53 protein-coding genes (1 of these 53 only partly in view) are annotated in these 56836 nt (G+C 58.4%); 28 read left to right on the forward strand and 25 right to left on the reverse strand.

From position 1 onward, the window contains the following. Positions 1–230 precede the first annotated feature (230 nt). Positions 231–872, reverse strand: a complete 642-nt coding sequence (gene yihA, locus AC3ZVB_RS17680) for a ribosome biogenesis GTP-binding protein YihA/YsxC (protein ID WP_162438886.1) — start codon at positions 870–872, stop codon at positions 231–233. A gap of 191 nt (positions 873–1063) precedes the next feature. Between yihA and AC3ZVB_RS17685 the strand changes: the two genes are divergently transcribed. The 7 genes from AC3ZVB_RS17685 to AC3ZVB_RS17715 all read left to right on the forward strand — a co-directional run bounded on the left by AC3ZVB_RS17685 (position 1064) and on the right by AC3ZVB_RS17715 (position 8346). After that, positions 1064–1354: a c-type cytochrome gene (locus tag AC3ZVB_RS17685; RefSeq protein WP_150702330.1), complete on the forward strand. Its 291-nt coding sequence runs from the start codon at positions 1064–1066 to the stop codon at positions 1352–1354. Positions 1355–1400: 46 nt separating this feature from the next. Beyond that, complete coding sequence (locus tag AC3ZVB_RS17690; RefSeq protein ID WP_162438885.1) at positions 1401–2012, forward strand: c-type cytochrome; 612 nt, start codon at positions 1401–1403, stop codon at positions 2010–2012. Positions 2013–2212: 200 nt separating this feature from the next. After that, positions 2213–2854, forward strand: a complete 642-nt coding sequence (locus tag AC3ZVB_RS17695) for a thiol:disulfide interchange protein DsbA/DsbL (RefSeq protein WP_162438884.1) — start codon at positions 2213–2215, stop codon at positions 2852–2854. A gap of 14 nt (positions 2855–2868) precedes the next feature. Continuing rightward, on the forward strand, positions 2869–3732 hold the full coding sequence (locus tag AC3ZVB_RS17700) for an endonuclease/exonuclease/phosphatase family protein (protein WP_490147287.1): 864 nt from the start codon (positions 2869–2871) through the stop codon (positions 3730–3732). Positions 3733–3744: 12 nt separating this feature from the next. Next, positions 3745–5772: a diguanylate cyclase gene (locus AC3ZVB_RS17705; RefSeq protein ID WP_490147288.1), complete on the forward strand. Its 2028-nt coding sequence runs from the start codon at positions 3745–3747 to the stop codon at positions 5770–5772. Positions 5773–5876: 104 nt separating this feature from the next. After that, positions 5877–6656: an N-acetylmuramoyl-L-alanine amidase gene (locus AC3ZVB_RS17710; protein WP_194690813.1), complete on the forward strand. Its 780-nt coding sequence runs from the start codon at positions 5877–5879 to the stop codon at positions 6654–6656. A gap of 76 nt (positions 6657–6732) precedes the next feature. Next, on the forward strand, positions 6733–8346 hold the full coding sequence (locus tag AC3ZVB_RS17715) for an EAL domain-containing protein (RefSeq protein WP_162438880.1): 1614 nt from the start codon (positions 6733–6735) through the stop codon (positions 8344–8346). A gap of 7 nt (positions 8347–8353) precedes the next feature. On the opposite strand, the gene AC3ZVB_RS17720 is transcribed toward AC3ZVB_RS17715, so the two are convergent. Both AC3ZVB_RS17720 and algB read right to left on the reverse strand, forming a co-directional pair. Then, complete coding sequence (locus tag AC3ZVB_RS17720; RefSeq protein WP_490147289.1) at positions 8354–10144, reverse strand: KinB sensor domain-containing domain; 1791 nt, start codon at positions 10142–10144, stop codon at positions 8354–8356. Between the two features lie 10 nt (positions 10145–10154). Continuing rightward, the gene (algB, locus tag AC3ZVB_RS17725; protein ID WP_162438878.1) at positions 10155–11501 is read right to left on the reverse strand and encodes a sigma-54-dependent response regulator transcription factor AlgB; all 1347 of its coding nucleotides are present in this window, start codon (positions 11499–11501) and stop codon (positions 10155–10157) included. Positions 11502–11934: 433 nt separating this feature from the next. On the opposite strand from algB, the gene AC3ZVB_RS17730 reads away from it, so the two are divergent. The 5 genes from AC3ZVB_RS17730 (at position 11935) to AC3ZVB_RS17750 (ending at position 16424) form a co-directional block, all read left to right on the forward strand. Continuing rightward, entirely contained in the window at positions 11935–12222 is a 288-nt protein-coding gene (locus AC3ZVB_RS17730) for a hypothetical protein (protein WP_162438877.1), read from the forward strand. Between the two features lie 80 nt (positions 12223–12302). Beyond that, complete coding sequence (locus AC3ZVB_RS17735) at positions 12303–12467, forward strand: DUF1328 domain-containing protein (RefSeq protein WP_003177151.1); 165 nt, start codon at positions 12303–12305, stop codon at positions 12465–12467. Between the two features lie 2 nt (positions 12468–12469). Beyond that, positions 12470–12934: an inhibitor of vertebrate lysozyme family protein gene (locus AC3ZVB_RS17740; protein ID WP_490147290.1), complete on the forward strand. Its 465-nt coding sequence runs from the start codon at positions 12470–12472 to the stop codon at positions 12932–12934. A gap of 714 nt (positions 12935–13648) precedes the next feature. Beyond that, positions 13649–14980 (forward strand): glutamate/aspartate:proton symporter GltP, encoded by a 1332-nt coding sequence (gene gltP / locus AC3ZVB_RS17745; protein ID WP_162438875.1) that lies wholly within the window; start codon positions 13649–13651, stop codon positions 14978–14980. Positions 14981–15194: 214 nt separating this feature from the next. After that, positions 15195–16424 carry a nucleoside recognition domain-containing protein gene (locus AC3ZVB_RS17750; protein ID WP_194690817.1) on the forward strand — a complete coding sequence of 410 codons (1230 nt, stop codon included), beginning with the start codon at positions 15195–15197 and terminating at the stop codon, positions 16422–16424. Between the two features lie 107 nt (positions 16425–16531). On the opposite strand, the gene AC3ZVB_RS17755 is transcribed toward AC3ZVB_RS17750, so the two are convergent. The 9 genes from AC3ZVB_RS17755 to AC3ZVB_RS17795 form a co-directional block, all read right to left on the reverse strand. Further along, entirely contained in the window at positions 16532–17173 is a 642-nt protein-coding gene (locus AC3ZVB_RS17755; RefSeq protein WP_490147291.1) for an ABC-type transport auxiliary lipoprotein family protein, read from the reverse strand. Beyond that, the gene (locus AC3ZVB_RS17760) at positions 17170–18108 is read right to left on the reverse strand and encodes an MlaD family protein (protein WP_490147292.1); all 939 of its coding nucleotides are present in this window, start codon (positions 18106–18108) and stop codon (positions 17170–17172) included. Before AC3ZVB_RS17760 ends, AC3ZVB_RS17755 begins: the two co-directional genes overlap by 4 nt. A gap of 1 nt (position 18109) precedes the next feature. After that, on the reverse strand, positions 18110–18913 hold the full coding sequence (locus tag AC3ZVB_RS17765) for an ABC transporter ATP-binding protein (protein ID WP_162437572.1): 804 nt from the start codon (positions 18911–18913) through the stop codon (positions 18110–18112). Then, the gene (locus tag AC3ZVB_RS17770) at positions 18910–20058 is read right to left on the reverse strand and encodes an ABC transporter permease (protein WP_194690819.1); all 1149 of its coding nucleotides are present in this window, start codon (positions 20056–20058) and stop codon (positions 18910–18912) included. Before AC3ZVB_RS17770 ends, AC3ZVB_RS17765 begins: the two co-directional genes overlap by 4 nt. A 54-nt stretch (positions 20059–20112) precedes the next feature. Next, positions 20113–21141, reverse strand: coding sequence for a DUF5924 family protein (locus AC3ZVB_RS17775; protein WP_194690820.1), 1029 nt, complete (start codon positions 21139–21141; stop codon positions 20113–20115). Between the two features lie 217 nt (positions 21142–21358). Next, positions 21359–22747, reverse strand: coding sequence for a M16 family metallopeptidase (locus AC3ZVB_RS17780; RefSeq protein WP_490147293.1), 1389 nt, complete (start codon positions 22745–22747; stop codon positions 21359–21361). 193 nt (positions 22748–22940) lie between these two features. After that, positions 22941–24599 (reverse strand): Na/Pi cotransporter family protein, encoded by a 1659-nt coding sequence (locus AC3ZVB_RS17785; protein WP_162437576.1) that lies wholly within the window; start codon positions 24597–24599, stop codon positions 22941–22943. 251 nt (positions 24600–24850) lie between these two features. Further along, complete coding sequence (locus AC3ZVB_RS17790; protein WP_162437577.1) at positions 24851–25618, reverse strand: TerC family protein; 768 nt, start codon at positions 25616–25618, stop codon at positions 24851–24853. Between the two features lie 85 nt (positions 25619–25703). Continuing rightward, on the reverse strand, positions 25704–27011 hold the full coding sequence (locus AC3ZVB_RS17795) for a CitMHS family transporter (RefSeq protein WP_162437578.1): 1308 nt from the start codon (positions 27009–27011) through the stop codon (positions 25704–25706). A gap of 405 nt (positions 27012–27416) precedes the next feature. Here AC3ZVB_RS17795 and AC3ZVB_RS17800 point away from each other — a divergent pair, with 405 nt between their 5' ends. After that, complete coding sequence (locus AC3ZVB_RS17800) at positions 27417–27818, forward strand: GFA family protein (RefSeq protein ID WP_490147294.1); 402 nt, start codon at positions 27417–27419, stop codon at positions 27816–27818. Here AC3ZVB_RS17800 and AC3ZVB_RS17805 read toward each other — a convergent pair whose 3' ends face one another. Then, entirely contained in the window at positions 27819–28145 is a 327-nt protein-coding gene (locus tag AC3ZVB_RS17805; RefSeq protein ID WP_194690823.1) for a DOPA 4,5-dioxygenase family protein, read from the reverse strand. 84 nt (positions 28146–28229) lie between these two features. Here AC3ZVB_RS17805 and AC3ZVB_RS17810 point away from each other — a divergent pair, with 84 nt between their 5' ends. After that, a complete protein-coding gene (locus AC3ZVB_RS17810; RefSeq protein WP_194690824.1) occupies positions 28230–28895 on the forward strand; it encodes an NAD(P)-dependent oxidoreductase in 666 nt (221 codons plus the stop codon). Between the two features lie 4 nt (positions 28896–28899). On the opposite strand, the gene AC3ZVB_RS17815 is transcribed toward AC3ZVB_RS17810, so the two are convergent. After that, a complete protein-coding gene (locus AC3ZVB_RS17815) occupies positions 28900–29850 on the reverse strand; it encodes a choline sulfate utilization transcriptional regulator (RefSeq protein WP_490147295.1) in 951 nt (316 codons plus the stop codon). A gap of 114 nt (positions 29851–29964) precedes the next feature. Here AC3ZVB_RS17815 and betC point away from each other — a divergent pair, with 114 nt between their 5' ends. The 3 genes from betC to AC3ZVB_RS17830 all read left to right on the forward strand — a co-directional run bounded on the left by betC (position 29965) and on the right by AC3ZVB_RS17830 (position 34133). Further along, entirely contained in the window at positions 29965–31479 is a 1515-nt protein-coding gene (gene betC, locus AC3ZVB_RS17820; RefSeq protein ID WP_162437583.1) for a choline-sulfatase, read from the forward strand. 16 nt (positions 31480–31495) lie between these two features. After that, positions 31496–32416 carry a choline ABC transporter substrate-binding protein gene (gene choX / locus AC3ZVB_RS17825; protein WP_162437584.1) on the forward strand — a complete coding sequence of 307 codons (921 nt, stop codon included), beginning with the start codon at positions 31496–31498 and terminating at the stop codon, positions 32414–32416. Positions 32417–32564: 148 nt separating this feature from the next. Beyond that, entirely contained in the window at positions 32565–34133 is a 1569-nt protein-coding gene (locus AC3ZVB_RS17830) for a SulP family inorganic anion transporter (protein ID WP_490147296.1), read from the forward strand. 105 nt (positions 34134–34238) lie between these two features. Here the strand turns inward: AC3ZVB_RS17830 and aroE are convergent, their stop codons facing one another. Both aroE and hemF read right to left on the reverse strand, forming a co-directional pair. After that, positions 34239–35060, reverse strand: coding sequence for a shikimate dehydrogenase (aroE, locus tag AC3ZVB_RS17835; protein WP_194690829.1), 822 nt, complete (start codon positions 35058–35060; stop codon positions 34239–34241). 13 nt (positions 35061–35073) lie between these two features. Further along, positions 35074–35988, reverse strand: coding sequence for an oxygen-dependent coproporphyrinogen oxidase (gene hemF, locus AC3ZVB_RS17840; RefSeq protein WP_162437587.1), 915 nt, complete (start codon positions 35986–35988; stop codon positions 35074–35076). 172 nt (positions 35989–36160) lie between these two features. On the opposite strand from hemF, the gene AC3ZVB_RS17845 reads away from it, so the two are divergent. After that, a complete protein-coding gene (locus AC3ZVB_RS17845; protein WP_162437588.1) occupies positions 36161–37138 on the forward strand; it encodes an NADPH:quinone reductase in 978 nt (325 codons plus the stop codon). Between the two features lie 112 nt (positions 37139–37250). Here AC3ZVB_RS17845 and tsaC read toward each other — a convergent pair whose 3' ends face one another. The 3 genes from tsaC to AC3ZVB_RS17860 all read right to left on the reverse strand — a co-directional run bounded on the left by tsaC (position 37251) and on the right by AC3ZVB_RS17860 (position 40068). After that, positions 37251–37808, reverse strand: a complete 558-nt coding sequence (gene tsaC / locus AC3ZVB_RS17850; protein ID WP_162437589.1) for an L-threonylcarbamoyladenylate synthase type 1 TsaC — start codon at positions 37806–37808, stop codon at positions 37251–37253. Positions 37809–37862: 54 nt separating this feature from the next. After that, a complete protein-coding gene (gene dprA, locus AC3ZVB_RS17855) occupies positions 37863–38963 on the reverse strand; it encodes a DNA-processing protein DprA (RefSeq protein WP_490147297.1) in 1101 nt (366 codons plus the stop codon). Between the two features lie 79 nt (positions 38964–39042). After that, complete coding sequence (locus AC3ZVB_RS17860) at positions 39043–40068, reverse strand: LysM peptidoglycan-binding domain-containing protein (protein WP_490147298.1); 1026 nt, start codon at positions 40066–40068, stop codon at positions 39043–39045. Positions 40069–40235: 167 nt separating this feature from the next. Here AC3ZVB_RS17860 and def point away from each other — a divergent pair, with 167 nt between their 5' ends. The 5 genes from def to AC3ZVB_RS17885 are packed head-to-tail and all read left to right on the forward strand — an operon-like array spanning position 40236 to position 44828. Then, entirely contained in the window at positions 40236–40742 is a 507-nt protein-coding gene (def, locus tag AC3ZVB_RS17865) for a peptide deformylase (RefSeq protein ID WP_162437592.1), read from the forward strand. Positions 40743–40799: 57 nt separating this feature from the next. Further along, positions 40800–41759, forward strand: a complete 960-nt coding sequence (fmt, locus tag AC3ZVB_RS17870; protein ID WP_162437593.1) for a methionyl-tRNA formyltransferase — start codon at positions 40800–40802, stop codon at positions 41757–41759. Further along, positions 41756–43066 (forward strand): 16S rRNA (cytosine(967)-C(5))-methyltransferase RsmB, encoded by a 1311-nt coding sequence (rsmB, locus tag AC3ZVB_RS17875; RefSeq protein ID WP_162437594.1) that lies wholly within the window; start codon positions 41756–41758, stop codon positions 43064–43066. Before fmt ends, rsmB begins: the two co-directional genes overlap by 4 nt. Positions 43067–43086: 20 nt before the next feature. Next, positions 43087–44460 carry a Trk system potassium transporter TrkA gene (gene trkA / locus AC3ZVB_RS17880; RefSeq protein ID WP_162437595.1) on the forward strand — a complete coding sequence of 458 codons (1374 nt, stop codon included), beginning with the start codon at positions 43087–43089 and terminating at the stop codon, positions 44458–44460. A 53-nt stretch (positions 44461–44513) separates the two neighbouring features. Beyond that, positions 44514–44828: a tetratricopeptide repeat protein gene (locus tag AC3ZVB_RS17885; protein ID WP_490147299.1), complete on the forward strand. Its 315-nt coding sequence runs from the start codon at positions 44514–44516 to the stop codon at positions 44826–44828. Here the strand turns inward: AC3ZVB_RS17885 and AC3ZVB_RS17890 are convergent, their stop codons facing one another. The 3 genes from AC3ZVB_RS17890 to tag all read right to left on the reverse strand — a co-directional run bounded on the left by AC3ZVB_RS17890 (position 44829) and on the right by tag (position 46714). Next, a complete protein-coding gene (locus AC3ZVB_RS17890; RefSeq protein ID WP_162437597.1) occupies positions 44829–45068 on the reverse strand; it encodes a PilZ domain-containing protein in 240 nt (79 codons plus the stop codon). A gap of 160 nt (positions 45069–45228) precedes the next feature. Continuing rightward, positions 45229–46116 carry a lysophospholipid acyltransferase gene (locus AC3ZVB_RS17895; RefSeq protein ID WP_162437598.1) on the reverse strand — a complete coding sequence of 296 codons (888 nt, stop codon included), beginning with the start codon at positions 46114–46116 and terminating at the stop codon, positions 45229–45231. Positions 46117–46156: 40 nt separating this feature from the next. Further along, positions 46157–46714 carry a DNA-3-methyladenine glycosylase I gene (gene tag / locus AC3ZVB_RS17900; RefSeq protein WP_162437599.1) on the reverse strand — a complete coding sequence of 186 codons (558 nt, stop codon included), beginning with the start codon at positions 46712–46714 and terminating at the stop codon, positions 46157–46159. 81 nt (positions 46715–46795) lie between these two features. Between tag and glyQ the strand changes: the two genes are divergently transcribed. From glyQ to AC3ZVB_RS17925, 5 genes are all read left to right on the forward strand, one after another. Continuing rightward, positions 46796–47749: a glycine--tRNA ligase subunit alpha gene (gene glyQ, locus AC3ZVB_RS17905; protein ID WP_008155694.1), complete on the forward strand. Its 954-nt coding sequence runs from the start codon at positions 46796–46798 to the stop codon at positions 47747–47749. Next, positions 47746–49800 (forward strand): glycine--tRNA ligase subunit beta, encoded by a 2055-nt coding sequence (glyS, locus tag AC3ZVB_RS17910; RefSeq protein WP_162437600.1) that lies wholly within the window; start codon positions 47746–47748, stop codon positions 49798–49800. Before glyQ ends, glyS begins: the two co-directional genes overlap by 4 nt. Positions 49801–49804: 4 nt before the next feature. After that, complete coding sequence (gene gmhB / locus AC3ZVB_RS17915; protein WP_490147331.1) at positions 49805–50344, forward strand: D-glycero-beta-D-manno-heptose 1,7-bisphosphate 7-phosphatase; 540 nt, start codon at positions 49805–49807, stop codon at positions 50342–50344. Positions 50345–50425: 81 nt separating this feature from the next. Beyond that, positions 50426–51205 carry a lysophospholipid acyltransferase family protein gene (locus tag AC3ZVB_RS17920; RefSeq protein ID WP_162437602.1) on the forward strand — a complete coding sequence of 260 codons (780 nt, stop codon included), beginning with the start codon at positions 50426–50428 and terminating at the stop codon, positions 51203–51205. A gap of 279 nt (positions 51206–51484) precedes the next feature. Then, positions 51485–52707 (forward strand): IS3 family transposase gene (locus tag AC3ZVB_RS17925; RefSeq protein ID WP_490147300.1). Its coding sequence is split into 2 segments (ribosomal slippage): positions 51485–51836 and positions 51836–52707, totalling 1224 coding nucleotides; the frame shifts between segments, so codons are not numbered across the junction. Positions 52708–52758: 51 nt separating this feature from the next. Here AC3ZVB_RS17925 and gyrB read toward each other — a convergent pair. The 3 genes in view from gyrB to dnaN are tightly spaced (at most 20 nt apart) and all read right to left on the reverse strand, a layout consistent with a single transcriptional unit that may run on beyond the window. Then, positions 52759–55176, reverse strand: coding sequence for a DNA topoisomerase (ATP-hydrolyzing) subunit B (gene gyrB / locus AC3ZVB_RS17930; protein ID WP_162437603.1), 2418 nt, complete (start codon positions 55174–55176; stop codon positions 52759–52761). Positions 55177–55181: 5 nt separating this feature from the next. Continuing rightward, complete coding sequence (gene recF, locus AC3ZVB_RS17935; protein WP_490147301.1) at positions 55182–56285, reverse strand: DNA replication/repair protein RecF; 1104 nt, start codon at positions 56283–56285, stop codon at positions 55182–55184. 20 nt (positions 56286–56305) lie between these two features. Continuing rightward, on the reverse strand, positions 56306–56836 hold the 3' end of the coding sequence (dnaN, locus tag AC3ZVB_RS17940; protein WP_017341709.1) for a DNA polymerase III subunit beta. Its footprint extends 573 nt past the window's final position; only the last 531 of its 1104 coding nucleotides appear in the window; its start codon lies beyond the right edge, outside the window — the gene reads right to left on this strand; the stop codon is at positions 56306–56308.

Genomic DNA, 56836 nt, shown 5'->3' on the forward strand with positions numbered 1-56836 from the left:
AAAATGCTCGGCGTTATTCCAAAGCCATTTGAAAATATTCTGAACTAATCCTGTGAATCGTCACTCAGAGTTACTGAATGGCTGGTGAAGCCCTTCGATGCTCCTATGTTGTGTTAAGTGTTGGCAGATATCTGGACCCCGCCCTAGCGGTCCGGAGCTTGAACCCCGGAACTTCCCCCTCCCCATAAGAAGTCCGGGGTTTTTTTTTCCCGCGATTTGTCCAAAGGCCCTTACTCAGCGAGTTCGGCACCCTTGTCTGCCAGCTCCATCCAGCCCGCCAATACAGTGTAGGCGTCTTCCAGACCCAAGCGTTTTGGGGCGGAAAACAGCTGGATGCTGATTGCATCGCCCCAGCCTTTACGGATGTCCGACTGGACTTTAAGCAGGACGTTTTTCGCCGCGCCGTAAGTCAGTTTGTCCGCCTTGGTCAGCAGAATATGCATCGGCATTCCGCTGGCGACGGCCCAATCCAGCATCAGCAGGTCGAAATCGGTCATTGGATGACGGATGTCCATCATCAAAATCAAACCCTTCAAACTCTCGCGACCACCCAGGTAGGCTTCCAGATGACGCTGCCAGTGAAGCTTCAACGGAATAGGTACTTTCGCGTAACCGTAGCCTGGCAGGTCGACCAGACGGCGATCATCGTCTAGCTTGAAGAAGTTCAAGAGCTGCGTACGACCCGGGGTTTTCGAGGTTCGAGCCAGGCTGGCGTGCGTCAGGGTGTTCAGGGCGCTCGACTTACCGGCGTTGGAACGCCCGGCAAAAGCGACTTCGAAGCCTTCGTCGTCGGGACATTGGTCGACTTTGGCGGCGCTGAGCATGAAGGTGGACTGTTGGCACAGACCGAGGATGGGATTCTTGAGTTGCATGGGATTTCCGATGTGGGCGGCGCCGGGAATGGACGCGGCGAGCAGTGTCGTTTCCGTTTCAGTGACGCCAGTATATAATGCCGCAGATTTTGTGTGCGCTTTGTCCCAGCGTAGGATGAAGTTCACGAGAGCGATAGACCATGATTGCGCATTAGAACGCAGCACGCTCTCAACCCTGAAAAGGTCGTTTTATGACGAAATGGCTGCTAGCTGCCGGTGTCTTGATACCGCTTTACAGCGCTCAGGCTACACAGGATCCGGAAGCTGTGTACAACCGTGTTTGTGGTGCCTGTCATTCCGGCCAACTACCCATGGCGCCCAGAAAGGGCGATCAGGAAGCTTGGACGCCGAGGTTGGCGAAAGGTATGGAGACGCTGGTGCAACACGTGACCCAGGGTTTCAAGGCGATGCCGCCGCGTGGTTTGTGCATGGACTGCAGTGCCGAGGATTACCAGGCCATCATCCACTGGATGAGCGAGTGATTCCGGTCCATAACTCTTTAACCCTTAGCCGTAGTTGGATTAGCTGATGAACAAATTGATCGTGAGTCTGCTGTTGACCGTGGGGATCTCCGGCATTGCCCATGCTGCAGGTGATGCAACTGCTGGTCAGGCGAAAGCCGCAGTATGTGGCGCCTGTCATGGCCCGGATGGCAACAGCATGGCGCCTAACTTTCCGAAACTGGCAGGTCAGGGCGAGCGTTATCTGAACAAGCAGCTGCACGACATCAAGTCCGGCAAACGCCAGGTACTTGAAATGACCGGCCTGCTGACCAACCTGAGCGATCAGGACCTGGCCGATATCGCCGCCTACTTCGCCACCCAGAAAGGCAGCGTTGGCGCCGCCGACCCGAAAGTCGTGGCTCGCGGTGAAGCGTTGTTCCGTGGTGGTGACCTGGCCAAGGGCCTGCCAGCCTGCACCGGCTGCCACTCGCCTAATGGCGCAGGTAACGCAGCCGCCGGCTTCCCGCACCTGGGCGGCCAGCATGCTCAATACGTGGCCAAGCAACTGACCGACTTCCGCAAGGAAGAAGGCGGACGCACCAACGACGGCGACACCAAAACCATGCAGACCATTGCTAAACGACTGAGCGACGAAGACATCGCGGCAGTCTCCAGCTATATCCAGGGTCTGCACTAAGGCCTATTGATCGAGCGTTGCGAGAGATGTTCATCTCTTGCAATGTTAACGCTCGATTAATCCGTCGATGCAAGCATAAAAAGGGTGGCTTAGGCCGCCCTTTTTTGTGGCCGCTGCCGTTACACTACAGAACTCAAGCCCGCCATGACCTGTCTGAAAACAGGTCGCGCGAGGCGACCAAAATTGTCCAGGAGTAAAGCATGCGTAATCTGATCATCAGCGCCGCTCTCGTCGCTGCCAGCCTGTTCGGCATGACTGCACAAGCCGCCGAAGCACCTGCCGCCCCTTATGTTGAACTGACCAAACCAGTCCCGGTCGCGGTACCTGGCAAGATCGAAGTCGTTGAATTGTTCTGGTACGGCTGCCCGCACTGCTACGCATTTGAGCCGGTGATCAATCCTTGGGTCGAGAAGCTGCCTTCCGACGTGAATTTTGTGCGGATTCCGGCGATGTTCGGCGGCCCTTGGAATGCGCACGGCCAGCTGTTCCTGACCCTCGAAGCCATGGGCGTTGAGCATAAGGTTCACGCCGCGGTGTTCGAAGCCATTCAGAAACAACACAAGAAGCTGGTCGACAAAAATGAAATGGCTGATTTCCTGGCCACCCAAGGTGTCGACAAGGACAAGTTCCTGGCAACTTTCGACTCCTTCGCCATCAAAGGTCAGATCGTCAAGGCCACCGAGCTCGCCAAGAAGTATGAAATCACCGGCGTGCCAACCTTGATCGTCAACGGCAAGTACCGCTTCGATGTGGGTTCTGCTGGTGGTGCCGAACAAGCCCTGCAACTGGCCGACAAACTGGTCGAACAAGAGCGAGCGGCTAACAAGGCTGCTGCCAACTAAGCGCGGAGCCTGCCATGCGCCGCTGGGGAACTGAACGCGTTGTTGGCCTGCATGATCCGCAGGTCAACGAACACCACCTGGTATCGACGGGCTTGCCCGCAGACAGCCGTCTGCGCCTGCTCAGTTTCAATATTCAGGTCGGCATCAGTACCGAACGGTACCGGCACTACCTGACCCGGGGCTGGCAGCACCTGCTGCCCAACAACGGTCGTGCCGGAAATTTGCAAAAAATCGGCAATCTGCTGGGTAACTTCGATCTGGTCGCCTTGCAGGAAGCCGATGGCGGCAGCCTTCGATCGGGCTACGTCAATCAGGTTGAACACCTGGCACAGCTCGGTGCCTTCCCATACTGGTATCAACAACTCAACCGCAATCTCGGTCGCCTCGGCCAGCACAGCAATGGCGTGCTCAGTCGCCTGCGCCCGTGGGCTATTGAGGACCATCCGTTGCCGGGGCCAAAGGGTCGCGGGGCAATTCTGGTGCGCTTCGGCGAAGGCCCCGAGGCACTGGTGGTGGTCATGATGCACCTGGCGCTGGGTGCTCGGGTACGCAGCCTGCAACTGTCCTATATCCGCGAGTTGATCGGCGGCTATAAACACCAGGTGCTCATGGGTGACATGAACACCCACGCCAGCGATTTGCTGCAAAACTCCCCGCTGCGCGATCTCGGCCTGCTGGCACCGCAGCTCGAAGCGACGTTCCCGAGCTGGCGCCCACAGCGCTGCCTGGACCATATTCTGCTAAGTCCGAGCCTGACCCTGGAAAAATTCGAGGTGCTGGCGCAACCCATTTCCGATCACCTGCCGGTCGCGGTAGAGATTCGTCTGCCGGGTTCGCTCACGGCCGATGCATTGCCCGCGCTGAGTCCTGCCCCTTAGCGGAACCCTCGAATGAGCGACGAAGCACAGCGTTGGAAAGAGAAGTACCTTCAAAGCATCGAACAACAGGAAAAACTTGAACGCCGTTGGGATGCCCGCCTCGACTTGCTGCGGCGCGGGCTCGTACGCAGCACGCTGGCGGCAGAGGGTACTGATCGCGCAGTTGACGAATGCATGAAGGAAATGCGCGACGTCGTGCGCACCGATGACATGGATGCCGGACTCGCCGCCCTCCTCCCGCGTCTGGAAAAAGCCGTTCTCGACTCTGAACAACGCCGTGAAACCCGGGTCAACCAAACGAGCGCCGCACTGACGGCGCTGGTTGCTCAGTTGCAAACCCTGCCGCTCCCACGAGAAGTGGCCAGGCCCCTCAAACAATTCGCCAAGCAACTTGATGCACGTGTCGGGCAGGCACGTGAGATGCCGTTGCTGCTGAGCGAATTGAGCGGTTTGCAAGGCAAGGCCCTTAGCCAACTTGAAAGCCCGGAAGAACTTGGCCGCCCTGGTTTGCTTCAGCGATTGTTCGGTACCCGTGAGACAGATGAGGTCGCCCCCCTCTCTGCTTCGGTGCAGCTGCCCTCTGCGCAACCAGTGGAAGCCGTTCGCGCATCGACTGTAGAGACTGCGCAGACTGTACTCACCGTTGAGGAACCCGTAAAACCGATCCCCGTCATCGCGCCGGTTGCCGCACTTGATCCCGTGGTGAACGAGCCTCAAGCGGCCGTGCCTGTTCAGGCTGCACCGCAGCCGCAGCTCAAAACTTCACCACCGCCAACGGAGCTACCGGACGTCGAGAAGACCAAAGAGCCGCCGGTGCCGACCACCAAAGCTGACGCTGACACCCACGCCTCAATCATTTCCAGCGAACCTGATTCTCTGGACGTCATCGATAGCCAGCCGATACCCGCCGACACGGTGCCGGAATCGGTCGCCATCAATCCGCAGCCACCGGAACATGACGCGCACTACGCGCTGCCTGTCTCACCCGAGCCTACCTACAGCTCTGTCGCCAAGCATATTGAAGACACCCTACTCGGCCTGCTCGACGATTTGACACTCCCTGAACGCCATCGCCCGCAAGCTGAAGCGATGCGTCATCGCCTGCAAAACGGTTTGAATTGGTACGAGTTGATCCCGATCCTCGACGACCTGGCCACCTTGATGCTGGCCATCACCGGCAGTGGGCAGCACGAGTTCGAAACGTACCTGCAGCAGCTCAACGAGCGCCTCGAAGCGTTTCAGAACAACCTGCAGGCCGCCAGCGATGGCCATGCTGACAGCCGATCCGCCGCACGCGAGATGGACACTCAGATCCGTGAGCAGGTCGATGGCTTGCAAAGCAGTGTGCAAGAGGCCGCGGATCTGGACGATCTCAAGCATGTACTGGAAAACCATCTCGAAGGTCTGCTCGGCACGCTCGATCATCACCAGAAACAGCGCGACCAGCGTGAGCAGGAAGTGGCAACCCGCCTGCAGGGCCTCGCGGATCGAGTGGCCCACATGGAACAGGAAGCCCTGGGTTTTCGCGAACACCTGGAGGAGCAGCGTCAGAAAGCCTTGATCGACCCGCTGACCGGATTGCCCAACCGCGCCGCCTGGAACGAACGGCTGGATCACGAAATCAGCCAGTGGCAACAACACGGCAACACGCTGTTGCTGGCCATGCTGGATCTCGACCATTTCAAGCGCATCAACGATAACTACGGCCACTTGGCCGGCGACAAGGTTCTGAAGATCATTGCGAACGTACTGCGCAAGCGCCTGCGTGGATCTGATTTCATCGCCCGGTTTGGCGGTGAAGAGTTCGTCTTGCTGATACCCGCCACAGCGCTTACGACAGGTGTGAAACTGCTCGAAACCTTACGCGCTGCGGTTGAAGCCTGCCCTTTCCACTTCAAGGGCGAGCCGGTGACCATCACTGTCTCAGTGGGTTTGACCGCTTTCAAAGCAGGCGAACACAGCGATGTGGTGCTCAAAAGAGCCGATCAGGCGTTATATCGCGCGAAACATGCCGGCAGGAACCGCGTCGAGCCGGGCTGAAGACAAAATGTTCCATTTTGTTTAAATACGCAGCGTAGCCCTCAGAGATCAAGGCAGTACGTTACACTGTTGCATTATCGTCTTTGTGTGTAATGCCTTTCACCATGAAATATTTAGCCCTACTCGTTTCGCTGGTCCTATTGGCCGGTTGCGCCAGCGGCCCGCGATATGACACCAGCCACGCCTCCGCCAATCACGACAGTCGTATACAGTTCGTGGTGGTGCATTACACCTCTGCATCGCTCGAGCGCTCGCTCCAGTTGCTGACCCATGGCGAAGTCAGCAGCCACTACCTGATCGGTGACGACAAGGGCGCCACCATTTACAAACTGATGGATGAAAACCTCCGCGCCTGGCATGCCGGGGAAAGTGAGTGGCAAGGCAGAACCTGGTTGAACTCAAGCTCCATTGGCATCGAAATCGTCAATCCGGGTTTCAAAGACACGCCAACCGGACGCCTGTGGTACCCCTACAGCGAAGATCAGATCCAGTCCTTGATCGCCCTGCTCAAGGACATCAGCAAGCGTTACGCCATCAATCCCCACAGCATCATCGGCCATAGCGATATTGCACCGCTGAGAAAACTCGATCCTGGCCCGCTGTTCCCTTGGAAACGTCTGGCAGCAGAAGGTCTGGGCGTGTGGCCGAACGAGCAGGCCGTGTCGCGCCTTCAGCCACGATTCGAAACCCAATTACCGGCAATCGGCTGGTTCCAGAGTCAATTGGCGCGCCTGGGTTACAGCACCCCGCAAACCGGTGAGCTGGATGTAGCGACTCGCCATGTGATCGCCGCGTTCCAGATGCACTTCCGGCCTACCCGCTTCGACGGAACACCGGATGCCCAGACCGCAGCGCTGCTACAGGTTTTGAATCAGACAAAATAATGACGCCCGCCCGACGGTCAACGCTTTTTCTCAATCAGCAGCTATAACTCATTGGTAATTCTTCGGATGTTCACTGATGGCTGCTGCTCGAGAGGCATTGCGTAGCTGGTTCTATCGCCCTTGGTTTTTGGCGACGCTGGCGGCTGTCTTGAGCGCGACACTGCTGATGGCAGGCAGTCTTTTCGTTGCCGTACACCAGGTCGACCAAAACGAAAGCGAAGAAATGAACGCCCAGGGCGAGCGATTTCTCGCCCGCCTGGAGCAACTCTTCGGACAGCTGCGCGAAAGCCTCGACGACCTTGAAGCCCAGCCGCTCAGGCGCTGTGACGACGAAATGATCGCCACCCTGCAGCAAGTCACCTTCAACTACCGCTTCGTTTACGAAGCCGCCTACATGGACGCCTCCCGGATCTGCTCCAACCGTCCTCGCCAGGAAGGGCTATCGATGAGCAGACCGCCTGATATCACAGGCCCCACGTACAGTTACTGGCTAAACACCACGACCGAGCCCGACGAAAACCGCGCGGCCTTGATGCTCGGACGTGGCAACTTCCGCGTCGCCACTTCTCGCGGGCACTTGACCGACATGGTCGATCTGTCGCCGGGTAGCAGCCTGCTGGTGGTGCTCGACCGTGGCGCTCGAGCGATCCCTGTTCTGGGCGTCGCACAAGCCTGGCCGCCTCCAGAAGGCTGGCCACCAAAAAGCCGCGATGCGTTGCAGATCACGCAAACCAGTTTGATCTACCGCATGCCCACCAATAATCCCGCGTATCAACTCGTGCTCATCTCACCTCGCACTGTTATTCACGTGCCTGCAGTGTGGTGGTGGTTGCTGCCAGCCAGCGTGTTGCTCGGCTGCTTCATGGGTTTCCTGGTGTTCCTGCTGGTCCGTCAGCGACAGTCACTGGATGCCGAGCTCAATGGCGCCATACGCAGGGGCGAGTTGCAGGTGTTGTATCAACCGATCTTCGACCTCGACAGCCGTAATTGTGTCGGGGCAGAAGCCTTGCTGCGCTGGCGTCGACCGGATGGAACCCTGACCAGCCCCGACCTGTTCATTCCCATGGCAGAGAATACCGGTCAGATCCGGCAGATGACCGACTTCGTCTTGCAGCGATTGCTTGAGCAACTGGGACAGCTACTGCGAGCCAATCCAAAGCTGTACATCTCGGTCAACCTGGCGGCATGCGACGTCATGGTGCCCCGTATCGGACAAGTGATGGCGCGTTTGCTGACCCTGCACCGGGTCGCAGCGCAGCAGATTGCGTTTGAGGTAACCGAGCGGGGATTGATCGACGTGGTAGTGGCCAGGGAAAACCTGCAAGCCTTGCGAGATGTCGGGCATCAAGTTCTGATCGATGACTTCGGCACCGGCTATTGCAGCCTCGCCTACCTGCAGACCTTGCCAGTGGACTGCCTGAAGATCGATAAGGCATTCATCGATGCGCTGGGCCACGACGCCGCCAGCAGCGGTGTTGCCCCGCACATCATCCACATGGCCCAGGCCCTGCAACTCAAAGTGATTGCCGAGGGGATCGAACTGGAATCCCAAGCCGCATTCCTGAGTAGCGAAGGCGTTAAGTACGGCCAGGGCTGGCTATTCGCCCATGCGTTAAGCGCAGTTCAGTTCATTGAGCTGATTACCCGGGGTCGCCGCTTGGCCGGTAGACGCCTCGACGACGAAGCGTGAACCCACTTTAAACCGCCAGCGCCATATAGAACTGCGTGCCCTGCCCTGGCCGCGAATAAACGCCCATCCGCCCGCCGTGCAACTGCACGATCTCCTTGCACAGCGCCAGACCGAGCCCCGCGCCGCCCTTCTTGCGGCCCACCTGCACAAAGGGCTCGAAGATCCGTCCCTGTTGTCCGTAGGCAATGCCTTCGCCGTTATCCTCGACGCTGATGATGACGCGCTCGCCATGGCGCCGGGCTTGCAAACGGATCTGCCCGTCCGGTCCGGTGTGGCGCAACGCATTATCAATCAGGTTATCGAGCACGCGATCCAGCTGGGCCTTATCAGCCTGCAGCCTGGGCAACGGACCCTGCACTTCAACCAGCAGATCGATACCGCTATCCTGTGCCGCCCCGGAGAACCGCAACCGCGCCTCTTCCAGCAACTCGTCGATGGAACATGGCGCCAGCGTGAGCTTTTGCAATCCGTTCTGGTAACGAGAGAAGTTCAGCAGATCGTTGATCAATTGCATCAACCGCTGCATCTCTTCATTCACGGTATCCAGCAGATCGGCTTCGCGTGAATCTTCAGGAAATTTCGCCCGTTCCCGGAACAGGCCGAAGGCCATGTGCATCCCCGTGACCGGGGTTCGCAACTCATGGGAAGCGCGTAACACGAACTCGCTGCGCACCCGCTCGAAGGCACGCTGCTCGGTCACGTCATGCAGCACCATCACGGCACCGAGAATATGACCCTGCGTATGGCTGACCGGCGTCAGGCTATACGTCAGCAGCCGCGACTCACCATCGACCTCGAAACTCAGATCCTCCGGTGCACGCTCAAGCGTGCCGCCGCGCAGAACCAATTGCAGCTGCTCATCCAGCTCGGGGCGTTCGAGGGCAGAGCCCAATCCCTGGCCAAGTCGATCAGCGTCCCAACCCAACTGCCGTTGAGCGACGGGGTTCAAATGCTCCAGATACCCTTCACGGTCGATCATCAGCAACCCGTCATCAATGCTGTCGAGGACCGCCTGCAAACGCTGCTGCCCCGCGAGCAATTCATCGATGTTCGTGGCCTGATGCTCGCGCAATGCCTCGGCCATCATCCCGAAGCGCTTGGTAAGCAGGTTCATTTCCTCCGCCGATGAAATCGGCAGTGTCACTTCGAAATTGCCCTGGCCTATATTGTCTGCGGCTTGGGCTAACGCTTCGATGGGCGCACCGAAACGCCTGGCAATGGCGTGAGCGGTAACAAAACCTATGATCAGCACCGCGAGTCCGACCAACCCCAGCAGTCCCGCGACCAATAACGCCCGGTCGCGCGCGCTGCGCTGGGTTTCATTAATGTTATCCAGCGCACGCTTGTGCTCGGTAAGCAAACCATTGCGCAGCGCATTGAATTTTTCAGTGAGCGCCTCATTGCCACTCAGTACGTGGGTCGTATCACGCGACTGTGTGTAGGCCTCGAGAAAGCTCTGATAATCCGCCTTGGCCTGGCTAAAACCATACTGAATGCCATCGCCCTTCTGCTCATGGGCGATACCTTCATCAAGCAGCTCGAAATACTTCTGCCTGGATCTCTCGAAGGCCCCGTCGTCGGGTTTTTCGCTGAGCATGACGATCAATTGATCGCCCAGGGTTTGCCTCAGTTTCAGCCCCAAATCCAGGGTCGCAAAGTTGTTGCGCACTAGCGCTTCCTGGGAGCTGGCCATCTGCATCACACTGACCAGACCGAGCAACAGCCCAAGTAGCGCAACCGTGACCAGCGCCGAAATACTCAGGAAGAGCCGGGTGCGCAACTTCATCGCCAGTTTCATCGGGGATGACTCACAGGTTGTACTGCTTGCGTTTGCGATACAGCGTCGAAGCGTCGATGCCCAGTGTTTTAGCGGCTTGGTCCAGCGTATCCGCCGTGGCCAGGACTGCACCGATGTGGGCCTTCTCCAATTCGTCCAGACTCAACGCGGCGCCGATGCGTGGCGCGCTGTTGACCGGTGTTTCGGCCATGCCCAGGTGGCTGATCTCTACACGCTCCTGCGGACAGATAATGCTCGCCCGCTCCACGACGTTGCGCAGTTCGCGAATGTTGCCTGGCCAACGGTAGCTCAGCAGCGCTTCCCGAGCCTCGTCGCTGAAGCCGCGAGCCGGGCGCGCGTATTCCTTGACGAAGCGCGCCAGGAAACGATCAGCCAGGTTCAGGATGTCTTCGCGACGTTCCCGCAATGGCGGCAAGTGCAAGGTAATGACATTCAGGCGGTAGAGCAGGTCTTCACGGAAGCGCCCGTCGCGCACCATGTCTTCAAGGTTAAGGTTGGTCGCTGCGAGGATTCGCACATCGGCGCGGCGGGTCACCGGATCACCGACACGCTCATATTCTTTGTCTTGAATGAAACGAAGCAATTTTGGCTGCAACGTGAGAGGAAAGTCGCCGATCTCGTCGAGAAACAGTGTTCCGCCGTCAGCCTGATTCACACGCCCCAAGGTACTTTCGCTTGCGCCTGTGAACGCACCACGGCTGTGACCAAACAGTTCGCTCTCCATCAACTCGGCGGTTAAGGACGGGCAATTGATAGTTACGCAGGATTTTTTAGCCCGCTTGCTCCAGCCATGAATGGCCTGGGACAGCTCACCCTTACCTGTACCGGACTCACCGAGAATCAGGATGTTCGCATCGGTACTGGCCACCTGGCGCGCTGTTTCAAGCACTACTTTCATCGCCGGGCTGTGGGAATCCAGGCCATCCTTGGGCTTGCGAATTTCACCTTCCAGCGCTTCCAGACGCGCCGACAATTGCCGAACTTCCAACTGTTTGGCCGTCGCAAGGCGCAACTGATCAGGGCTGCAAGGCTTGACCAGATAATCGGCGGCACCCGCCTGAATGGCATCTACAGCCGTGTCAACGGCAGAGTGAGCCGTGACAATGACGACCCGCATCCACGGGGCCTGAATGCGCATCTGTGCGAGTACATCAAGGCCGTTGTCTTCGCCTAGCCGCAGATCGAGAAAGCACAGGTCGAACACCTGGCGTTGCAGTAATGCATCCGCCTGGGCTGCGCTGTTGGCAGTAGCGACACTGTAGCCCTCGTCTTCGAGGCAATAACGGAAAGTTCGCAGGATGGCGGATTCGTCGTCCACCAGCAGAATGCGGCCTTGATGCTCAGTGGCTGACTCCATTTTCCTACGCTCCTTTCTGAATGATCTTGGTTAGTCCCGGAAAAATCGGGCAAGTTGCATGGTTGATTCTGTGCCTTTCCATCTCTGACAGGGTAGCTATCTAAGCGAATCCCAGCCAATGGCCTGATTTCTTTAGTTTTTTATCGAAAATCAGAGCGTTAAGCCGTTGCCCACATCCTTTTCTGACATCTGCGCCCTCCTCTCAATTCAAAAAGAATGAAAGTTCCTACGGCATTATCGTGCATTACGCACGACCGTAGAGAGCCCATCGTGCAGGATGCGTTCAATGCAATTTTTAACTATCTGTTAAGTTGTTGATTTTAAAGAATTAATTCTCATCAAAAAGCTGGCATGCAGGCTGCAATACTCTGGTTAATCAGGGCAAAACCATCGCCCACAACAAGATCACCACCAGAGTGGGAGGAGTTTCCGGATGAATCGCCAACGTGCCGCCCAATTGCGCATCTCGCCACTGCATATCCAGCAAGGTCTGTTCGCCATGCTCGCTCTTTTGATCACTCTGATCGGCGGCCAACAGTTTCTTCTCTGGGAGCAGAGCCAGCAGCCAGAAGCGCCACACGTGTCGCTCAAGCATCCGACTCAGACCCACTTCAGTGCCGTCAGCAGCAATCAGGCTGACACAACCCCGCTGCGAATGATGGACGTCGACCAGGCTCAGCCTGTGGATGAGATGCCACGTCAGGAACGCTGGGTGTTCTAACTCACGAACTTGGCGCGTTCGATGCGCCGGGAAACGCACCACCAAGCACTACCTCTAATAGAAGCGTAAGGAGAATCACCATGTTGAGCTGGGCAATCACATTCTTGATCATTGCCATCATCGCCGCCGTACTCGGCTTCGGTGGTATCGCGGGCACCGCCACGGGTATCGCCAAGATTCTCTTTGTCGTGTTCCTGGTGATGTTCATTGCTTCGTTCTTCTTTGGCCGTCGCGGTCGAGGCTGAACATGAGCGTTTCGTTAAAGACACTGGCAGCCGCCCTGCTCTTGGGCGGTAGTGCCATGGCGATGGCGGCCAATGACGGCCAGGCGCGGGTCAACGAGTTGCTGAACACTGACCCGCAATACCGGGAAACCTGGCAAGGCGTGGTGAAGAAGGAAGAACGCCTGCCGGAATGGGTCATGAACCTGTCCGGCGACGCCGAGCAAATGAATGCGGTTGAAGAAGATGGCGAAAAGTACCTCGTTGGACCGCTTTGCGAAACGCAGGCGACCTGTCTCAACAAGCGCTTGATCGTCGCCGTCAGCTTCGACAAACAGGATGCATACGCCATGCTGGTCGAAGTGCCTGCCGGGTTGCCAGCCGACAAGTCGCCTACACGACATGCCGACTATCGCTTCCTTGGAAAGCCGGACGAGGGCATGCAAAAGCTGTTGATGGAACAACTGAAGAAAGATCCGAACTGGTACTGAGTTTGTAACAAGAAAGAGGCCAAATGGCATCTTTCCAATGCGCTACCCGAGGAAGGTAGACGCATGACCAAGGGGTCGGGATGTTCTGCCTGTTTCAGGGGCGGAGTGACCTACGAGTACAGGGAGTACTTGCGAAAGGACCGGGTCAGGAATAGCTGCGACGCAAGTTCGCCGGTGATAGGCATCGACGGACTTGCGGAGAGCTTATGCAACTGAGGCATCGATACTAGGCCAACCGCTCGGTTGAGCTTCTCTTTTCTACAATTCGAATCAACTTTCCCAAAAAATACTTTTCGCGGTGTTTCGTCACGACCGTACATCGAGAAAAATTGCCTGATTTTTCAACGGTATCTTCCTGTCGGATTGTCCGATTTCAACCCCAAAACCCCCTCACCTCACCTGATCAAAAAACACTCAACCTGCTCTGTGATGGCCGGTTCACGGCACTTATGCCTGCCGAAATGTCGTATTCGAACCGGTTGGGACGCGAGTTTCACTTAAAAAAGCTCATGCCGATTCGGCATAGGGTAGGCGTTTACGGCATTAGACGTCGCTTCCTTGCATCGGAATAGTTGCGCCTTTTTTCGCCTGCCAGAGAGCCGCAAACACGCGCTTCGGGGCACCTTATACGGAGGCAGATGCACAAGACTTTTTCGCCACGAGCGTTCCAGTTCCGCGCATCTGCCTGAGTCAAACGCAAGTAAGGGTAAAGATATGAAGAAGGCAAAGCTTAGCCTCGCCTGGCAGATCCTGATCGGTCTGGTATTGGGGATTGCAATCGGTGCGCTGCTCAACCATTTCAGTGCCGAAAAAGCCTGGTGGATCAGTAACGTCCTTCAACCCGCGGGCGATATCTTTATCCGTCTGATCAAGATGATCGTGATTCCGATCGTCATCTCCTCGCTGATCGTCGGCATCGCCGGTGTTGGCGACGCGAAGAAACTCGGACGTATCGGTCTGAAGACCATCATCTACTTCGAGATCGTCACCACGATCGCTATTGTGGTAGGTCTGGTGCTGGCAAACGTGTTCCACCCGGGCACCGGCATCGACATGAGCACCCTGGGTACCGTGGATATTTCCAAGTACCAGGCGACTGCTGCCGAGGTTCAGCATGAACATGCGTTCATCGAAACCATCCTCAACCTGATCCCGTCGAACATCTTCGCGGCAATGGCCCGTGGCGAGATGCTGCCGATCATCTTCTTCTCGGTATTGTTCGGTCTTGGTCTGTCGAGCCTGCAAGCCGACTTGCGCGAACCCCTGGTAAAAATGTTCCAGGGCGTATCGGAAAGCATGTTCAAAGTTACCCACATGATCATGAACTACGCCCCGATCGGCGTGTTCGCACTGATCGCGGTGACGGTTGCCAACTTCGGCTTCGCTTCCCTGATCCCGCTGGCCAAACTGGTCATCCTGGTTTACGTCGCTATTGCCTTCTTCGCCTTTGTGGTGCTGGGCCTGATTGCTCGCCTGTTCGGTTTCTCGGTGCTCAAACTGATGCGCATCTTCAAGGATGAGCTGGTGCTGGCCTACTCCACCGCCAGTTCGGAAACCGTGCTGCCACGCGTTATCGAGAAGATGGAAGCCTACGGCGCGCCGAAGGCCATTTGCAGCTTCGTGGTGCCGACCGGCTATTCGTTCAACCTGGACGGTTCGACGCTTTATCAAAGCATCGCGGCAATTTTCATTGCCCAGCTGTACGGCATCGACCTGTCCATCAGCCAGCAGTTGCTGCTGGTACTGACCTTGATGGTCACCTCCAAAGGCATCGCCGGCGTACCGGGTGTGTCCTTCGTGGTGCTGCTGGCCACACTGGGCAGCGTGGGTATTCCGCTGGAAGGCCTGGCATTTATCGCCGGTGTCGACCGCATCATGGACATGGCACGTACCGCGTTGAACGTGATCGGCAATGCCTTGGCGGTATTGGTCATCTCCCGCTGGGAAGGCATGTACGACGACGCCAAGGGCGAGCGCTACTGGAACTCCCTGCCGCACTGGCGCAGCAAGGAAAAGCTGCCGGCTGGCGAGATTTCCAGTAATTGACACACCCTTGTAGGAGCTGCCGCAGGCTGCGATCTTTTGATTCTGTTTTAAAGGCAAGATCAAAAGATCGCAGCCTTCGGCAGCTCCTACAGTAGATTGAGGCCAACCCTGTGATTGGGTGCCCACAGTCGTAGACAAACCCCGGAGAAATCCGGGGTTTGTCGTTTCTGGCTACCCCGCTATCATTCGCCGCATTCTTCGGGGGATTTGACTGATGCTTAATGGCCTGTGGCTTGGCTTCTTCATCGTGGCTGCCGTTTCGGCACTGGCGCAATGGCTGATCGGCGGCAACGCCGGGATCTTCGCGGCGATGGTAGAGAGCATTTTCGCCATGGCCAAATTGTCGGTCGAAGTCATGGTGCTGCTGTTCGGCACCCTCACCCTTTGGCTCGGGTTTCTGCGCATAGCCGAAAAAGCCGGGATCGTCGATTGGCTGGCGAAAGCCCTGGGGCCACTGTTCCTTCGCCTGATGCCGGAAGTCCCGGCGGGCCACCCGGCCATCGGCCTGATCACCCTCAACTTCGCCGCCAACGGCCTGGGCCTCGACAACGCCGCCACGCCCATCGGCCTGAAGGCCATGAAAGCGTTGCAGGAGCTCAACCCCAGCCCGACCATTGCCAGTAACGCGCAAATTCTCTTTCTGGTGCTCAACGCCTCGTCATTGACGCTGCTGCCGGTGACCATCTTCATGTACCGCGCCCAGCAAGGCGCACCCGACCCGACGCTGGTGTTCCTGCCCATCCTGTTGGCCACCAGTTGCTCAACGCTGGTGGGCCTGCTGTCCGTCGCGTTCATGCAGCGCCTGCGCCTGTGGGACCCAGTGGTGCTTGCCTATCTGATCCCCGGTGCCCTGGCCCTCGGCGGCTTCATGGCTTTGCTGGCGACCCTCTCAGCCACCGCTCTGGCCGGTTTGTCCTCGATCCTGGGCAACCTGACGCTGTTTGGCCTGATCATGTTGTTTCTGGTGATCGGCGCCTTGCGCAAAGTGAAGGTGTACGAAGCCTTCGTCGAAGGGGCGAAAGAAGGCTTCGACGTAGCGAAGAATCTGTTGCCGTATCTGGTGGCGATGCTCTGCGCGGTCGGCGTACTGCGGGCCTCCGGTGCGCTGGATTTTGGTCTCGACGGCATTCGGCATCTGGTGGAGTGGGCGGGTTGGGACACACGCTTCGTCGACGCGCTGCCGACAGCAATGGTCAAGCCATTCTCGGGCAGCGCCGCCCGGGCGATGTTGATCGAAACCATGAAAACGTCCGGGGTCGACAGCTTCCCGGCGCTGGTGGCGGCGACGATCCAGGGCAGCACTGAAACGACGTTCTATGTATTGGCGGTGTACTTCGGCGCGGTGGGTATCCAGCGCGCGCGGCACGCTGTGGGCTGCGCGCTGCTGGCGGAACTGGCCGGTGTGCTCGCCGCTATCGGCGTGTGCTACTGGTTCTTCGGCTGATCACAATCCTTGTAGCAGCTGCCGAGGCACGAGGCTGCGTTGCGTGTCGCAGGACCGCCCTCGGGGGCCGCTGCGCAGCCCAACGCAGCCTCGTGCCTCGGCAGCTGCTACAAAGGATTTGATGCGTTCCTGACAGGCGGTGCCAATCGCTGCCCTTGCTCCACCGCCCAACTCACCACCTGTGTCGTCAACTGGTCACTGGCCAGGCCAAAACCGGCAACAACCGACGGCACCTGCACATCGCTCAACGGCTGGCGCACTTCGAAGCGTCGGCTGGCGAGAATCCGCTGGTCATAGCCCCGCACCAGCAACGCATCCAGCCGAACGACCACGCTCGCGACCGTGCCTTGATATTCGGTCTGGAACGCCTGCAAGTTGCCGCCCAGCTCCAGGTCCGCCTGGAAATTGCTGTCGTCGGAGCTCAACAACTGAATTCGACCGTCTCGCTGAAAACCGTCCAGCAGACGATTGCGCAGCAGCACCGGCGCCGGATCGGTCCAGCGTGAACCTTTGTAGCTGCTGAGCAGATCACCCTGGGGGATCACCGCGATGTTCGGGCTGTTCAACGCCTGGCTCGCCTGCGGTTTGGCCAGGCGCAGCGACCAGCGTTGCGGCGTAACGTGGCTGGCCGAGGCGCCGCTCTGGGCCGACGGCAATCGATAGACATCGAACGGTTCGGGCTTGGGCAGGATCGAACACGCATTGAGCAGCACGAAGCTGGCGAGGAGGGCGACGTGGCTCAGCTTCATGGCGTGAACTCCTTGTTCTTGTCGTTGCCCAGCAGATAACCGCTGGGGTTGGCTTCAAGGCGCTGGGAAATCGCGCGCAACGACGTCAGCGTGTCACGCAGTTCACGCACCGCCGGCGCCAGCCCGTTGAGACCTTGCATGCCGTTGTTCAGGGAATCCTGATTGCTGGAGATCAGCTGGTTGATGGTCGCGCTGCTCTGTTCCAGCGACTTCATTGCCTGCTCGGCACTGCCGAACATCTGCTTGCCCTGATCATTGAGCAGGCCATTGGCGTTACGCATCAGCGCCGAGGTCTGTTCCAGCATGGCACCCGCTTGCTTGCCCACCGATGCCAATTGCTGCATGGCCTGACGGATATCGCCACGTTGATCGGCAATGGTGCCGGTGGTTTGCTCCAGATGCTCCAGGGTCTTGCTGATGCGTTCAACGTTCTCCGTGGAGAACATCAGATTGGCGTTATGCATCAGCGTATTCACACCGGCCATCAGGTCGTTGCTGTCGTTGAGCAGGCGGGCGATGGGTGAGGGCGATGCCACAATCGTCGGCAGGTCACCGCCTTTGCCCTTGAGCGCCGGGCTCTGGGGCGTGCCACCGCTGAGCTGAATGATCGAGGTGCCCGTGATACCGGTCAGCGCCAGTATGGCCCGGGTGTCTTCCTTGATCGGCGTTTCGCCACCCAAGCGGATGCGCGCCAGCACCCGACGCGGGTCTTTCGGGTCCAGGCGCAACGTCACGACATCGCCGACCTTGATCCCGCTGTACTGCACGGCGCTGCCTTTGGACAGGCCGCTGACCGCCTCGTTGAAGACGATTTCGTAATCCTTGAACTCCGTGTCGACACTGGACTTGGCCAGCCACAGGCCGAAAAGCAGGGCGCCTGCCACCACAATTACCGTGAACAGGCCGATCAACACATGATGGGCTCGGGTTTCCATGTCAGACCTCGTTGAGCTGTTGAGCGGCAGTCAGCGCCGCGCGGCCACGAGGGCCATGGAAGTATTCGTGAATCCACGCGTCGTCGGTTTCCGAAACCTTGTCGATGGCATCGGCCACCAGTACCTTTTTCTGCGCCAGCACCGCCACACGGTCGGTGATGGTGTAGAGCGTGTCCAGGTCGTGGGTGACCAGAAATACGCTCAGGCCCAACGCGTCGCGCAGGGTCAGGATCAATTGATCGAAGGCCGCAGCACCAATCGGGTCGAGGCCGGCCGTAGGTTCGTCGAGAAACAGAATATCCGGGTCCAGCGCCAGCGCCCGGGCCAGCGCAGCACGCTTGATCATGCCGCCGGAGAGCGAGGCCGGGTACTTGTCCGCCGCAGACAATGGCAAGCCCGCCAATGCCAGTTTCACTGCAGCCAGGTGCTCGGCATCTTCGCGACTCAAGCCAGCGTGTTCGATGAGGGGCAGGGCGACGTTTTCGGTTACGGTCAGCGAAGAAAACAGGGCACCTTTCTGGAACAGCACACCGAAACGCCGCTCGACCATCGAGCGCTCTTGCTCAGATAACGTCGGGAGGTTTTTACCAAACACCTTGACTACGCCCTCAGTGGGCTGGCGCAGGCCGACAATACTGCGCAGCAGCACCGATTTGCCGCTCCCGGAACCGCCCACCACGGCGAGGATTTCGCCCTTGTACAAGTCCAGGTCCAGATGTTCGTGCACGCTCTGATTGCCAAAGCGATTGCACAGGTCACGGACTTCGATCACGGCCTCGGAGGGCGCTCGGGGTAGACGACTCACCAGCCCATCTCCATGAAAAACAACGCGGCGACTGCGTCGAGAACGATCACCACAAAAATCGACTGGACCACGCTGGACGTGGTGTGCGCGCCAACAGACTCAGCGCTGCCACTGACCTTGAAGCCCTCGAGGCAGCCAATGGCCGCAATCAGGAAGGCGAAGATAGGCGCTTTGACCATCCCCACCAGAAAGTGCTGAACACCAATGTCCGATTGCAGCAGCGACAGGAACATCGCAGGCGAGATATCCAGCGACACGGCACACACCACGCCGCCGCCGATAATTCCCGAAAGCATCGCCAGAAAGGTCAGCATCGGCAGCGCGACCAGCAGGGCGAGGACACGCGGCACCACCAGCAACTCCATCGGGTCCAGGCCCAACGTGCGGATGGCGTCGATTTCTTCGTTGGCCTTCATTGAACCGATCTGAGCGGTGAACGCACTGGCGGTGCGGCCGGCCATCAGGATCGCGGTCAGCAGGACGCCAAACTCGCGCAGGAAAGAGAACGCCACCAGGTCCACGGTGAAGACCGTCGCGCCAAAGCTCGCCAGCACCGTTGCCCCCAGAAACGCCACAACGGCGCCCACCAGAAAGGTCAGCAGGGCAACGATGGGGGCAGCGTCGAGGCCGGTCTGTTCGATGTGCGCAATCATTGGCGTGATGCGCCAGCGTTTGGGCCGAAACAGGCTGCGGGCGACGGTTTCGAGGATCAGGCCGACAAAACCCAACAGCTGCAAGGTGTCCTGCCAGACCGTGTCGACTGCGCGACCAATGCGGGTCAGCAATTGGATGCCGACGCTGATTTCCGGTTCCTTGATCGGTACGCAGAAGTCCGTCATCGAGCAGTACACGGTTTGCAGCAACGCGCGATCGGCGCCGGACAATGTGCAATCCGGATGTTCGGCGGAGCGGCCGAGACGCTCGGACCCCAGCAACTCCACCAGCAGCGAAGCGCCAGCGGTATCGAGCGCGCCAAGACCATTAAGGTCGATGTGGGCGCTGTCGTCGTATTGGCCGCGAATCTTTTCGCTCAGGCCCTTGAGGTCGGCGTAATGGGCAAGCGTCCAGTCACCCGTAACCCGCAGCTGTGCGGGCGAGTGAGAGGTGTCCAGTTGGGCATTGCCGGCCGTTGTGCTGCTGGTCATAAGCTCCATGCTTGTTCGACTGAGAGGCTGGGCTACGTAATATCACGAAGCGTATTACTTTTCTTTGATCGGTGTGCTGTCCGTGATCTTGAAACGCAACACGCCGATGAGCTGGCCGTCTTCGGTCAGAACACGCACTTGCCAGTTACCCGCCGGGTTGCCGGGGAAGTTCTGTTTGTGGGTCCAGGCCCGATAGCCTTCCTTGCGCCCACCGTGGATATCCAGCGGGATACGATCAACTTCTTTACCGTTGAACTGCCACACGTGATAAATCCGCTCGTCCAGGCCGCGCGGCGCATTGATCGCGGTGTAGGCGTATAGCCCGCCACCACGTATCTGCTCTGCGCTGACCTCATCAAGACTGTCGCCGGGGGTGCGGTCCTGCAGTTGCGTGCTGATGGCGACATCGGTCATCCAAAGCGTTGCCGGCGGCACCCACGAGCGCAGTACCCAGCCCACGCCACCAATGCCCACGGTGATACACAGAATCGCCAGTGCATTGCGCACCGTACGGATCGGAAAGATCGACGCCAGGCTCGGGAAAGACAGCACGACCGCGATACCCAGTGCCAGTTTGAAGCTCTGGGCGGTGGTCAGGTGCAGGATGACGGGGAGGGCGGTGAGCAGTGCCGCGAACAACGTCAGCGTATGCAGCGCCAGAAACGCCCAGCGACGGGGTGCCAGCCATTTGTAGTAGAGCGGGTCGATAATGGAAATCAGTGCCGCAATGCACAGCAACCCGGTGAAGAAAAACTGTCCACTGTTCCAGGTGGTGGTGATGAAGAAAAACGGCAAGACGAAGAACAGGCTTTCCTGGTGAATCATCTGCGTGGCGTAACGCAGCAAAGGCTGGGGAATTTCGCGCTTGAACAGTTTCGCGAACAGCTTGGTGAGGCTGTTTTCCAGCATCAACCAGATCCAGCTGAGCACCATGATGATAGTGATCCAGGTGGCCAGGCCTTGCTGGCGATCAACCAGGATGAAACTGCCGACCCCGGAGATAAACCCACCGAGCGCAATGACCCCAGGGTAGCGCTTCATCAATTCCAGGATGCGCTGGACGTACAGGTTCAGGGTAGGCATTCGGCGGTTCGCACTAGTCGTAGGAAAAATCCTCGACAGGTTACCGCCCGGAGGGGCGGTGTGGCGAGGGGCTGCATTTCACACAAATCCCCTGTAGCAGCTGCCGAAGGCTGCGTTCGGCTGCGCAGCAGTCGTCAACCAGTCACCTCGGTACTCCAGATGAATGACCGACGGGATTTGCGACTGCTATGCAGCCGAACGCAGCCTTCGGCAGCTGCTACAGGGTCCGTCGTGCCTTTCGGTGTAAACGCCACGCCACTAATACGAGCACGATCAACCCCAACAACCCGGCAATCGCCCACACCAGCGCATCGTCGCTCATCAAAGGCGTCTCAATCCGTAGATACCCCGGCTGCAGCAGAAGTTCACGCATGGCCTTGTTCGCCTCTTCCAGCGTCACGCCTTGCAGCTCTTTGGCCGGGTTGGCGAAACGACCGTCTTGAAAGTCGCCCAATGCACTCCAGTAGTAATCCGCCAACGCGCTATTGCCTTGTACCGCCCAGGTCTGCCGCGCGATGGCGGCCTGCTTGAGACGATTGAAGGTCTCGGCGTTGAGCCCGTCCTTGAGCAACCCGGCCTTCAATTCCTCGAGTACCTGCTTGGCTTGCGGCAGGTCATCTCGCTCAAGATCGGCGTTCAAGCTCATGAAGCCAACCCCGCCAAACACCTCGCGCTCGGCAGAGGGCCCGTAAGACAAACTGTGAGCCAGACGCATCTGGCGATAGAGCGCCCAGTCCAGATAGTCCTTGAGCAAGTCGAAGGTCTCATCGTGCTGATCCTCCAGCACAGGCTCCGGTACCAGCCAGTGAAGTTTTGCGCCATTGCCAACCAGGCCGTTGCTCAACGTACGCTCGTGCGCTGCCGTCGCCTTGATTTCCGGCAGAGGTGGATGATCGGTCGGATCAACCGCTTCCAGTTCGCCGTATGAGCGTTCCAGATACGCCGGCAACAACCGGTCAAGGTCACCAACGACGATCAACGTCATGTTGTTGGGCGCGTACCAGGCTTTGCGCACCTGCTCGAGCTGCTCGCGGGTCAGGTGATCGACTTCCGCACGCTCGGGGCATTTGAGGCCCAGTTCCACGGCGAGCTGATTACTCGCCGTGTGCCCCAGGTCCTGCCGGTCCAGCCAGCGTTGCAGGTGCGAATAATGTCCGCCGTCTTCACGCTCGACCACTTGCTTGGCGGCATTGACGGCGTTGTCGTCGAAATGGGTCTGGGTCAGCAGCGCCAGCAGCAGGTCGAGTACCTTGCGCTGGTTTTTCGCCGGGGCTTCGATCACGAACGTGGTATCGGCATTGCTGGTGTAAGCGTTCCACTCACCGCCCAGGGCCTGCATGCGTTCTTCGAGACCGCCTTCGCCGGTGGCGTCGATGCCGCTGAACAGCAAATGCTCAAGCAAATGCGGCAGCTCCTTGTCGGCGCACTCGAAGTCATCCAGACCGACGCCAACGACCAGCCGGATTGCCACATGCCCACGGTCAATGCCGGGTTTGAGCAGCAATTGCAGACCATTGGGCAGCGTATAGCCCTCAACCTGGAAGCGGTCCAGGGCAAATGAAGGGAATGATCCAAGCAATAGGCAGGCGAATAACAGGCAACGCATAACGAGCTTCCATACGGCTGATTGGAGATCCGTGTCGTCCTTCAGACCACTATCGCGGGCAAGCCGGCGCCCACAGGTACCGGGTCGGCCAAAGATGTAGGGTCAGCCCCCAATACCTTGTGGGAGTTGGCTTGCCCGCGATGGCAGTCTTGAAGTTGAACCAATGTTACTGACTAGCCACTCTGCCAGACGTTCAAGGCGAATGCGTGATGTCAGCCAAATCGTCCACCACCAACGCGCCCGTGTCGGACGTTTCCAATACAGCGTACGCACTGCTGCAGAACAATGAGTTCAAGCGTTTCATGTCGGCAATCAATTCCAGATGCAGTGAACTGGTCTCGATACTCTGCACGATCTTACGTTGCAACCGGCTGACATGGGCGTGGGCCAAACGCCGTTCCTGTGCGCGAAAACGACGTTTCTCACGCAGTAACTGACGGGCGCTTTCCTTGTCGGAACTGAGGAACACGGACAGCCCCAGGCGCAAGTTGGCAATCAACTGGCTGTGCAATCCCGCCAACTCTTCCAGGCCGACCTCGGAAAACGACCGACGCTGCGAGGTTTTCTGCTGCTGAACCTTGCGCAACATGCGTTCGATCAAGTCGCTGGCGAGTTTGAGGTTGATTGCCAGCTCAATGATTTCTGCCCAGCGCCGACTATCCTGATCGCTCAAATCTTCCCGGGGCATTTGCGCCAGATACAGTTTTATGGCGCTATAGAGCGCTTCGACATCGTCCGTCAGACGGCGCATTTCCTGGGTCACGGCGGTCTGTTTGCCGTGCAGGACGTCGAGCATGGCTTCGAGCATGTTGTCGATCAAATCGCCAATGCGCAGGGTTTCACGCGCGGCATTGGCCAGCGCCAGGCCGGGCGTGACCAGCGCCGTCGGGTCAAGGTGCCGCGGCTTGGCCATCCCGTTTATTTCCGGCCGCTCTGGCAACAGCCAGGCACACAGCCTGGCCATGGGTCCAACGCTGGGCAGCAGGATCAGGCAACGCGCGGTGTTGTAGAGCAGGTGGAAGCCAATGACCATTTCCTGTGGGCTGTAATCGAGGCTGTCGATCCAGTGCACCAGCGGGTCCAGCACTGGAATGATCAGCAACAGCCCGATCAGTTTGTACAACAGACTGCCCAGCGCGACTTGGCGACCCGCAGCGTTTTGCATGCTGGTGCTGAGAAAGGCCAGCACCCCACTGCCGATGTTGGCGCCAATCACCAAGCCGATGGCCACCGGTAAACTGATCACGCCAGCCCCGGCGAGGGTGGCGGTGAGCAGGACCGCGGCGAGACTGGAGTAGGACACCATCGCGAACAGCGCCCCGACCAGGGCATCGAGCAGGATGTCGCCGGTCAGGGACGCGAAAATCACCTTCACGCCCTGGGCCTGCGTGATGGGTGCGGCGGACTCGACGATTAGTTGCAGCGCCAGAATGATCAGCCCCAACCCGATGCTGACGCGGCCCATCTGTCCAAGCCGTGTTTGCTTGCGCGACAGAAAGAAGATGACCCCGAGGAAAATCAGCAGCGGCGACAGCCAGGACAGATCAAGCGTCAACACCCGCGCCATCAATGCGGTACCGACGTCGGCCCCAAGCATGGTGGCCAGGGCCGGAGTCAGCGCCATCAGGCCTTGCCCGACAAACGAGGTGACCAGCATTGCCGTTGCGTTGCTGCTCTGAACCATGGCGGTCACGACGATCCCTGCAATGAACGCCAGCCATCGCTTGGACATGTTCTGGCCAATGACGTGGCGCAGGTTGGAACCGTAGACCCGCAAGATGCCGGTTCGGACGATGTGCGTGCCCCAGATCAACAAGGCCACGGCAGATAACAAATTGAGCAGGGTGAGCATAAGGGGCCCCCTGTGGTGGTAGCGCCCCAAAGGGGCAAGTTGACGGTGCCGCGCGACTTTCTACGTTCTGTACTTAAGCTGTAGTTGGCTAACGGTCTGTGCGCCAGCATCGCATAGCTAAAGAGGTGTTTGAAACAAAACTGTCATAAAAACAGCTTGATGCAGAAACGAAAAAGGAGCCCGAAGGCCCCTCTTATCATCACCTGTAGCAGCTGCCGGACGCAGGCTTCGCCAGCTGCTACACCTGCGGGTTACTGGCCAGGAATGTCCTTGCGCAGTTTCACCGGGTCTTGCTGCTTCTTCTTTTTCGCAATCGCGGTGCGCATCTTGATGTTGATCGCTTCCACGGCCAGCGAGAACGCCATGGCGAAGTAGACGTAGCCTTTTGGCACATGTACGTCGAACGATTCAGCGATCAGCACGGTACCGACGATCAGCAGGAACGACAGCGCCAGCATCTTCAGCGACGGGTGCTTGTCGATGAACGAGCTGATGGTGCCGGCAGCCAGCATCATCACCAGTACGGCGACGACGATTGCCGCAACCATGACCGGCACATGGGAAACCATGCCGACCGCAGTAATCACCGAGTCCAGAGAGAATACGATGTCGATGATCGCGATCTGGATGATCGTGTACAGGAAGTTGCCGCCTTTGCCTGTTGGCTCTTCGTTGGTTTCGTCTTCACCTTCCAGCGCGTGGTACATCTCTTGCGAGCTCTTCCACAGCAGGAACAGACCACCGAAGAACAGAATCAGGTCGCGTCCGGAAATACCCTGGCCGAGGACCTCGAACAGATCGGCGGTAAGTTGCATGACCCAGGTGATCGACAGCAGCAACGCGATTCGCGTGACCATCGCCAGCGCCAGACCGAAGATCCGGGTGCGCTGCTGCATGTGCTTGGGCATGCGGCTGACCAGGATCGAGATCATGATGATGTTATCGATACCCAGGACAATTTCCAGGGCGGTCAGGGTAAAGAAGGCAACCCAGATTTCAGGGTTGGTCAGCCATTCCATGTGTATTCCTTTGAGCGAGTGTTAAACCACGAAGGGCCCGGGCTTCAACAAACAAAGCCTGGACCCGTCTTGGTGAGTCTTGAGCTTATAGAGTGCTGAACAGCGGAAAAATCCCCATCAGCACTGCTGCAACCAGTATGCACATGCACACCAGCACTGCCCACTTCAGGGTAAAGCGCTGATGGTCACCGAAGTCGATCCCGGCCAGAGCCACCAACAAGTAAGTCGATGGTACCAACGGGCTCAGCAAGTGGACGGGCTGACCGACGATCGAGGCACGTGCCATTTCGACTGCGGTTATACCGTAATGACTCGCGGCTTCGGCAAGTACTGGTAACACGCCGTAATAAAAAGCATCGTTCGACATGAAAAACGTGAACGGCATGCTCACCAGCGCGGTAATTACAGCCAGGTACGGGCCGAGGAAATCCGGGATGACCGCCAACAGGCTTTTCGACATCGCATCGACCATGCCGGTGCCCGTCAGGATACCGGTGAAAATACCAGCGGCGAAGATTAAACCGACCACTGCCAACACGCTACCGGCATGAGCGGCGACGCGGTCTTTCTGCATTTGCAGGCACGGGTAGTTGACGATCATCGCGATACTGAACGCCACCATGAACAGCACCGGCAGCGGCAACAGACCGGCGATCAGGGTGCACATCAAGGCCAGCGTCAAAGCGCCGTTGAACCAGATCAGTTTCGGACGACGGGCATCCGGGAACTGCGAAACGCTGATCTCGCTGTGGTCGATTTCATCGCCAGCCAGGTGCAATTCACCCAGACGAGCGCGCTCGCGTTTACCGTAGAAGTAGGCAATCGCCAGGATTGCCACGACGCCCGCCAGCATCGCCGGAATCATCGGTACGAAAATATCGGACGGGTCGACATGCAGCGCACTGGCTGCACGCGCGGTCGGACCGCCCCAAGGCGTCATGTTCATCACGCCACCGGCGAGGATGATCAGGCCGGCCATGATTCGCGGGCTCATGCCGATGCGGCTGTAGAGCGGCAGCATGGCGGCGACGCAGATCATGTAAGTGGTCGCGCCGTCACCATCGAGGGAAACGACGAGCGCCAGTACGGCGGTGCCGACCGAAACTTTCAGCGGGTCGCCCTTGACCAGTTTGAGGATCTTGCGCACGGCCGGATCGAACAGGCCGGAGTCGATCATCAGGGCGAAGTACAGAATGGCGAACATCAGCATCACGCCGGTCGGCGCAAGCTTGGTGATGCCTTCGAGCATCATCGGACCGATCTTCGGTGCAAAACCACCGAACAGGGCAAAAACAATCGGGATGATGATCAATGCGATCAGCGCGGACAGGCGCTTGGTCATGATCAGGAACATGAACGTGATGACCATGGCAAAGCCAAGGAAAGTCAGCATGGGAATACTCCAGGCGTAGCGCGGCTAAGGGAAATGGGCGAACCGCAAGGGCTCAGCGCAGAACGGGAAGCAGGAGGCGTACGGGCGGAGTGACAGCGAAGCAGCGGGAAGTAGAGGACATCAGAATCACCATTGTTGTTGTTAAATGGACCGTGCGAGCGATAAAACACTGGCAGTGGCCAACCGGTCTGTTGCCGGGAGTAGGGCGATCCTAATCGTGAAAGCTTTCACCCAGCTTTCGCTGGTAAACGCATTGACCGGATGTGCAACCGGTCGTCGGGCAGAGGAATGTAGTCGGATCGCGTCGCGGCCATCGAGAGCGCACAGATTTATGGTCGCTGGAGATCCCTGTAGGAGTGAGCCTGCTCGCGATGGCGTCGCCAACTACTCAGAGGAAGGAATGTCATGAACGAAATTCACACCGGCGGTTGCCACTGCGGCCAATTGCGCTATCAGTTCAGCGGGCCGTTGCACGACATCGCCCACTGCCACTGTTCAATCTGTCGAAAGGTCAGCGGCGGCATCGTCACCACCTGGATCACGACGCCCGCATCAGCCTTCGAATGGTTGAAAGGGACGCCCGCGCAGTACGAATCATCATCCAGCTGTGTGCGATATTTCTGCCGCAACTGCGGGGCGCAACTGGCATTGGTGACACGCCTGAGCCCCGAGAGCATTGACGTTACGATCGCCACGCTCGATCACCCGGACCAGGCGCCGGCAGAGCGGCACATCTGGACCGACAGCCGTTTGCCGTGGCTGCACCTGGACGAACACCTGCCCTCTGAGCCCGAAGAAACGCTCTGATCAGAACACCGACAGGTTCAGCGGCCGGACCTCGCCCATCCAGATCGCGTGCTCCGTGTGATCCAGCAGATCGTCACCGGTGTCCGGGTGCAGGAACACCACCAACCCTTTGCGATTAAGCGCCAGCCACGGCAACACATCGCCGATGTAGTGCGGTTCGAACGCCAATTGGCAGCTCCAGTCAGGGTGCGGCCCGACCGGACGCTCGTGCACGCGCCCCATCTTCACCGGAAACAACTGCGCTGCCTGCTCACACAAGGCCCGCGCCTGATCGATGCTGTTGGCGTCGAAATACACATGGGCGTGATAACCCTTGATCCCTTGCATCTGAATACCTCTAAAACCCAGTCGAACCCTCACCGATCCCCACAGGTCACACGCCATATACGTAGGAATCAAGGAAGCTCAGCCATGAAAAATGCCGAAACCCCCGTTGTGAAAGTGGTGCTCTATGGTGCCATGAGTAGCCTGGGCAGTGCGCTGATGGCTGAAATGCTGCGGCGCCAGCACGAAGTGATCGCCATACTCGACGACCTGACGGCGCTCGCGCCACGACCAGGCTTGCGCACCAAGAGCGGTGACTTGTTTGATGCCGAACGGGTCAAGCAGAGCGTTGCAGGCAGCTCGGCGGTGGTCTGTCTTTTAGACGCACCAGGGCTGCCGTTCAACAGTGAGCACGTGGAAAAAACCATCGTACCGGGACCGGTCGAGCAAGTGCTGGCGGTCGATGCGTTGATCGAGGGCATGCAGGCATCAAACATTCCCCGGCTGTTCCTGGTGGGCGATTTCGAATTGCTGGACGATCCTGAAATAGAAGATCGCCTGCAACGCCACGCTGCTGAAGAAATTCGCGAAGCCCTGCAAAGCAGCTCATTGCAATGGACGATGGTCAACGCGCCTCGCGGCGTGCATGGGTTGACCATTGAACATTTCAGCCAAGTCAGCAGCAGTCTGGAGCCCGGTTTGGCCGAGCCACTTGAACGGTTGAACAGGGTCGCAGTGGGGATTGCCGATGAGCTGCATCTGAACCTGCACGTGGGTGAGCATGTGAATTTCGTTGCGGCTTCGACACACTAAAAGATCACATCGCAATCGAAGGCAGCGGTAACCCATTCAGCGACTGCGCGCTATTTGCCTGCTCTGCCATCAACCAATCCACGAACTGACGAATCAACACACCACGCCGCTTGCGCTGGGGCAGGACAACGTAATAGCCCAGCCGCGAAATAACCGTTTCGGCGATGGGTCGGCACAACAACCCCTGGGCGAGCAAGTTATCCACAAGGTGGCGCCAGCCAATGGCGACGCCCTGACCGCCGATCGCCGCTTGAATGAGCAAGGTGTAGTTGTCGAAACGCAGCTGCCCGGGCGCGGGTGCCGAGTTGATCCCCAGCTCGCGAAAGACGCCGCTCCAGTCAAACCAGTTGCTGCCGTTTTCACCCCGCAAGTGCAGCAACGGAAACTCAAGCAATGAGGGGACGGGCAAGGGCAGAGGTCGGTCCTTCAATAAGAGTGGGCTGCACACCGGGAACACTTCTTCGCTGAACAGCCAATGACTCTCACCCTGCTTGAACCGACCTTCCCCGAACAATACGGCGACATCGATATCCGTACGCAGCATGTTCTGACTGCGCTCACTGGTGACGAGACTGACGTCGACGCTGGGATGCGCAGCATGGAAGCGGTGCAGTCGCGGCATCAACCAATAGGCGGCGAAAGCAAAGTCCGTGGCGACCTGCAGTACCTCGTGTTGATTCTGTGTGCTGATCGCACTTAATCCTGCATCGATATTCTGCAAACCGAGCTGAACTTGCTCAAACAGAATAGCGCCAGCCTCGGTCAATTCGATGCCGCGATAGATACGATCAAACAAGCGAATGGCAAGTTGATCCTCCAGTCGTTTGATCTGCTGGCTAATGGCCGGCTGCGTAGTGCCAATCTCCGCCGCGGCAGCCGTGAAGCTGCGCTGACGCGCGGCGGCTTCAAATGCACGCAACAGGTCGAGGGACAAATCACCAAGGGCGTCATACATAAGCTGGGCTTATCCTAGTCATTGCTTGGCATGGGCTTTACCTCAAACTCTATGGATCCCATGCTCGATCGCAGCACTCTCGCATAAATATTCACTATGGAATGCCGCGATCACATGAAGCGCAAGAATATTCTTTTCATCATGGCCGATCAGATGGCCGCGCCAATGTTGCCGTTCTACGGTCCTTCGCCAATCAAATTACCCAATCTCAGTCGCCTCGCCGCCGAAGGCGTGGTGTTCGACGCCGCCTATTGCAATAGCCCATTGTGCGCGCCGTCGCGCTTTACCCTGGTCAGCGGCCAGTTACCGAGCAAGATCGGCGCCTACGATAACGCGGCGGACTTCCCCGCCGATGTGCCCACTTATGCTCACTATTTGCGTCGCCTCGGTTATCGCACGGCGTTGTCAGGGAAGATGCACTTCTGCGGTCCCGACCAACTGCATGGCTACGAAGAGCGACTGACGAGCGACATTTACCCAGCGGATTACGGCTGGTCGGTCAACTGGGACGAGCCGGACGTTCGACCTACCTGGTTTCACAACATGGCATCGGTGCTCCAGGCCGGGCCGTGCGTGCGTACCAATCAGCTGGATTTCGATGAAGAGGTTGTGTTCAAGGCCCAACAATATCTGTTTGACCACATCCGTGAGGATGGCGATCAGCCGTTCTGCCTGACCGTTTCCATGACGCATCCACACGATCCGTACACCATTCCAAAAGCCTTTTGGGACCTGTACGACGACGCCGACATCCCGCTTCCTGAAACGCCGCCTCAGTCCGACCTGGACCCACACTCTCAGCGACTGCTCAAGGTTTACGACCTGTGGGACAAGCCGCTGCCTGTGGATAAGATTCGTGACGCACGTCGCGCTTATTTCGGAGCTTGCAGCTATATCGACAGCAATGTCGGCAAACTCCTGCAAACCCTCGAAGATACGGGCTTGATTGACGACACCATCATTGTGTTTTCCGGCGACCATGGCGACATGCTCGGTGAGCGTGGGCTCTGGTACAAAATGCATTGGTTCGAAATGGCGGCCCGTGTGCCGCTGCTGATCAGTTCGCCTGGGCAGTTCGGTGCGGGCAGGATCAGCGCAGCCGTTTCCACTGCCGATTTGTTGCCAACCTTTGTCGAATTGGCTGGCGGTTCGCTGGAGCCTGGATTGCCGCTGGATGGCCGCTCGCTGGTTTCGCACTTGAAGGGGCAGGGTGGTCATGACGAAGTGTTCGGCGAGTACATGGCCGAGGGCACCATCAGCCCGTTGATGATGATTCGCCGGGGAGCTTACAAATTCATCTACAGCGAAGACGACCCTTGCCTACTCTTCGATGTACACAACGACCCACGAGAACAGGAAGAGCTCAGTCAGTCGCCGCAGCATCAGCCACTGTTCGCCGAATTTCTCGCCGAGGCACGCGCCAAATGGAATATCCCGGCGATTCACCAACAGGTGCTCGCGAGTCAGCGGCGTCGGCGGTTTGTTGCCGATGCGCTGACTATCGGCAAGCTGAAGAGCTGGGATCACCAGCCGCTGGTGGACGCCAGTCAGCAGTACATGCGCAACCACATCGACCTCGATGATCTGGAGCGCAAAGCACGTTATCCACAACCCTGCCAAAACCAATAATGTTAAGGGGAAGTCCATGCAAAGGTTATCCACAGTACTGACGGTCGGGCTATTGGCGCTGGGCAGCGCTTCGGCTTTTGCTGAGCAAAGCTGCGATACGGTGAAAATGGCCGATCCTGGCTGGAGCGACATCGCCGCGACTAACGCCATTACCGGATTTTTGCTGGACGGCATGGGCTACAAGGCCAAAGTCGACACGCTTGCTGTGCCGATCACGTTTGGGGGACTCAAGGACGGCCAGGTTGATGTATTTTTGGGCAACTGGATGCCCGCGCAGCAGGGGTTTTACGACAAGTTCGTCGCCACTGGCGATGTCACTCAATTAGCGAAGAACCTGGACGGAACCGAGTTCACGCTCGCGGTACCGGATTACGTCTGGGATGCGGGTGTGCATAATTTCGCCGACCTGAACAAATTTGCCGACAAGTTCGAGAAAAAAATCTACGGCATCGGCTCTGGCGCGCCAGCCAACATCTCCTTGCAAGACATCATCAAGAAAAACGATTTCGACCTGGGCCAATGGAAACTGGTTGAGTCCAGCGAACAGGCGATGCTGGCGGAAGTGTCGCGTGCCGTGAAGAAACAGAAGTTCGTGACCTTCCTCGGCTGGACCCCGCACCCTATGAACGTGCAGCTGAAGATGCATTACCTCAAGGGTGGCGAGAAATACTTTGGCGATACCGGCGCGGTTTATACATTGACCCGAAAAGGTTATGCACAGGCCTGCCCGAATGTTGGCAAGTTGCTCACCAACCTGAGCTTCACCCAGGAAATGGAGAACAGCATCATGGCTGAGGTGGTGAACAAGAAAGTCAGCAACGCGGACGCCGCTAAAGCCTGGATCAAGGCTAATCCTGCAGTGCTGGATAAATGGCTCGATGGCGTGAAGACGGTCGATGGTAAAGACGCGTTGCCGGCAGTGAAAGCCAAACTCTGAACCGCCGCCGATCGTTGATCGTTCCCACGCTCCGTGTGGGAACGATCAGCGAACCCAGCGGGACGGTGCGACGATTCGACGAGCGCCCTCGCCACAATGATTGCGTTGAGCCTGCTACCCTTGCGCAAAACCTTGACCGAGAGGACCCATGGCCTTCCCCAGCCGCCATTCGCTCTTCCCCTTCTTAAGCTGGTTGCCCAGACAAACCCGCGCCAGCGTCGGGCGCGACCTTGTCGTCGGCCTGAGCGGTGCGATTCTCGCGTTGCCGCAGTCCATTGCCTACGCCCTGATCGCCGGTCTGCCACCGGAGTATGGCTTGTACGCGGCGATCATCCCGGTCCTGATCGCCTGTCTCTGGGGTTCGTCGTGGCATTTGATCTGCGGTCCCACCGCAGCGATTTCCATTGTTCTGTACGCGAGTGTCAGCCCTCTGGCCGTTCCTGCTTCACAGGACTACATCACCCTTATCCTGCTGCTTACGCTGTTGGCGGGCATTTTTCAGTGGCTGCTGGGCTTGCTGCGTTTCGGCGCCCTGGTGAATTTTGTCTCCCACTCCGTGGTACTGGGCTTCACGCTCGGGGCAGCGGTGGTGATTGCGATCGGTCAGTTGCCGAATTTACTGGGGCTGGACCTGCCCAGTCAGGCCACGGCGCTGGACAGTTTCATGACGCTGCTCCAGCACCTCGGCCAATTTGACAGGGCCTCACTGATCCTGGGCCTGGCGACCGTTGTCGTGGGCGTCTTCTTGAAATGGCTGCTGCCACGCTGGCCGACGCTGCTGATCACGCTGGTACTGGCCGGGCTGCTGGTGTGGCTTTGGCCGTCGATGTTCGGTCATGTGAAATTGGTCAGTGCCTTTGTCGGACGGCTGCCGCCGTTCAGCCCGGTGCCACTGGATCTGGACCTGATCCTGCGCTTGCTGCCCAGCGCAGTGGCGGTTGGAATGCTTGGGCTAGTGACGAGTTTGTCGATCGCACGCTCCCTGTCGGCGCGATCGCAGCAACTGCTTGATGCCAATCAAGAGGTCCGCGCCCAGGGTTTATCAAACATCGTCGGCGCATTTTTTTCCGGATCACTGTCAGCCGGCTCGTTTACTCGCTCGGGCCTGAGCTACGAAGCCGGCGCCTGCTCGCCATTGGCTGGCGTGTTTTCAGCGTTGTGGGTGGCGTTGTTCGCGATTTTCGGTGCGGCGCCGATCGCGCACATTCCCATTCCAGCGATGGCCGGCAGCATTTTGTTGATCGCCTGGGGGCTGGTGGACCATCGCGGCATTCGCGCGCTATTGCGGGTCAGTCGCGCCGAATTTGTCGTGATGGCGCTGACCTGTGTCGCCACGCTGCTGCTGGAATTGCAGACGGCGATCTACGCCGGGGTGCTGGCTTCGCTGTTTTTCTACCTCAAGCGCACCTCGCAACCGCGGGTGCAGCATTGGCGTGAGGGCAACGAGGACATTTTGCGCGTGGGTGGTTCGATCTTCTTTGGCGCCAGCCATTACCTGCAGGTGCGTCTGCAACGCATGCACGGTGAGCGCGTGGTGATCGAGGCGCAGCAGATCAATTTCATCGACTACTCGGGCGTTGAAATGCTCCACCAGGAAGCGCGACGCCTGCTCAAACAGAATCGCAGCCTGACCCTGCGGCGGGCTCGACCTCAAGTGGTGGAAGAGTTGAGAAAACTGGAGGGCGCGGAACACTGCCCGATCCGGTTTGAAGATTGAAACAACGTTTCTGTAGTCGCAAGGCTTGCCCGCGATGAACGTTAAGGTGGGGTACCAGGTACACCCCGGCGCCTGAATCGCGGATAAGCCTTGCTCCTACAGGGATTACGCGGCCAATTGCCGGCGCAGTTCAGCCAGCACCGGCGCCGTGTCCGGGCGCACGCCGCGCCACAGGTAGAACGCTTCCGCCGCCTGTTCTGCCAGCATCCCCAACCCGTCCATTGCCACGGCCGCGCCATGCGCCTGGGCCCAGCGACAGAACGAAGTCGGTTCCTTGCCGTACATCATGTCGTAGCACACCGTTTTGCCCGGCTCGATCAAGCTGCTGGCAATCGGTGGGACATCGCCTGACAGGCTCGCGGAGGTCGCGTTGATGATGAGGTCTACCGATTCCTTCAACCAATCAAAACCACTGGCCGACACCGGTCCGAGATCGTCAAACAGCTCCGCCAGCAACTCGGCTTTTTCCACCGTGCGGTTGGCGATGATCACAGAGGCAGGCTGTTCAGCGAGCAACGGCTCCAGCGCGCCACGCACCGCGCCACCGGCGCCCAGCAACAGAATGCGCTTACCCTTGAGGCTGAAACCGGCATTCACCGTCAGGTCCCGCACCAGCCCGGCGCCGTCGGTGTTGTCACCCAGCAACGTGCCATCGGCCAGTTTGCTCAGGGTGTTCACCGCACCGGCCCGTTGTGCCCGCTCGGTCAGGCTGTCAGCAAGGCGATAGGCCTCTTCCTTGAAGGGCACCGTGACATTTGCACCCCGACCTTCACGGAAAAACGCCCGGGCAAAGTCGGAAAAGTCGTCGAGCGGCGCCAGCGAGGTGCTGTAGTCCAATTGCTGCGCGGTTTGTTCAGCGAACAGACGATGGATCAATGGCGACTTGCTGTGGCCAATCGGGTTGCCGAATACGACGTAACGGTCCATCGGTAGTGCTCCTTCAGGCCTTGGCCAACCAATCGCGGTCTTGCAGGAAGTACTCGGTCAGGCGTGCTTCTTCGCTACCCGGTTCGGCCTTCCAGTCATAGCTCCAGCGCACTTGCGGAGGCAGGGACATGAGGATCGATTCGGTACGCCCCCCAGATTGCAGGCCAAACAACGTGCCGCGGTCGTAGACCAGGTTGAACTCGACATAACGGCCACGACGGAATTCCTGGAACTCGCGCTGCCTGGCAGTAAATGCATCGTTCTTGCGGCGCTGAACGATCGGCAGGTACGCGTCGATGAACGCGTCACCGATAGCGCGCATGAAGGCGAAGCTGGTGTCGAAATCCCATTCGTTCAAATCATCGAAAAACAGGCCGCCGATACCGCGCGGTTCATGGCGATGCTTGATGTGGAAGTAGCTGTCGCACCACGCCTTGTAGCGCGAATAAACATCCGGGCCGAACGGCGCACACGCCTGCTCGGCAACGCGGTGCCAGTGCACGCAGTCTTCTTCATTGCCGTAGTAAGGAGTCAGGTCGAAGCCACCACCAAACCACCAGACCGGCTCCTCTCCTTCTTTTTCAGCAATGAAAAAGCGCACGTTGGCGTGGGAAGTCGGTACATGCGGGTTGTGCGGGTGGATCACCAGGGACACGCCGAGCGCTTCGAAGCCACGACCGGCCAGTTCTGGTCGATGAGCGCTGGCAGACGGTGGGAGACCGCTACCAAACACGTGGGAAAAGTTAACGCCGCCTTTTTCGATGACCGTCCCGTTTTCAATCACTCGGGTACGGCCGCCACCGCCGGCCGTCCGGGTCCAGGCGTCTTCGACGAAGTGCGTACCGCCGTCTTCGGCTTCCAAAGCAGCGCAAATGCGGTCTTGCAGGTCGAGCAGATAGGCTTTTACGGCCTCGGTGCGGGTCGTCATGTCATCACCTTGAATCGGGCAAAGCTACGCGGCGCACTAATGGCCGGCGGCAAATTGCTGCGTAGGATAACACCGCACCCTGTTCAACCGCAGTTGACGAAGATCAAGGTTGGGAGTTCGATAGGCTGCTTTGCGCTACAACACTCGTAGCCAAGACCTGAGGAGAGTTCTGATGGCAAAACGTATCCAGTTCCGCGCCCACGGCGGACCAGAAGTGCTCGAGTACGTCGACTACCAACCCGCCGAACCCGGCCCGCAGCAAGTCCGCGTGGCCAACAAGGCCATCGGCTTGAACTTCATTGACACCTATTTCCGCAGCGGGCTGTATGCACCGCCGGCCCTGCCATCGGGCCTGGGCGCAGAAGGCGCGGGGGTGGTCGAGGCAGTCGGCAGTGAAGTCACCCGTTTCAAGGTCGGTGATCGAGTGGCCTACGGCAGCGGCCCATTGGGCGCTTACAGCGATCTGCACGTACTGCCGGAAGCCAATCTGGTGCACCTGCCTGATGCGATCAGTTTCGAACAGGCAGCCGGAGTGATGCTTAAAGGACTGACCGTCCAGTACCTGCTGCGCCAAACCTATGACCTCAAGAGTGGCGAGACCATTCTGTTCCACGCTGCCGCGGGTGGTGTGGGTTCATTGGCCTGCCAGTGGGCCAAAGCCTTGGGAGTGAAGTTGATCGGCACCGTCAGCTCCCCGGAAAAAGCCGCCTTGGCGAAGGCGAATGGCGCTTGGGCGACCATTGATTACAGCCACGAAAACGTAGCGCAGCGCGTGCTGGAACTGACCGACGGCAAAAAAGTCCCGGTGGTGTATGACGGTGTTGGCAAGGACACCTGGCTAACGTCGCTCGACAGCGCTGCGCCTCGCGGCCTGGTGGTGAGTTTCGGCAATGCGTCGGGCGCGGTAGACGGCGTGAATCTGGGGATTTTGTCGGCGAAGGGTTCGCTGTACGTGACCCGTCCCACGCTCGCCACTTATGCCAACAACGCCGAAAACCTGCAGCGCATGGCGGACGAGCTGTTCGAGATGATCATCAGCGGGAAGTTGAAAGTGGATATCAGCCAGAAATATTCCTTGGCCGATGCGGCGAAGGCGCAGACGGAGTTGTCAGCGCGACGTACCACGGGTTCGACTGTCCTGTTGCCTTGAAGACGCCATCGCTGGCAAGCCAGCTCCCACGGATTCAGTGTCGTAAACATGCTATGTGGACGACCAAAATCCTGTGGGAGCTGGCTTGCCAGCGATGAACGATGACTCGGTCTCAATCCGGGCGCACAACATGCCCGGTGGCCAGGTCCCGAATGACGCTCGGGTTCTTGCGCCCGCCGAGGTTTCCGCCCAGGACCAGATCAACCTGCCCACGGAAATACTGCTCTACTCGAATCCGCGTACGCGCCGCCGGCCTGCCTTGCGGGTTTGCCGAGGTCGACACCAACGGCCCGACCAGCGAACACAAATCCCTGACCTGCGGGTGATCACTGACGCGCAGCGCCACGGTTTCATGCACGCCGGTAATCCACTGGGGCAACAGGTTCTGATGCGGCACCAGCCAGGTATTAGGGCCCGGCCAAGTGCTGGCCATGCGGTCCATCCACAGCTCTGGGAAGTCTTCGAAAAGAAAGTCGAACTGCCGAATGTTGTCGGCCACCAGAATCAGTCCCTTTTCCATGGACCGACCCTTGATCATCAGGAGCCGCTGTACCGCTTGTTGGTCCCACGGATCGCATCCCAGACCCCACACCGCTTCGGTTGGATAGGCAATGACCGCTCCTGCGCGAACGGCTTGCGCGGCTTGTTGCACACGCCAACTGTTGACCATGAAAAACTCTCCGGAATAAGGCTCTGCGCAGTTTACCGTTCTTCCCTGTAAAACCTAGCTCACCCGCGCAAACCAGCGCCCGCTTTCACAAACGGCCCTGCCATCCATTTCCAGCTCCGTCAAAGCAGCCAGCACTTTCGGCAAAGCCCAGCCGCTGCTGATGGATAGCGCCTCACTGGTGTGCGGCGCCGCATGGAGCAGGATAAGCAATGGATGACTCACGGGCGGTGTCTCTGGAGACAACGGCAATTGTTGCCAGCCGCGTAACGCTTCAAGAATGTGCTCAATGGTTTCAACCAGCACCGCACCGTCGCGGATCAGTTGGTGACATCCCTTGGCACCGGGATGATGAATCGATCCTGGAATCGCATACACCTCGCGACCTTGCTCCGCTGCCAGTCTCGCGGTGATCAACGAACCGCTGGCAACACTCGCCTCGACCACCAGCACGCCGAGGGATAAACCGCTGATGATTCGGTTGCGCCGGGGGAAGTTGCTGGCGGTGGGTCCGGCGTCCAGCGGGAACTCCGAAACGACCGCGCTGCCCGACGCAATCATGGCATCCGCCAGGCGTTGATTGCGCTGTGGATAAAACTTTTCAAGACCCGTGCCAAGTACCCCGACCGTTCGACCACCGACATCGACCGCCGCTTGGTGCGCCGCGGCATCAATCCCCAACGCCAGGCCACTGGTAATCACAAAACCGGCCCCGGCCAGGCTTCGAGAAAACGCTGCGGCCGTGTCCCTCCCCGGACGTGATGCGCGACGGCTGCCCACCATCGCCAACTGAGGCTTTTCCAGAATGCCCGGATCACCTGCCACGAACAGCAGAGGAGGCGCATCGCTGATTTCGGCCAGCAACGCCGGGTAGTCAGGCTGGTCCCACATCAGTAAATGCTGGCCCGGACGCTCTAACCAGGCCAATGCATGACTGGCGCCGTCACGAACTTCAACGGCTCGACGAGCCTCTGCACAAGCAAAAGGCAAACCCAGGGACTTCCAGGCACTCGCCGGCGCGCCAAGCGCTTTGGACGCCGAACCGAAGGCTTCGAGCAGTTTCTTGAATCGCACAGGACCGAGTTCAGGCAAACGGTGCAGGCGTAAACGGGCTTCCAGTTCCGCCGGGGATACTGATGTCACGGCTGGCAGTTTCATGGATCATCCTTGATCGTTATGAGCCCCGTTCAAACGGGAATAAGCTGTGGATAACTCTGTTGGTAACTTGTGGAGCAGACTAAGGATTTCGCACCTTGTCCATCACCGCCAAAGAGCGCGATGCATTCAGGACCAATCCATAGCTGAGCTTGTCGTAGGTGCGAAATACCATAAGCAAACCGGCACGCTCATCGGGGATTTTCAAGGGTTGGCCAGTGATCCGGTCCCGTACGGTTTCACCGGTTTTCATCACCACCAGGACGTTGCCTTCCGCCAGACCATCGCGCTGACCCTTGTTGAGCGTGACCACATCCATCGCGCCAATCTGCGTGACGCCGCGTGGCACATCGATGATCAAGCCGTTGATTTCACTTTTTGGCGAGCTGGGCATGAACGTCGAGTTGATCGATCGTTCTTCGCCGCTGAACAATCGATCACCGAGGCGTATTTCCTGCGTGGTGCGTTGCACGGCGAGGGTAGCGACATCGCCCTCGGTGGCCACAATCTCGCCGCCGCCGATGTCGTCCGCGTTAATGCCCAGAAATTCCTTGCTGTCCGGATCGGTGTAGACCTTGCCCTGACGGAAGATGCCGTACACCGGCTGGTTCGGATCGAAATGGCCGCGAGCGAAAATCCGGTCGCCGTTGCCACTGAGCACGCGCTCCGCATCGCCAGCGACGATGTAGGGCGCCTTGTCGAAGTCTTCAGCCTTGTCGACGATGCGATTGCTGAGCAGGAAGCTGTTGATCGACTGCAGTGGAATGCTCGGAATGGCCTCCGCCACCGGCGAACTGCGGATGCGCGGCGACAACTTGATGGTGCCCCTGGAGGCCCCGCGATTGAGGGTCAGGCGCGGCTGGCCGTTGACGTAGACCAGCGAAAGCGAATCGCCGGGATAAATAAGATTGGGGTTTTCGATCTGGGGATTGGCCTGCCACAGATCTGGCCATTTCCACGGTTCACGGAGGAATTTTCCCGATATGTCCCAGAGTGTGTCTCCAGCCACCACTGTGTATTGCTGTGGAAAACCTTCCCTGAGTTGCACTTGCCCATGTGCCAAACCGGCCGAAGCCAGAAGGAGCAGGGCGAGTAGTGATTTCCTCATGCGGTGAATCCCTTTATTATGTGCGTTCGCGTGAAACGCCAGAGCCCTCGTGGCTCGCTCCCGACTCTTGAGAGAAAAGGGAGCTACGCTTCACAACGGTAGCCTGCATCTTCGGACCCGCCAGGCCATCGACCCGACTTTACCTCACACGTGCAGCAAATAAGCTTATGGCCATTTTAGACATCCTCGAATTTCCCGACTCGCGCCTGCGCACTATCGCCAAACCTGTGGCCGTAGTGGACGACGAAGTGCGTCAGTTGGTCGACGACATGTTTGAAACAATGTATGAAGCGCCAGGCATCGGCCTCGCCGCGACCCAGGTCAACGTGCACAAACGTATCGTCGTGATGGACCTCTCCGAAGACCGCACGGAACCCCGGGTGTTCATCAACCCCGAGTTCGAATCCCTGACCGACGAGATGGAGCAGTATCAGGAGGGTTGCCTCTCGGTACCAGGCTTCTACGAAAACGTCGATCGCCCACAGAAGGTCAAGGTCAAGGCCCTGGATCGCGACGGCCAGCCATACGAACTGATTGCCGAAGGCCTGCTCGCCGTGTGCATCCAGCACGAATGCGACCACCTCAATGGCAAATTGTTCGTTGATTACCTGTCCAACCTCAAACGCGACCGAATCAAGAAGAAACTGGAAAAGCTCCATCGCCAGAACGCTTGATGCCCTCCTTTCAAAGGCTTGCTGCGGCAAGCCTTTTTCTTTTCAGAGATTGCTCCCATGACTGAGCCACTGCGCATCGTCTTTGCCGGCACCCCGGAATTCGCCGCCGAACACCTCAAGGCCCTGCTCGACAGCCCTTACGAGATCGTTGCGGTCTACACCCAGCCGGATCGTCCGGCGGGCCGTGGGCAAAAACTGATGCCAAGCCCGGTCAAGCAGCTCGCGCTGGAAAACCAGATTCCGGTGTTGCAGCCACCGACCCTGCGCAACGAAGACGCTCAGGCAGAGCTGGCCGCGCTCAAGCCGGATTTGCTGGTGGTGGTGGCCTACGGTTTGATCCTGCCGCAAGTGGTGCTGGATATTCCGCGTCTGGGTTGTATCAACAGTCACGCGTCCTTGCTGCCGCGCTGGCGCGGAGCGGCACCGATCCAGCGTGCCGTTGAAGCCGGCGACAGCGAAAGTGGCGTGACCGTGATGCGCATGGAACTGGGCCTCGATACCGGGCCAATGCTGCTCAAAGCCATTACACCGATCACGGCGCAGGACACGGGCGGCAGTCTCCACGACCGTCTGGCTGAACTTGGCCCACCGGCAGTCCTGCAGGCGATTGCCGGTCTCGCTGCCGGTACGCTGGTCGGCGAAGTGCAGGACGACAGCCTCGCCACCTACGCGCACAAACTGAACAAGGACGAAGCACGCATCGATTGGAGCCGCCCAGCCGTTGAACTGGAGCGCCTGGTTCGCGCCTTCAATCCGTGGCCGATTACCCACAGCACGCTCAATGGCGAAGCACTGAAAGTGCTGGCCGCAAGCCTCGTCGAAGGGAAGGGCGCACCCGGAGAAATTCTCGGTGCCAGCAAAGATGGCTTGATCGTCGCGTGCGGTGAACAGGCGCTGTGCCTGACCCGTCTGCAATTGCCCGGCGGCAAGGCGCTGAACTTCAGCGACTTCTTCAACAGCCGTCGTGAGAAATTCGCCGTCGGCACGGTGCTTGGTCAAGTGGCGGACGCTCAATGAACCCGCGTCTGGCCGCCGCCAAGGCACTGGCTGCTGTTCTGAACGGAAAAGCCTCGCTCAACAGTTCGCTGCCGACGCAGATGGACAAGGTTGAAGACCGCGACCGTGGTTTCACCCAGGACCTGGCGTTCGGAACCGCTCGCTGGCAACCGCGTTTGTCCGCACTGGCAGCCAAGCTGCTGCAGAAACCCTTCAAGGCAGCAGACGCCGATGTCGAAGCGTTGTTGTTGGTCGGTCTCTACCAACTGCTTTACACCCGCGTCCCGGCCCACGCGGCCATCGGCGAAACCGTCGGTTGCGCCGACAAATTGAAAAAGCCGTGGGCGAAGGCTTTGCTCAACGCCGTGCTGCGCCGCGCCCAACGCGAAAGTGAAGCGTTGCTGGCTGAACTGGAACACGACCCGGTAGTGCGCACCGCGCATCCGCGCTGGCTGCAAAAATCCCTCAAGGCGTTCTGGCCTGAACAATGGGAAGCGATTTGTGCCGCGAACAACGCTCATCCACCGATGATTCTGCGGGTCAACCGCCGCCATCACTCCCGTGACGCGTATCTCGGTTTGCTGAGTGACGCCGGCATTGCTGCCAGCGCGTGCGTATACAGCCAGGACGGCATCATCCTCGACGCAGCGGCCGACGTGCGCAGTCTTCCGGGTTTCGCCGAAGGCTGGATCAGCGTGCAGGACGAAGCGGCACAGCTGGCTGCCGATCTGCTGGATCTCGCCCCGGGCCAACGAGTACTCGACGCCTGCTGCGCACCGGGGGGCAAGACCTGCCACATTCTTGAAGCCGAGCCTGCACTTGCAGGAGTCGTGGCCGTAGACCTGGAAGCCAAGCGCCTGGTGCGCGTGCGGGAAAACCTTGCACGCCTGGGACTGAGCGCGGAACTGATCGCTGCCGACGGCCGTGACACGGCTACCTGGTGGGACGGCAAGCCGTTCCAGCGCATCCTGCTCGACGCACCGTGCTCGGCGACTGGCGTAATCCGTCGCCACCCGGACATCAAGCTGACTCGCCAACCCGACGACATCGCAGCATTGGCGGTCCTTCAGGGCGAGTTGCTGGACGCCATGTGGATCACCCTGGAAGTGGGCGGAATTCTTCTGTACGCCACCTGCTCCACGCTACCCACTGAGAACACCGAAGTGATCGAGGCTTTCCTGGCTCGCACACCAGGTGCCCGCGAGCTGGATCTCGCCACAGCGGCCGGCATCAAGCAGCCCCATGGTCGCCAATTGCTGGCGCAGCAAGGTGGGCACGACGGTTTCTACTACGCCAAGCTGATCAAGATCGCCGCCGCGCGCGGTTAACCGGTTTAAGGAGTGACTGGATGAAAATCATCATCCTCGGCGCAGGGCAGGTCGGCGGTTCGCTGGCGGAACACTTGGCCAGCGAAGCCAACGACATCACCGTGGTCGATACCGATAGCGAACGCCTGCGTGACCTCGGTGATCGGCTGGACATTCGAACCGTGCAAGGCCGCGGCTCGCTGCCAACGGTGCTGCGTCAGGCCGGCGCGGACGACGCCGACATGCTGGTGGCCGTGACCAACAGCGACGAAACCAACATGGTGGCCTGCCAGGTTGCCCACACCCTGTTCCATACGCCGACCAAGATTGCCCGTGTCCGTGAAGCCGCGTACCTCACACGCGCCGAACTGTTCGACAACGAAGCGATTCCGGTGGACGTGCTGATCAGCCCGGAACAAGTGGTCACCAATTACATCAAGCGTCTGATCCAGCATCCGGGCGCGTTGCAGGTAATCGACTTCGCTGAAGGCAAGGCGCAGTTGGTGGCCGTGAAGGCTTACTACGGCGGACCTTTGGTGGGTCAACAACTGCGGCAACTGCGTGAGCACATGCCGAATGTGGAAACCCGCGTCGCTGCGATTTTCCGTCGTGACCGACCGATTTTGCCCCAAGGCGACACCGTGATCGAAGCGGATGACGAAGTTTTTTTCATTGCCGCCAAAGCGAACATTCGCGCGGTGATGAGCGAAATGCGCCGCCTTGATGAAACCTACAAGCGCATCGTTATCGCCGGTGGCGGGCAAATCGGTGAGCGTCTGGCCGAGGCCATCGAGAGCCGCTATCAGGTCAAGATCATCGAGATGAACCCGACCCGCTGCCGCCATCTGTCCGACACTCTGGACAGCACGGTCGTGTTGCAGGGCAGCGCCTCGGACCGCGATTTGCTGCTCGAAGAAAATATTGCAGACGCAGATCTCTTCCTGGCCCTGACCAACGACGACGAAGCCAACATCATGTCTTCGCTACTGGCTAAACGTCTGGGTGCGAAGAAGGTGATGACCATCATCAACAACCCGGCCTACGTGGATCTGATCCAGGGCGGCGATATCGACATCGCCATCAGCCCGCAGCTGGCCACCATCGGCACCTTGCTCGCCCACGTGCGTCGCGGCGATATCGTCAGCGTGCATTCATTGCGTCGGGGGGCGGCGGAAGCCATCGAGGCGATTGCCCATGGCGATGCAAAGTCGAGCAAAGTGATTGGCAAGGCCATCGAGAACATCGGCCTGCCACCGGGCACGACTATCGGGGCAATCATTCGTGATGAAGAAGTGATCATTGCCCATGACGACACGGTGATCGAAACGGGCGACCATGTGATTCTGTTCCTTGTGGATAAAAAGCATATTCGCGACGTGGAGAAGCTGTTTCACGTGGGGCTGAGCTTTTTCTAACAGATCGTTCCCACGCTCTGCGTGGGAACGATCTGCATAAAGAGGTGCTAACCATGATCGAATCCCTGGAAAAGATGCTCGCCAAGGGTGTGGATAACGCCTTGCTGCGCTTCGGCCTGGGCAAGGGTTATCTGGATCTGGGCGAAAACGCCAAGGCGGCCGAGCATTTCAAGCGCTGTGTCGAATTCGACCCCAAATATTCGGCGGCATGGAAGCTGTTGGGCAAAGCCTGGCTGGCGTTGGCGGACTTTCCGGCTGCGCGTCAGGCATGGGAACATGGCATCGAAGCCGCCCGCGCCCATGGCGACAAGCAGGCGGAAAAGGAGATGACGGTGTTTCTGAAGAAGCTTGAGCGTCAGGCTCAGTAATCAGAGATAGCGCAGGCCAATGCCATCGGCATCTACCAGCACCACTTCCATGCGCACTCGCGGCGCACCTGTGGGTAAACCCTGCACCTGGCCATAAACCACCGCGCCTTTGGGCAACGACGACAGGCGCGGATGCTTGACGTAGACACCCGTGGTCGACAGATTGCGGGTCTGGCCGAGGCATTCGCCGAAGCTGTCGTGAATGATCTTGATGCGAAACGATTTGCGGTGTTCGGACATCTTCTGCGCCCTTATTAACCGGGTTGTGGATAACTGAGTTTTTTTGTAGGAGCAGCTTGCCCGCGAGGCGATATGCCATCCAACACCCGCGTTGAATTTAATGAAGTCTTCGCGTGCAAGCATTGCTGCTACAGGTTATCCACAGAGCGTGCCAATTATGTCAGTACCACCGTTCTTCACCTGGCGGCCGCTTCTTGAAGCGTTTCATGCTCCACATGTATTGGCTTGGATAAGCCGCTACATAGCGCTCGACCACTTTGCTCATGGCGGCACAAGACGTTTCGGTGTCTGTGCTGTACATGGCCTCCGGCGCGGCTTCGAGAATCACTTTATAGCCTGAGCCGTCCGGCAGCCGCAGGGCATGCAGAAACACGCCGACCGCTTTGCCCCCGGCCAACATGTTGGGCACGAATTTGCTGGTCAGGGCCTTGGTGGCGAAGAAGGGCACGAAGATTCCGGCAGATTCGGACGGTTCCGGGTCAGCCGGAATACCCACTGCACCACCTTTGCGCACTTCCTTGATGACACTGAGAATACCTTCCTTGGTGGAGGCCGCTACGCGGTTACCCAGTTGCACCCGCTGCTTGCGCAGCAAATCATCCACCGCCTTCAATTTTGGCGGGCGATAAAAAATAATCGGCTTGCACTGGCTGCAATAGAAGTGATTCAGCACTTCCCAGTTGCCCAGATGACTGGTGATGCCGACCACGCCTTTACCCGACGCCAGGGCGTCCTTCAAAACATCGAGACCTTCGACTTCACGCACCAGATCGATGGAGCGCTGAGCCGGCCAGATCCAAGCGCAGGCGCTTTCCGTCAGGGACTTACCAATGTCTTTCAGGCTCTGGCCAACCAGGCGCTCGCGTTCGGCCGGGTCCATGTCCGGAAAACACTTGGCCAGGTTGATCCGCACCACGTCACGGGAACGATTAGGGGTTTTCCACATCATCCAGCCAATCGCCGAACCCACTGCCTGCACTGCCCGCCATGGAAGCAGGGCAAACAACCGCAGAGCGCCTACCAGCAAGGCGCCTTTAAACTTATCCACAGGTCACTCCTGATCTTGTGCTGTGCGCGAGGCGGTCATTCTAACCGCCGTTCGCCAACGTCGCGTAGCGATCGCAATCCTGGGTATGGTCCATGACCATGCCCGAGGCCTGCATCAGCGCATAACAAATGGTCGGTCCGACGAACGTGAATCCGGCCTTTTTCAAGCCTTTGCTCATTTCCACGGCGACCGGGGTCACCGCTGGCACTTCGCTGCGATCCTTAAAATGATTGATCACTGGCGTACCGCCAACGAAAGACCAGAGAAACACCACCGGGTCCTCCAACGCCAGCCAGGCTTGGGCATTGCGCCGGGCAGCATTGAGTTTGAGACGATTGCGAATGATCCCCGGATCGAGCATCAGCTCATCGATTTCCGCATCGCTCATTTGCGCCACGCGCTGGACGTCGAAGCCGAACAGCACCTCGCGATAACGCTCGCGTTTGCGCAGCACGGTGATCCATGAGAGGCCGGCCTGGAACCCTTCGAGCAAAAGCAACTCGAACAATCCCTGCGCATCGCGAAGCGGCGCGCCCCACTCCTGATCGTGATAAGCCATGTACAGCGGATCTTCGGAACACCAAAAGCAGCGTGGCATAAGGCTCCAGGGGGCGTGCGCAGGACCGAATCGGGTATACTCCCGCTCTTTAAATCGCAGCCCAAGAAACAGGTGAATTTCGTGAGCCAGCCTACGCCAGCCGTGCGTACCTTCCAAGACTTGATCCTCGCCCTCCAGCAATACTGGGCCGAGCAAGGTTGCGTGGTACTTCAGCCCTACGATATGGAAGTAGGCGCCGGCACTTTCCACACAGCCACGTTTCTGCGTGCCATCGGCCCGGAAACCTGGAACGCCGCTTATGTGCAGCCCAGTCGTCGCCCGACTGACGGCCGCTACGGCGAAAACCCGAACCGTCTGCAGCACTACTACCAGTTCCAGGTAGTCCTGAAGCCGAACCCGGACAACTTCCAGGAACTGTACCTGGGCTCCCTCAAGCACGTCGGTCTGGACCCGCTGGTCCACGACATTCGTTTCGTCGAAGACAACTGGGAGTCGCCGACCCTGGGCGCTTGGGGTCTGGGCTGGGAAGTCTGGCTCAACGGCATGGAAGTGACGCAGTTCACCTACTTCCAGCAAGCGGGCGGCATCGAGTGCTACCCGGTGACCGGCGAGATCACCTACGGTCTCGAGCGTCTGGCCATGTACCTGCAAGGCGTGGACTCGGTCTACGACCTGGTCTGGGCTGACGGCCCGATGGGCAAAGTGACCTACGGCGACGTGTTCCACCAGAACGAAGTCGAGCAGTCGACCTACAACTTCGAACACGCCAACGTCGAGAAGCTGTTCGAGTTGTTCGACTTCTACGAGAGCGAAGCCAAGCGCCTGATCGAACTCGACCAGCCGTTGCCGTTGCCGAGCTACGAAATGGTGTTGAAGGCCTCCCATACCTTCAACCTGCTGGATGCGCGCCGGGCAATCTCGGTGACCGCGCGTCAGCAATACATTCTGCGCGTGCGCACCCTGGCGCGTTCCGTTGCGCAAGCCTACCTGCTGGCTCGCGCCAAGCTGGGCTTCCCGATGGCGACCCCGGATCTGCGTGATGAAGTGTTGGCTAAGCTGGAGGCTGCACAATGAGTGCTCTGGATTTTCTGGTTGAACTGGGCACTGAAGAACTGCCACCCAAAGCCCTGAACACGCTGGCTGATGCGTTCCTGGCCGGTATCGACAAGGGCCTGCAAGCGGCTGGCCTGAACTACGAGACCAAAACCGTCTACGCCGCACCGCGCCGACTGGCTGTGCTGATCACCTCGCTGGCCACCCAGCAGCCGGATCGCAGCATCAACCTCGACGGCCCGCCACGTCAGGCGGCCTTCGATGCCGAAGGCAACCCGACTCAAGCAGCCTTGGGCTTCGCCAAGAAGTGCGGCGTCGATCTGAGCGAAATCGATCAGAGCGGCCCGAAACTGCGTTACAGCCAAAGCATCGCCGGCAAACCGACCGCCAGCTTGCTGGCAACCATCGTTGAAGATTCGCTGAACGACCTGCCGATTCCAAAGCGCATGCGCTGGGGCGCTCGCAAGGAAGAATTCGTACGTCCGACCCAGTGGCTGGTGATGCTGCTCGGTGACCAGGTTATCGATTGCACGATCCTCGCCCAGAAGTCTGGCCGCGATTCTCGCGGTCACCGTTTCCATCACCCGGAAAACGTGCGCATCACTTCGCCGGCCAATTACCTGAACGATCTGCGTGCTGCTTACGTGCTGGCCGATGCCAATGAGCGTCGCGCGCTGATCAGCAAACGTACCGAAGAACTGGCTACGCTGCAGGAAGGTACGGCGATCGTTCCACCTGCGCTGCTCGACGAAGTCACCGCGCTGGTTGAATGGCCTGTGCCGCTGGTGTGCTCGTTCGAAGAGCGCTTCCTCGACGTGCCGCAAGAAGCGCTGATCACGACCATGCAGGACAACCAGAAGTACTTCTGCCTGCTGGACGCCGACGGCAAGTTGCTGCCGCGTTTCATTACCGTGGCCAACATCGAAAGCAAAGACCCGCAGCAGATCATCGCCGGTAACGAGAAAGTGGTTCGTCCACGTCTGACCGACGCCGAGTTCTTCTTCAAGCAAGACAAGAAGCAGAAACTCGAAGACTTCAACCTGCGCCTGCAAAACGTGGTGTTCCAGGAAAAACTGGGCAGTGTCTACGAGAAGGCCGAGCGCGTTTCCAAACTCGCCGCCTTCATCGCTCAGCGCATCGGCGGCAACGCTGCATGGGCTTCCCGTGCTGGCCTGCTGTCCAAGTGCGACCTGGCAACCGAGATGGTCGGCGAGTTCCCGGAGATGCAAGGCGTCGCCGGTTACTACTACGCCCTCAACGATGGCGAGCCGGAAGAAGTCGCTCTGGCACTGAACGAGCAGTACATGCCACGCGGTGCTGGCGCCGAGTTGCCAACCACCCTGACCGGTGCGGCCGTGGCCATCGCTGACAAGCTCGACACCCTGGTCGGCATCTTCGGCATCGGCATGCTGCCTACCGGTAGCAAAGACCCGTACGCCCTGCGCCGTGCTGCCCTTGGCGTGTTGCGCATCCTGATCGACAAGAAGCTCGACCTCGACCTGAACGACGCAGTGGCATTCGCTGTGAATGCCTTCGGCACCAAGGTCAAGGTTGCCGGCTTGAACGACTCGGTACTGGAATTCATCTTCGACCGTCTGCGTGCCCGTTACGAAGACGAAGGTGTCGATGTGGCGACGTACCTGTCGGTGCGTGCTTTGAAGCCGGGTTCTGCGCTGGACTTCGATCAGCGTGTTCAAGCCGTACAAGCCTTCCGTCAATTGCCGGAAGCGGCTGCTCTGGCAGCGGTGAACAAGCGCGTGTCGAACTTGTTGAGCAAGGTCGAAGGCTCGGTGCCGACGGTTGTTGAAGCCAAATATTTCGACAACGCCAACGAGTTCTCCCTGTACTCGGCGATTCAACAGGCTGACCAGGCTGTCCAGCCGATGGCTGCTGCGCGTCAGTACAGCGAATCCCTGGCGCGCCTGGCTGCCTTGCGCGAGCCGGTGGACGCGTTCTTCGAAGCCGTGATGGTCAACGCGGAAGACGCCAACGTGCGCGCCAACCGTTATGCGTTGCTGGCGCGTCTGCGTGGTCTGTTCCTCGGCGTCGCCGACATTTCGCTGCTGGGCTGAGGGGCTGCTGTTGAAACTGCTGATTCTCGATCGGGACGGGGTGATCAATTACGACTCCGACGCTTACATCAAGTCGGTGGAGGAGTGGATTCCACTGCCCGGCTCGATCGAAGCCATTGCGCAGCTGAGCAAGGCCGGCTGGACGGTAGCGGTTGCTACCAACCAGTCGGGCATCGCTCGCGGTTACTACGACATCGCCACCCTGGACGCCATGCATGAGCGCCTGCGCTCGCTCGTGGCGGAGCAGGGTGGGGAAGTCGGGCTGATTGTCTATTGCCCGCATGGGCCGGACGATGGCTGCGATTGCCGTAAGCCAAAACCCGGGATGTTGAAAAACATCGCCGCTCATTACAACGTATCGCTGACCAATCTGTGGTTCGTCGGCGATAGTCTTGGTGACCTGGAAGCCGCCAAAGCCGTCGATTCTCAGCCTGTGTTGGTTAAGACCGGGAAGGGCGAAAAAACGCTGGGCAAGACCTTGCCGGTGGGCACCTTGATTTTTGACGATCTGGCGGCGATTGCCGCAGAACTTATCCACAATTAGAGCGTTTTCGATATTCTGACCAAGGATTGATCGGGAGTGCGCTTTATAAAGACGGGCAAAGCCCGCACGGTAAATGTCGCCATGTCGATACTGCAGGCCATCAGAACTTTCCTCTTTTACCTGTTGCTGGGCACCAGCTCTCTGCTTTGGTGCAGCCTGAGCTTTTTTATCGCTCCTTTCCTGCCGTTCAAGGCGCGCTATCGCTTCATCAATGTCTACTGGTGCCGCTGCGCCTTATGGCTGAGCAAGGTTTTCCTGGGGATCAGTTACGAAGTGAAGGGCGCAGAAAATGTGCCTGACCAACCCTGCGTCATTCAGTCGAATCACCAGAGCACCTGGGAGACGTTTTTTCTCTCGGCCTATTTCCAGCCATTAAGTCAGGTCCTCAAGCGCTCGTTGCTGTTTGTGCCGTTTTTCGGCTGGGCCATGGCCATGTTGCGTCCGATCGCGATTGATCGCGACAACCCGAAAGCAGCGCTCAAGCACGTAGCCAAGAAGGGCGACGAGTTGCTCAAGGATGGTGTTTGGGTACTGATCTTCCCGGAAGGAACGCGGGTACCTTACGGCACCGTTGGCAAATTCTCCCGCGGGGGCACCGCGCTAGCTGTTAATGCTGCGCTTCCAGTGCTGCCGATTGCACACAATGCCGGCAAGTTCTGGCCAAAAACCGGTTGGGCCAAGAAGCAGGGCGTGATTACCGTAATCATCGGTGAACCGATGTATGCCGAAGGCAGCGGACCGCGAGCCATCGCCGCACTGAACGATCGGGTTCAAGCCTGGAACGAGCAAATGCAGCGCGAGATGGGCTCGATTCCACCTGCGCCGCAGGCACCGGTCGAGAGCGATCAAATGGCTGTCTGAGATTCTGTGGATAACCTGTGTACCGTTTGATTGAAAATCGACGTAATTCGTTTGTAGGTTAATGATTTATATACATATTTCTTAAACTCATAAAATTACCGAAATGGTGCATAAGTTTTTTTAGGGCGTAAAAAAACCGGCTGATATAGCCGGTTTTTTTATAGGTAAAAATCAAGCGACAAACAAAAAGGCCAACGCTTGTGCGTTGGCCTTTTTATTTAGCGGGTGTCTCGTCCTGAATAAGGTTTACACCTTCTGACTTATCTTCAGGAGGAACCAATGGATACGGGAAAAAGGCGCAGCCAACGTGATTACACGCTGGGCTTTAAATTGGCAGTCGTCGATCAGGTCGAAAAAGGCGAGTTGAGTTATAAAGAGGCTCAACGGCGCTATGGGATTCAGGGGCGGTCGACTGTGCTGGTGTGGTTACGCAAGCATGGGCGGCAGGACTGGAGCCAAGGCGCCTCTATTAGTACCCAGAGGAGCCGACCGATGGACGAACAAAGTTTGCCTCTGACGCCTGAGCAGCGAATCAAGGAGCTGGAGGAAGAGCTAGCCCTTGCCAATCAGAAAGCCCAATTCTTCGAAGCGGTGGTTGACGTGTTGAAGAACGATTACGGGGTTTCTATCGTAAAAAAGCGATCCGGCAAGTCCTCACCCAAGGGCAAGTCCAAGGCCTGAGTATTCAGAGGGCTTGCCAGTTTCTGGGTATATCCCGGCAGGCGTACTACAAACGAAACCGGGCTTATGACGCGCAAGCCAGTCATGCTCAGAAAGTGCTGGGTTTTGTCCTGGAAACACGTCTTCAGATGCCCCGGTTGGGCACTCGTAAGCTGCATGGCCTTATGCAGGCGGAGCCTGAGCTGACGCAAACGGTAGGTCGAGATCGGCTATTCGCTATCTTGCGAGACAATCGGCAACTGGTTCCTCGCAAGCGCGCCTATCACAAGACCACTGACAGCCATCATCGCTTCCGCCGACATCCGAATCGGTTAAAACCTGGCCCTGATCAAGTGACTGCTACGGGCCCCGAGCAGGTCTGGGTGGCGGACATCACCTATTTGCCTACCCAACAAAGCGTTGCCTATGTGAGCTTGGTGACCGATGCCTACTCTCGCAAAATCGTCGGCCATCACGTGCATGAAACCCTGCACACCGAATCGGTCATACAGGCAATGAACAAGGCTCTAAGGAACAGAAGAACGGATCAGGCGCTGGTGCATCACTCAGATCGCGGCTCGCAATACTGCTCTGATCTTTACCAGAAGTTGCATGCCAAACATGGCGTCAGGTGCTCCATGACCGACGGGTACGACTGTTATCAGAACGCTTTGGCGGAGCGTGTAAACGGGATCTTGAAGACAGAGTTTCTGCTTCACCGACCTAGAGATCTTGCCGAGGCGATTCGAATGGTCGACGAGTCGATAAGCATCTACAACAGCAAACGTCCGCACCTATCGTTGAAATGCAAAACGCCCGATGCGGTGCATCGGGCGTTTTGAGGGTGAAACAGGTGTAAACCTATTTCAGGACTAGACAGGGGGAAAGCTGAATCAGAAATCCAGGTTCGAAACCGCCAAGGCGTTGCTTTCAATGAAGTCACGACGAGGCTCGACCGCATCACCCATCAGGGTGTTGAAGATCTGGTCCGCGCCAATGGCGTCTTCGATGGTCACTTTGAGCATCCGGCGCTGCGCTGGGTCCATGGTGGTTTCCCACAGCTGATCCGGGTTCATCTCACCCAGACCTTTATAGCGCTGGATGGTGTGACGCTTGGTGCTTTCAGCCATCAGCCATTCAAGCGCTTCCTTGAACTCGGTGACGGGCTTCTTGCGTTCGCCACGCTGGATATACGCGCCTTCGTCCAGCAAGGTGCTCAATTGAGCACCCAGGGAAACAACGGTCTTGTAATCGTTGCTGCCGAAGAAGTCACGGTTGAAAGTGACGTAGTTCGACAAGCCGTGGGAGATCAGTTCGACCTCTGGCAGCCAGACGTTACGTTCACGATCTTCACGCAGGCTGGCTTTGTAAACCAGGCCGGATTTCTCGACAGTGCGCAGACGAACTTCGTACTTGGTCAGCCAGTCTTGCATCGCTGCGTGATCGGACAACTGCTCCATGCTCACCGCAGGCAGGTAGATGAAGTGCTCGGTCAGCTCCTGTGGGTACAGGCGAGACAAACGCTTGAGGGTCTTCATCACCAGACGGAAGTCATTCACCAAGCGCTCCAGCGCTGGTCCGGAGATACCCGGGGCTTCTTCGTTCAGGTGCAGGCTCGCGTCTTCCAGGGCCGACTGCGTCATGTACTCTTCCATGGCGTCGTCGTCTTTGATGTATTGCTCTTGCTTGCCTTTCTTGACCTTGTACAGCGGTGGCTGAGCGATGTAGATATAACCGCGCTCAATCAGCTCCGGCAACTGACGGAAGAAGAAAGTCAGGAGCAGGGTACGGATGTGCGAACCGTCGACGTCAGCATCGGTCATGATGATGATGTTGTGATAACGCAGCTTCGCAATGTTGTATTCGTCGCGGCCGATCCCGCAGCCCAGAGCGGTGATCAAGGTGCCCACTTCTTGCGAAGAGATCATCTTGTCAAAGCGCGCCTTCTCGACGTTCAGGATCTTGCCCTTCAACGGCAGGATGGCCTGGGTCCTACGGTTACGTCCCTGCTTGGCGGAGCCGCCAGCAGAGTCACCTTCCACGAGGTACAGTTCGGAGAGGGCAGGGTCTTTTTCCTGGCAGTCAGCCAGTTTGCCCGGCAGGCCGGCGATGTCCAGCGCACCTTTACGACGGGTCATCTCACGGGCTTTACGCGCCGCCTCACGAGCCCGTGCCGCATCGATCATCTTGCCGACGACCAGTTTGGCTTCGTTCGGGTTTTCCAGCAGGAAGTCGGAGAAGTATTTGCCCATTTCCTGTTCGACCGCGGTCTTCACTTCGGAAGAAACCAGCTTGTCTTTGGTCTGGGAGCTGAACTTCGGATCCGGAACCTTTACCGAAATGATCGCAGTCAGGCCTTCACGAGCGTCGTCACCGGTGGTGGCAACCTTGTGCTTCTTCGCCAGGCCTTCAGCTTCGATGTAAGTGTTCAGGTTACGCGTCAGTGCGGAACGGAAACCCACCAGGTGAGTACCGCCATCGCGCTGTGGAATGTTGTTGGTGAAGCACAACAGGTTCTCGTTGAAGCTGTCGTTCCACTGCAGGGCGATTTCTACGCCGATGCCGTCTTCACGCTGGATGTTGAAGTGGAACACCTGGTTGACCGGAGTCTTGTTGGTGTTCAGGTATTCAACGAATGCACGCAGGCCACCTTCATACTTGAACAGCTCTTCCTTCCCGCTGCGTTCGTCTTTGAGGACGATGCCGACACCGGAGTTGAGGAAGGACAGTTCACGAATCCGCTTGGCCAGGATGTCCCAGCTGAAGTGGATGTTTTTGAACGTCTGGTCCGACGGTTTGAAGTGGATCTGTGTACCGGTTGTTTCGCTCTCGCCAACGATTCTCATCGGCTCTTGAGGAACACCGTGGACATACGTCTGTTCCCAGATCTTGCCGCTGCGTCGCACCGTGAGAATAAGCTCTTCGGACAGGGCGTTAACCACCGACACACCTACACCGTGAAGACCACCGGATACTTTGTAGGAGTTGTCGTCAAACTTACCGCCAGCGTGCAGCACGGTCATGATGACCTCGGCTGCAGAAACGCCTTCTTCTTTGTGCACGTCTACCGGGATGCCACGGCCGTTGTCGCGAACGGTGATGGACTCATCCGGGTGGATGATGATGCTGATGTCGTCGCAGTGGCCGGCGAGAGCTTCGTCGATCGAGTTGTCGACCACCTCGAACACCATGTGGTGCAGGCCGCTACCGTCGTCGGTGTCACCAATGTACATACCGGGACGTTTGCGTACGGCATCCAGGCCTTTCAGCACTTTAATGCTCGTTGAGTCGTACGTATTTTCTTCGCTCAATGCCTTCACTCCCGATGGTCGTGGGTCTGGGTGATACGGCCCTGTTCCACGTGGAACAAAGCGACTGGCGTTTCCGTCTGCCAGCCTTCCCTCAATAATTCGTGATCTACACAGGTGATAAATACCTGGCAGCGTAAGTCTTCCAGCAAGCGGCAAAGCGCGCGGCGATGTTGCTCGTCCAGTTCGGACGGCAAGTCATCCACCAGATAAATACACTGGCCGCGTCGGGCTTGGCTGACCAGATGCCCTTGAGCGATCCGCAAGGCACAAACCACCAGCTTCTGCTGACCCCGGGACAAGATATCCGCGGCGTTATGCGCACCTAACCTAAGACGCAAATCAGCGCGTTGTGGTCCTGCCTGGGTGTGACCCATTTGCTGATCCCGCTGAAGGGAGCCGGCGAGCACTGCACTCAACTCGCGATCTTTATCCCAACCGCGGTAATAGCTGAGCGTTAATCCCTCAAGCTCTACCAATTCGCTCAAGGTCTTCTCAAAGACTGGTTTCAAGGCTTTGATATAGGCGCGGCGGTATTCATCAATTTCAGCGCTGGCCTGACACAGTTCCCTGTCCCAAACCGCTTGCGAAACGGCGTCAAGTGTACCATGCCGCAGCCAAGAGTTTCTCTGGCGCAGGGCCTTCTGCAACCGTTGCCAGGTCGACATGAAGCGGGGTTCCACGTGGAACACTCCCCAGTCGAGAAACTGTCGGCGAATCTTCGGTGCGCCTTCAAGCAAACGGAAGCTGTCGGGGTTAATCAATTGAAGTGGCAGGATCTCCGCCAACTGCGCCGCGCTGCGGGCATTCTGTCCGTCGATGCGAATCTGGAACTCGCCGGAGCGGTCCCGAGATATCCCCAAGGCACTGCTCCCGCCCTCGGCCAGCTCAACCTGGCCAAACACCGTACAGGCCAGCTGTTCATACTGAATGACGGGTAAGAGCCGGCTGCTGCGAAACGACCGGGCGAGCCCCAGCAGATGAATGGCTTCCAGAACACTGGTTTTGCCGCTGCCGTTAGCGCCGTAAAGAATGTTGATTCGGGGGGAGGGGGAGAAGGTCACCGGGTGCAGATTGCGCACCGCGGTGACCGAGACGCGACTTAGAGACATCTAGCTTATGCTGAGCATGATTACAGACGCATCGGCATGACAACGTAAGCCGAATCATCGTTGTCGGACTCTTGCACCAGCGCACTGCTGTTAGAGTCGGACAGAATCAAACGAACTTGCTCGGTCGTCATTACGCCCAGCACGTCCAGCAAGTAACTAACGTTGAAGCCGATTTCCAGATTGCCGCCGTTGTATTCAACGCCGACTTCTTCTTCCGCCTCTTCCTGTTCCGGGTTGTTCGCCTGGATTTTCAGCTGACCATTGGCCAGTTGCAGACGGATACCACGGTACTTCTCGTTGGACAGAATCGCGGTACGGCTGAACGCTTCGCGCAGCGCCTGACGATCGCCTAGAACCAGCTTGTCGCCGCCTTTAGGCAGCACGCGCTCGTAGTCAGGGAACTTGCCATCGACGAGCTTCGAGGTGAAGGTGAATTCACCCGTGGTAGCACGGATGTGGTGTTGACCCAAGACGATACTGACAATGCCGTCCGGCTCGGTCAGCAAACGCGCCAACTCAAGGATACCCTTGCGTGGCACGATGACCTGGTG

The sequence above is a fragment of the Pseudomonas sp. MDV22-iso1 genome (genome assembly GCF_058145095.1).

Bases quoted from the DNA above. Each gene is read 5' to 3' on its own strand.
- yihA (WP_162438886.1), bottom strand. From the start codon at position 872: ATGCAACTCAAGAATCCCATCCTCGGTCTGTGCCAACAGTCCACCTTC.
- AC3ZVB_RS17685 (WP_150702330.1), top strand. From the start codon at position 1,064: ATGACGAAATGGCTGCTAGCTGCCGGTGTCTTGATACCGCTTTACAGC.
- AC3ZVB_RS17690 (WP_162438885.1), top strand. From the start codon at position 1,401: ATGAACAAATTGATCGTGAGTCTGCTGTTGACCGTGGGGATCTCCGGC.
- AC3ZVB_RS17695 (WP_162438884.1), top strand. From the start codon at position 2,213: ATGCGTAATCTGATCATCAGCGCCGCTCTCGTCGCTGCCAGCCTGTTC.
- AC3ZVB_RS17700 (WP_490147287.1), top strand. From the start codon at position 2,869: ATGCGCCGCTGGGGAACTGAACGCGTTGTTGGCCTGCATGATCCGCAG.
- AC3ZVB_RS17705 (WP_490147288.1), top strand. From the start codon at position 3,745: ATGAGCGACGAAGCACAGCGTTGGAAAGAGAAGTACCTTCAAAGCATC.
- AC3ZVB_RS17710 (WP_194690813.1), top strand. From the start codon at position 5,877: ATGAAATATTTAGCCCTACTCGTTTCGCTGGTCCTATTGGCCGGTTGC.
- AC3ZVB_RS17715 (WP_162438880.1), top strand. From the start codon at position 6,733: ATGGCTGCTGCTCGAGAGGCATTGCGTAGCTGGTTCTATCGCCCTTGG.
- AC3ZVB_RS17720 (WP_490147289.1), bottom strand. From the start codon at position 10,144: ATGAAACTGGCGATGAAGTTGCGCACCCGGCTCTTCCTGAGTATTTCG.
- algB (WP_162438878.1), bottom strand. From the start codon at position 11,501: ATGGAGTCAGCCACTGAGCATCAAGGCCGCATTCTGCTGGTGGACGAC.
- AC3ZVB_RS17730 (WP_162438877.1), top strand. From the start codon at position 11,935: ATGAATCGCCAACGTGCCGCCCAATTGCGCATCTCGCCACTGCATATC.
- AC3ZVB_RS17735 (WP_003177151.1), top strand. From the start codon at position 12,303: ATGTTGAGCTGGGCAATCACATTCTTGATCATTGCCATCATCGCCGCC.
- AC3ZVB_RS17740 (WP_490147290.1), top strand. From the start codon at position 12,470: ATGAGCGTTTCGTTAAAGACACTGGCAGCCGCCCTGCTCTTGGGCGGT.
- gltP (WP_162438875.1), top strand. From the start codon at position 13,649: ATGAAGAAGGCAAAGCTTAGCCTCGCCTGGCAGATCCTGATCGGTCTG.
- AC3ZVB_RS17750 (WP_194690817.1), top strand. From the start codon at position 15,195: ATGCTTAATGGCCTGTGGCTTGGCTTCTTCATCGTGGCTGCCGTTTCG.
- AC3ZVB_RS17755 (WP_490147291.1), bottom strand. From the start codon at position 17,173: ATGAAGCTGAGCCACGTCGCCCTCCTCGCCAGCTTCGTGCTGCTCAAT.
- AC3ZVB_RS17760 (WP_490147292.1), bottom strand. From the start codon at position 18,108: ATGGAAACCCGAGCCCATCATGTGTTGATCGGCCTGTTCACGGTAATT.
- AC3ZVB_RS17770 (WP_194690819.1), bottom strand. From the start codon at position 20,058: ATGACCAGCAGCACAACGGCCGGCAATGCCCAACTGGACACCTCTCAC.
- AC3ZVB_RS17775 (WP_194690820.1), bottom strand. From the start codon at position 21,141: ATGCCTACCCTGAACCTGTACGTCCAGCGCATCCTGGAATTGATGAAG.
- AC3ZVB_RS17780 (WP_490147293.1), bottom strand. From the start codon at position 22,747: ATGCGTTGCCTGTTATTCGCCTGCCTATTGCTTGGATCATTCCCTTCA.
- AC3ZVB_RS17785 (WP_162437576.1), bottom strand. From the start codon at position 24,599: ATGCTCACCCTGCTCAATTTGTTATCTGCCGTGGCCTTGTTGATCTGG.
- AC3ZVB_RS17790 (WP_162437577.1), bottom strand. From the start codon at position 25,618: ATGGAATGGCTGACCAACCCTGAAATCTGGGTTGCCTTCTTTACCCTG.
- AC3ZVB_RS17795 (WP_162437578.1), bottom strand. From the start codon at position 27,011: ATGCTGACTTTCCTTGGCTTTGCCATGGTCATCACGTTCATGTTCCTG.
- AC3ZVB_RS17800 (WP_490147294.1), top strand. From the start codon at position 27,417: ATGAACGAAATTCACACCGGCGGTTGCCACTGCGGCCAATTGCGCTAT.
- AC3ZVB_RS17805 (WP_194690823.1), bottom strand. From the start codon at position 28,145: ATGCAAGGGATCAAGGGTTATCACGCCCATGTGTATTTCGACGCCAAC.
- AC3ZVB_RS17810 (WP_194690824.1), top strand. From the start codon at position 28,230: ATGAAAAATGCCGAAACCCCCGTTGTGAAAGTGGTGCTCTATGGTGCC.
- AC3ZVB_RS17815 (WP_490147295.1), bottom strand. From the start codon at position 29,850: ATGTATGACGCCCTTGGTGATTTGTCCCTCGACCTGTTGCGTGCATTT.
- betC (WP_162437583.1), top strand. From the start codon at position 29,965: ATGAAGCGCAAGAATATTCTTTTCATCATGGCCGATCAGATGGCCGCG.
- choX (WP_162437584.1), top strand. From the start codon at position 31,496: ATGCAAAGGTTATCCACAGTACTGACGGTCGGGCTATTGGCGCTGGGC.
- AC3ZVB_RS17830 (WP_490147296.1), top strand. From the start codon at position 32,565: ATGGCCTTCCCCAGCCGCCATTCGCTCTTCCCCTTCTTAAGCTGGTTG.
- aroE (WP_194690829.1), bottom strand. From the start codon at position 35,060: ATGGACCGTTACGTCGTATTCGGCAACCCGATTGGCCACAGCAAGTCG.
- hemF (WP_162437587.1), bottom strand. From the start codon at position 35,988: ATGACGACCCGCACCGAGGCCGTAAAAGCCTATCTGCTCGACCTGCAA.
- AC3ZVB_RS17845 (WP_162437588.1), top strand. From the start codon at position 36,161: ATGGCAAAACGTATCCAGTTCCGCGCCCACGGCGGACCAGAAGTGCTC.
- tsaC (WP_162437589.1), bottom strand. From the start codon at position 37,808: ATGGTCAACAGTTGGCGTGTGCAACAAGCCGCGCAAGCCGTTCGCGCA.
- dprA (WP_490147297.1), bottom strand. From the start codon at position 38,963: ATGAAACTGCCAGCCGTGACATCAGTATCCCCGGCGGAACTGGAAGCC.
- AC3ZVB_RS17860 (WP_490147298.1), bottom strand. From the start codon at position 40,068: ATGAGGAAATCACTACTCGCCCTGCTCCTTCTGGCTTCGGCCGGTTTG.
- def (WP_162437592.1), top strand. From the start codon at position 40,236: ATGGCCATTTTAGACATCCTCGAATTTCCCGACTCGCGCCTGCGCACT.
- fmt (WP_162437593.1), top strand. From the start codon at position 40,800: ATGACTGAGCCACTGCGCATCGTCTTTGCCGGCACCCCGGAATTCGCC.
- rsmB (WP_162437594.1), top strand. From the start codon at position 41,756: ATGAACCCGCGTCTGGCCGCCGCCAAGGCACTGGCTGCTGTTCTGAAC.
- trkA (WP_162437595.1), top strand. From the start codon at position 43,087: ATGAAAATCATCATCCTCGGCGCAGGGCAGGTCGGCGGTTCGCTGGCG.
- AC3ZVB_RS17885 (WP_490147299.1), top strand. From the start codon at position 44,514: ATGATCGAATCCCTGGAAAAGATGCTCGCCAAGGGTGTGGATAACGCC.
- AC3ZVB_RS17890 (WP_162437597.1), bottom strand. From the start codon at position 45,068: ATGTCCGAACACCGCAAATCGTTTCGCATCAAGATCATTCACGACAGC.
- tag (WP_162437599.1), bottom strand. From the start codon at position 46,714: ATGCCACGCTGCTTTTGGTGTTCCGAAGATCCGCTGTACATGGCTTAT.
- glyS (WP_162437600.1), top strand. From the start codon at position 47,746: ATGAGTGCTCTGGATTTTCTGGTTGAACTGGGCACTGAAGAACTGCCA.
- AC3ZVB_RS17920 (WP_162437602.1), top strand. From the start codon at position 50,426: ATGTCGATACTGCAGGCCATCAGAACTTTCCTCTTTTACCTGTTGCTG.
- recF (WP_490147301.1), bottom strand. From the start codon at position 56,285: ATGTCTCTAAGTCGCGTCTCGGTCACCGCGGTGCGCAATCTGCACCCG.